This window comes from Corynebacterium sp. TUM25015 (assembly GCF_056393505.1).
Genome location: NZ_CM150783.1, coordinates 1,786,843 through 1,844,513, shown reverse-complemented (window position 1 = coordinate 1,844,513; position 57,671 = coordinate 1,786,843). Strand labels below are relative to the sequence as shown.

The following is a 57,671-nucleotide window of genomic DNA, read 5'->3' as shown; positions in this document are numbered from 1 at the left end:
AAGCCGGTAGTTTGCGATGATTTCTTGCTGGCGTACAAGGCCAGTACTCGCCCCGATCTCTTCGGCTCCGATATGCCATTGTTCGGTCAGGTAAAGCAAGTCGAATGTGCCGCAGGGGCAAAGAAGTTTAGCGTGCATTTTGCGGATAAGCGCGGAGAGCGCTACCGCGAACTCTTTGGCCCCGGCACGGTTCTGCCGTCCCATACCGTGGCGAAGAAGGCAGGGGTAGACGATATCGTCACTGCACTTAATTCTTCCGATGAGCAGACCCTTACTGCTCTAGGTCGGGCGTGGCAAGACGTCTTCTCTTTCGACAAGACTAACCCGGCCGACGTGCCGACTTCGGGGCCGTACAAGATCAGCGGCAAGGAGGAAAATGGGTCGCTGAAGCTGGAGAAGAACCCCGAGTGGAAGGGCGTGGAACCCGCCCAGACTCCGTTGTACTTGTGGTCGCGTGATGCGGACGTTAAGAAGCTTGCGGACAATAAACAACTTTCTGTCGTAGATACCGAGCAAGGGGCCGGCGATAAGCCAGGTAAAGTAGCTAGCGACTTGGGGCTGAATAGTAACGATTTCCGCGTCGTTGAAACCAACGCGGAACGCACAGATACACTCCGCCTGTCCGGTTTGGGCGCATTGCAGGATCCCGCGGCTCGTCGCGCATTCAATGCCTGCATCGACCGCAAGGTTTTGGCCGGGGAAGTGGAAAAGGAGACCGGCGCGGCGGTGCAACCCACCGGACTGCGCGTCATCGGACCCGGTCACCCTCTGCGGGGATACCTCAACGACATTAACGATGCAAACACCGCCGTCGACATTGAACAAGCGCGGACGTTGCTGAACGGACAGACTATTCGGATTGGTTTCCTCGATAGCGTTCCGCGGTATAAAAAGATTGTCGACGCCCTGTCTTCTCAGTGCGCCAAGGCGGGCGTAAAGATCGAGGCCGTGCCCCGCAAGTCTGAAAACTATGGGCTACTTGGCGTAGATTACGACGTGGCATTGGATACCCGCTCGGCAATAGGCCGCAATTCCGAGGTGAACTCCACCCAGGCTTCTCCGTTAAAGGGGATCCGCGCCGCGGAAGCGGTTCTTGCCGAGCAAGCCATAACCATGCCACTAGTGACCGAACCACGCACCATCCTGGCTGAGATTCATGCCGCGAACGTGTTGGACAGCACCTCTGATTCGGGAGTGAGCTGGAATATGGACCGCTGGATCGAATCCGACGAGTCGGTGGCTACTGGCCGGGCTTCTGACCAGCACGATGATGGAGCCGCAGGAACCGAAGCCACGGAACCCGCCAACCCTGGTGAGCACCACGAAACTGAGCAGCACGGCTAAGCGCCACAAGAGAAGAGGACCCGAGAGCTTGACTTCTGCCAAAGAAACAGCCAACGCAACAAGCACCGAACAACCGGAGTCTGCCGCCAGGGCACTCCGCCGTCTCATCAGGATCGTTCCGGACTTCCCCTCGCGCGGAATCGTCTTTGAGGATCTCACTCCAGTACTGGCTGATCCCGCAGCGTTCAAAGCCCTGGTGAAGGATCTGGCAAATCACTGCCGCAACTACGACATTGACCTCATTGGTGGATTGGATGCGCGCGGTTTCCTCCTCGGCAGCGCCGTCGCTTACGAACTGGGGGTGGGCATTCTAGCAGTTCGAAAAGGCGGTAAACTGCCACCTCCTGTCCACCGCGTCGACTACGCTTTGGAGTACGGCACGGCCGCCCTGGAGATCCCCGCCGGTAATGCCATTCCGCTGCAAGGCAAGAATGTATTCCTCATCGACGACGTTTTGGCCACGGGCGGAACGCTGAGCGCGTCTCGGGAACTGCTGGAAAAAGCAGGGGCGAATGTCTGCGGACTGGGCGTGGTGCTAGAAGTGGCTGCGTTGGACGGCCGCGATCGCCTCAAGGATCTGCCACTTTATGTGGTCGATCACGCTGGCTGACCCTCTCGGCTGCTTTGAGACGTAGGTGGCGTCCACAAAAGACCCACAACTACATAGAACGAGCTAGAGAAACATAGGCAGGATGTAAGCGGTAATGAGCAACGAAAAGGGTTCGCTATGGATGGCGGCCCGCATCGCGCGCAGCCTCACCGGCACCGGTAAACCGAAGATTAATCCGGTTCTGGGGCCACTCATTTCTGTGCACCGACGTTTTCATCCGCGTGCCGATCTGGCTCTGCTCAACCGCGCATATACGACGGCCGAAAGGCTGCACGAGGGCGTTAAGCGCAAGTCGGGTGAGCCGTACATTACCCATCCGCTCGCCGTGGCAACTATTGCCGCCGAGATAGGTATGGATACCACCACGGTGGTCGCAGCACTACTACATGACACGGTGGAGGATACGGATTACTCGCTGGAGGATCTTTCCCGCGATTTCGGCACAGAGGTCGCACGTCTTGTAGATGGCGTCACTAAGCTCGACAAGGTAGTGCTGGGGTCCGCGGCGGAGGCAGAAACGATCCGCAAGATGATCGTCGCCATGTCCGAGGATCCGCGCGTGCTGGTGATCAAGGTGTCGGATCGGCTCCACAACATGCGCACGATGCGCTTCCTGCCACCAGAAAAGCAGGCTAAAAAGGCCCGCGAAACCCTTGAGGTGATCGCTCCGCTAGCGCACCGCCTGGGCATGGCGACGGTGAAGTGGGAGCTAGAAGATCTCGCTTTCGCCATTTTGTACCCGAAGAAGTACGACGAGATCGTGCGTCTCGTTGCCGACCGGGCTCCGAAGCGTGACCAGTACCTGGCCAAGGTCAAGCAGGAGATCGAGTTGGCAATGTCTCGCAGCTCTCTGCATGCCACCGTGGAAGGCCGACCGAAGCACTACTGGTCGATCTACCAGAAAATGATTGTCCGCGGCCGCGACTTCGACGAGATCTTTGACCTGGTCGGGGTACGCATCCTCGTGGATAGCGTGAAGGACTGTTATGCCGCGGTTGGCGCGATCCATACGTTATATCAGCCAATGCCGGGACGTTTTAAGGACTACATCTCCTCTCCCCGTTTTGGTGTGTACCAATCGCTGCACACCACAGTGATTGGACCCGATACCAAGCCACTGGAGGTGCAGATCCGCACCCATGAAATGCACCATAATGCCGAATACGGCATCGCGGCGCATTGGCGCTACAAGGAAACTCGCGGCAACAACAATAGCGAGTCGCAGGAAGTAGACCAGATGGCGTGGATGCGCCAGCTGCTGGATTGGCAGAAAGAAGCAGCGGATCCGAATGAGTTCCTGGATTCGCTTCGTTATGACCTCTCCACCAACCAGATCTTCGTATTCACCCCCAAGGGCGATGCGATTACGCTGCCGAACGGCTCCACACCGATCGACTTCGCTTATGCGGTGCACACGGAGATTGGGCATCGCTGCATTGGCGCGAAAGTCAACGGCAAGTTAGTGGCGCTGGAATCCAAGCTTAAGACGGGCGACAAGGTGGAGGTATTCACCTCCAAGGATCAAAACTCCGGCCCGTCGAAGGACTGGATGAATATTGTCGTCTCCCCACGGGCGAAGGCGAAGATCCGTCAATGGTTCGCCAAGGAACGCCGTGAAGAAGCTGCAGAAAAAGGCCGCGATATGCTGGCCGCGGAGGCACAACGCGGTGGCCTTGCGGTGCACCGTTTGTTTACGCACGAATCGCTGCGATTGCTGGCCAGCGAACTTAACTACTCTGACGTTGAGGCACTGTATACGGCCATTGGGCGGGGAGAGATCACAGCGGGGAACGTATGCCACCGCCTGGTTGACGGGGTGGAGCCGGAATCCGAGGCGGATGACGTTTTACATTCTGGCCCTGCGACATCGAAGATTGCGAACACCCCACAGGAAGGTCGGGGAGATGGTTCCGGCATCCTAGTTCAAGGAGAGTCGGACTTCTCTGCCAAATTGGCAAAGTGTTGTACTCCAGTGCCGGGCGATAAGATCTTCGGCTTCATCACGAAGGGCGGGGGAGTTAGTGTCCACCGCACCGACTGCACTAATGCCGAGAAACTACATCAAGAGCCACAGCGCATCATCGAGGTTTCGTGGGCAAGCAGCTTCCACAACGCGATGTTTATGGTGACGATCCAGATCGAAGGACTGGATCGCAATGGATTGCTCTCCGAGGTCACACGCGTGGTTTCGGAGCAGAAGGTGCCGATTATTGCCACGAATTCGCACACAGCGGGCGACCGGGTGGCAACGATCCGCTTTACTTTCGAAGTGTCGGACACGAAGCAGCTGGGCTACATGATGAACCAGTTGCGCAATGTCGAGGGTGTCTATGACGTCTACCGCGTTACAACCGGCGGCTAGAAGGATCTAGCCCCTCCGGTCACGTTGCATCTTGCGAAGCGGGACTTAACGCGGTGGGAGTTAACCCAGTACCGCGGACTCGATCTTGATGTCCTCGGTCGGGGCTGCATCACCCTCCGGTGCCTTCTCCATCAGCTTGTCGAGTGCCTTGAGACCCTCTTCGTCGATAGTGCCGAAGATGTTGTACTTCGGCGGCAGGGTGGTATCTCCCGTTACCAGGAAGAACTGACTTCCGTTCGTATTCGGACCGCTGTTGGCCATGGCCAGGGTTCCGCGCTTGTAGTTGACGGGAGTTTCAGCCTTGTCCTTCTTAACTCCGTTCGTCGGGTACTCATCTGGGAACGAGTAGCCCGGGCCGCCTGCACCGGTGCCCTCCGGGTCACCGCACTGCAGGATGGTCATGGAGTCAGACTTGACGGAACGGTGGCACTTGGTGGAATCGTAGAACTTCTTCTGCACCAGATGCGCGAAGGAATTCGTCGAGCACGGAGATTTATCGTTGGCCAGCTCCAGACCAACCTTCTCGCCGTTTATGGTGAGAGTCACCTTCTGGGTGCCCTGTGCAGAAACGTCATTGCCGTCCGGCAGACCAGCCTCGCTGAGCTTGCCCTTCGGATCCTTCTTGTACTCGCACTTGACGCTATTGCCGTAGGGCTTCAGCGGCCCCTCGGGGAGTGCTGCGGTTTCCACTTCCGGCTCGGAGGTCTGCTCGTTGCTGTCGGCGACCTGATCCTCACCTTTATCGGAACTATAGGTGGAAGCGAACCAGATGCCACCTACGATAAGGACCAGCACGGCGAGGGTGGCGAAAACCACGCCCAGAGGAGCGATCTTGGCCTTGCGTTCACGAGACTTCAGAGCCTTCTCCAGCTCCTTTAGCGCCTCGTCACGCTTAGCCTCGTTCGGATAGTTCTTTTCAGACACGTTTTCTAGAGCCTTTCTTCTGCTAGATACGGTGATCCATTATGCCTTATGGAGAGCACGAATCGGGCACAAGGGCACGCCCCTCGATGAGCTTTCGCTAGGGTGTAGTGGCATGAGCACCAATTACTCCGACCGTCCCGTAGCCCTGCCGGAGACCACGCAGATCTTGAGCTTCGCCGCCGGACCTTTCGAGACCAATTGCTATGTTTTGATTGATGGTTCTGACGCCACCTCAGGGGAAAACTTCCCGGCGGTCGTCATCGATCCTGGGTTAGGTGCGTACGAGCGTATTCAAAGTCTCGCCGCCGAACACAACTTCAAGGTAGAGAAAGTGGTGCTGACTCACGGCCACATTGACCACATCCGAGACGCGGGTGCCTTTGGCGTGCCGGTGTTCGTTCACGAGCTGGATCGTTTCATGTTGGAGATGGATCAGGCAGCCAGCCCGCTCGCGGTACCTTTCAACGTGACCAATATGCCAGCTATTGAGGATATTCATCCCCTTGAAGACTCGATAAGCATTGGCGGTACGGAGTTTGATATCCACCACATGCCCGGTCATTCCCCAGGCCATGTGATGTTCCGCGTGGATGGGCTGATTATCGGCGGCGATGTCCTTTTCCGCGGGGGAGTGGGGCGTACCGATCTGCCTGGTTGCTCGCCGGAGGACATGATGCTGAGCTTGAAGAAGCTGACTACGGATTTTGCGGACGAAGACATCGTCTTGCCGGGGCACGGGCCGCACACCACCATCGGCGAAGAGAAGCGGACGAATAGCTTCCTGGCAGCCGTAAAGTAGCGGTTTAGTAGACTGTTTCTTTGTGACTGAGAGCGACAAGAAGCAACAGAAGGCTCAGAAGCCTAAGACCCAGAAGTTTAAGGCCCTGAGCGCGCCAAAGGGCGTGCCAGATTATTTTCCGCCGACGTCGGCGGAGTTCAAGGCGGTTAAGGACGCCTTTACCTCCGCGGCGCACATGGCAGGTTACGAGCACGTGGAGTTGCCGATCTTTGAGGAGACCTCACTGTTCGCTCGCGGTGTAGGTGAATCCACCGATGTCGTATCGAAGGAAATGTATACCTTTGCCGACCGGGGCGGTCGGTCGGTGACCTTGCGGCCGGAGGGCACTGCGGGCGTCATGCGCTCCGTCATTGAGCACAATCTGGATCGTGGACAGCTACCCGTCAAACTGGTCTACAATGGCCCGTTCTTCCGCTACGAGCGCCCGCAGGCCGGCCGCTACCGTCAGCTCCAGCAGGTCGGCGTGGAGGCCATTGGCGTGGACGATCCCGCGCTGGATGCCGAAGTCATCGCGCTGGCTAACCGCTGCTTTACCTCCATTGGCCTCACCGGCTTCCGCCTGGAGCTAACCAGCTTGGGCGACTGGGATGACCGTCCTGCATACCGGCAAAAGCTGCAGGACTTCCTGGCAACCTTGCCCCTGGATGAGGAAACTCAACGCCGTGCGCAGCTGAACCCGCTGCGGGTGCTCGATGATAAGCGTCCAGAGATGCAGGAGATGCTGGCGGATGCACCGTTGATGCTCGACCATTTGAGTGCTACCTCCCGCGAACACTTCGAGACCGTGACCGGGCTGCTTGATGATTTGGGAGTTGATTACACCATCAACCCGCGCATGGTGCGCGGACTCGACTACTACACAAAGACCTGCTTCGAGTTCGTTCACGATGGACTGGGTGCACAGTCCGGCATCGGCGGCGGCGGACGCTACGACGGCCTGATGGCACAGCTGGGCGGGCAGGATCTTTCGGGAATCGGCTTTGGGCTGGGCGTCGATCGAGCTTTGCTGGCGCTGGAAGCGGAGGAGAAGCAGGCGTCCACCGGCAGAAGGGTCGACGTCTACGGCGTGGCACTGGGCGCAGAGGCTAAGCGCCGCATGGTGAGCATCGTCAACGACCTCCGTGGCTGTGGCATTTCGGCCGATATGTCCTACGGCGATCGCGGGCTCAAGGGCGCGATGAAGGGAGCGGATCGCGCTGGCGCTCTGTATGCCCTGGTGCTGGGTGATAAGGAGTTGGCCGAGGGGACCGTGACGGTGAAGGATCTCGCAGCCCACGAGCAACACGAGGTAGACCTGGCAGCAGTTGTGGAGCTGTTGGCGGAAAAGACAGCCGAGGGTTAAACCGGCGTCGAGTTCACACAGTTCACACCATTGCCCCCGCGTAACACCACGCGGGGGTATTTTTGGTGAATTAAAGATTAATAGAATTGTTACCTAACGTGAAGTTGCAGGTCAGGTGCGTATCGACTCGGGATAGTGCACGGACAAAAGCAAGTAACGATGGTTAGCTCACATTCGTTGTAACACTTTCTTTTTACGCAATTGTTTGCGATTGACGATTTCCAACGAGGAGAAAACCCCAAGTGTTCAAGCTGTCTCGCCGCAGTTCCCGTGCCGTGATGACCTTCGCCATGGCACCAACCCTGGCTCTCGCGGGCCTGAACGTCCCTGCATACGCCGCTGAGTCCGACCAGGTTAGCCTTAACATCATCGGCGTTACCGACTTCCACGGCCACCTGTCCCAGGCCAAGGACCGCAACGACAACATCAAGGAGCCCGGCGCGGCCGTGATGGCCTGCTACGTCAACAAGGAGCGCGAAGAGAACCCGAACACCAGCTTCGTATCCGCAGGCGACAACATCGGTGGCTCCCCGTTCGAATCCTCCATCCTGAAGGACGAGCCCACCATTGAGGCACTGAACAAGATGGGGCTGGAGACCTCCGCAGTAGGTAACCACGAGTTCGACAAGGGGTGGGAGGACCTCGAAGGCCGGGTTGGTGTTAACGGCGACAAGCTGGCAAGGTTCCCCTACTTGGGCGCGAACGTTAAGGGCGCACAGCTCGCTCCCTCTAAGGTCATCGAAAAGGGCGGCGTGAAGATCGGGTATGTCGGTACCGTGACCGACACGACCTCTGAGCTCGTTTCTCCAGACGGCATCAAGGGCATTAGCTTTACCGACCCAGTGGCCGCCACTAACGCAGAGGCACAGCGCCTGAAGGAGAGTGGAGAGGCTGACGTTATCGTGGGTCTGGTTCACGAGGGCATGGACAACACCGGATTCTCTGACAAGGTGGATGCAGTAATCGCTGGCCACACTCATGTTCTGCGCAAGCTGGACGGCAAGCCGGTTCTGGTGCAGCCGGCCAATTACGGAATGGATCTGGCTGACATTGACATCGTCTATGACAAGGCCGCCAAGAAGGTCGTGTCTGTTACCGCCACCAACCGCACCACTAAAGACATGATGGACCGCTGTGGCTCCACGCCGGATGAAGAAGTGGCGAAGATCGTCACCGCAGCGAAGAAAAACTCGGAGATCGAGGGGGAGAATGTTGTCACGAACCTGAAGAACGATTTCTACCGTGGTGCAGACGCCGGTGCTGAGACTGGCACCAACCGCGGCACCGAGTCCTCCCTGAACTCCATGATCGCGGACGCCACCCTGTACGGTGTAAACAAGCTGACCGACCTGAACGCCGACATCGGTGTTATGAACGCAGGTGGTGTGCGTGAGGACCTGGCATCCGGCGAGGTGACCTTCGCTGAGGCATTCGCCGTCCAGCCGTTCGGCAACTCCCTGGGCGTTGTGGAGATCACTGGTGAGGACCTGAAGAATGCTCTCGAGCAGCAGTGGCAGCCGGGTGGCAAGCGCCCGATGCTGTCGCTGGGTCTGTCCAAGAACGTGCAATATGCCTACAACCCGGACGCTGAGCAGGGTAAGCGCATCTCCTACGTCACCATCGACGGTAAGCCCCTGGATCCGACGAAGACCTACCGCGTGGCGGGCTCCAGCTTCTTGCTCACCGGTGGCGATGGTTTCGATTCCTTCGCGAAGGGCAAGTTCCAGGACGCAGGGCAGATCGATGTCGATGTATTCAACCGCTACCTGAAGGACAACTCGGATATCTCCATTCGCCCGAACCAGACCTCCGTCGGCGTGCAGCTGTCCGGCGCTGGCGTGGACGAGGCTCAGGTGACCGACGAGGCGCTGCGTGGGACCATCCTGGCTCCGAACAAGGACGTCACCGTCAACCTCAGCTCCCTGAGCTACACGGGTCCTGAGGCAAAGCCGAAGACGGCGACCGCCAAGTTCCTGCGCTGCGAGGGTGAAAAGGCCATCACTGTCGGTGAGGCTTCCGAAGATATGGACAACACCATCACCGACTCCCGCGACGAAACCGGCAAGGCCACCGTCAACCTTACCGTTCCAGAAGAGGCTGCGTTCCTGCAGATCACCACCGATGCTGGCTCTAAGCTGAACTACCCGATCTCCGTCGAAGGCAAGCTCGATGTCGATCGTGGCTGCGGTGCAACGTCGGACGAGAAGCCGGGTGCAGAAGGCTCCCTGTCCGGTTCCTCCACCGGCGGCATCATCGGCACCATCCTGGGCATCCTCGCCGTGATCATCGGTGGCGCAACTGCCATCGCTTGGGTGCAGAACCACGGTGGCATCCCGACCCATATCCTGCCGAAGTGGGCTCGCGACCTGCTCCACATCTAATCACCTGACATCAACACTGATTCACCATTTCAGCTCTCGCACCTTTAATGCGGGGGCTGTTTTCACCAGAAAGCTTGAAGAAATATGAAGGCTCGTTTCAAGACCATCACCTCCGTCGCAACGTTCAGTGCTTTGGCACTCGGCGCCAATGTCCTTTCTGTTCCAACCGTAGGAGCAACCCCCGCTGGAGATAACGTCGTCATCAGCGCTGTTTACGGTGGCGGCGGAAACTCCGGCGCCACCTTGAAGAATGACTATGTGGAGCTTTTCAACCCAACCGATAAGCCCATCAGCCTGGACGGCTGGACCGTCCAATATCTTTCCGCAAAGGGAAATAACAATGGCCACCCCGTTGCCCTATCCGGCACGATTCAGCCGAAGTCGTTCTACCTGATCAAGGGCGCTGCGCGTAATGGCGGTACCCAGGACTTTGTTTCGGACGCCACCGGGGACAACCTGGATCTGAGCGGTTCCAATGGCACCGTCGTGTTGAGCGACACCGCCGACAAATGGGCTGCAGGTAACCCCGCGATCGACATTGTGGGCTACGGCAATGCGCAGGTGAATGAAGCTGCCGGTACTGGGACTCTGAGCTCCACCAAGGCAGCAGCTCGTGCTGCCGATGGCAAGGATACCGACGACAATAGCGTCGACTTCACCGTCGGCGCTCCGGCTCCACGTTTCAGCGGTGGTAATGCTCTTGATCCCAATGCGACGGCACCGGAACAGCCGGAAAATCTCACTAATCCGGAACAACCGGGCGAAGCAGAGCAGAAGAAGATCTCCGAGATCCAGGGCACGGGTGCAGAGTCCCCGCTGGTGGACAAAGAGGTAAAGACCGCAGGCTGGGTAACTGCTAGCTACCCGTCCGGGGGATTCGATGGCTTCACGATTCAGGAGGGAGGTACAGCCAAGCTGCACAAGCTGGGAGAGGCCTCCCAGGCCGTGTTTGTCTACACCGGCAAGAATGGCACTCCGGCCGATCTGGGTAAGTGCGTCGTTGTTACGGGCAAGGTAGGAGAGCACGCTGAATCTACGCAGATCGGTTTTGCAAAGTACACCGAATCCACCAACCCTGCCGAGGACTGTGGCGAAAAGCCAGAACCAATCTCTGATTCGATCCCGCTGGACGAGGAGACTCGCGAGGCAAATGAGCACATGCTGTTCAAGCCATCTGCGACGTACACCGTCACCAACAACTACAACTTGAACCAGTACGGCACTGTAGACCTGGTGGAAGGTGACAAGCCCCTGTACCAGGCGACTGCCATGGTGGCGCCCGGTGCGGAAGCTCAAGCTTATGAGGCCGGTAATGCCAAGCGCGTGGTTACCCTGGACGATGGCGCGACGCTGAATTACTTCCGCAACAAGGACGCGCAAAATACACCACAGCCGTACCTGAAGACGGCGGAGGGTATCAAGTCGCTGCGCTCCGGGGATCAGGTAAGCTTCGCCAACCCGGTGGTGCTTTCCTACAATTTCAAAACGTGGGGATTGCAGCCGACACGTCAGGTCACGGGGGATACTGCCCAGGCTGACCTGCCGATCAACTGGGAGGATTCACGTCCTGCCGAGGAAAACGGTCCGGAGGCCGTCGGCGGTAGCCATTCCATTGCCAGCTTTAACGTGTTGAACTACTTCACCGATTTGGGGCAAGGCGAGGCCGGCTGCAAGGCTTACAACGATCGCGAAGGCAACCCCGTAGCTACTGATTCCTGCAAGGTTCGTGGAGCCTACTCGGAACAAGCATTCAAGGACCAGCAGTCCAAGATCGTCAAGGCAATCAACACTCTCGACGTCTCCGTTTTGGGGCTGGAAGAGATTGAGAACTCCGCTCGCTTCGGCCAGGACCGCGATGCAGCACTGAAGCACCTCGTTGATGAGCTCAACGAAGCTGGCGGAAATTGGAAGTACGTGCCAAGCCCGAGCAAGGTGGCGAAGAACGAGGATGTGATCCGCACGGCGTTTATCTACCAGCCGGACAAGGTAGAGCCGGTCGGGGAGTCCAAGATTCTCGACGTTAACGCCTTCGACGGGATTGCCCGTCAGCCACTGGCGCAGCAGTTCAAGAACAAGGGCGCGGCTGATGACCAGGCATTCGTGGCGGTTGTCAACCATTACAAGTCCAAGGGGAGTGTAGCCAGGGGAGACGCTGACACCGGCGATGGCCAGGGCAACAACGCTCGCCTGCGAGCCGACATGTCCCGCGAGCTGGTGAAGTGGTTGCGTGAGGATCCCGATCTCAAGGACAAGCCGCAGTTCGTGCTAGGCGACTTCAATGCTTATGCGAAGGAAGAGGCAATCAGCATCATCGAAGAGGCGGGCTACACCAACCTCGAAGATAAGTACGAGGCGGGCCACTCCTACCAGTTCGGTGGACGTTTGGGATCCCTGGACCACGTCCTAGCCAATGAAAAAGCAACGCAACTGGCCACCGGTGCGGATGTCTGGGACATCAACGCCGACGAGTCGGTGGCGTTTGAGTATTCGCGCCGGAACTACAACGTGGTGGACTTCTATGAGCCGAATGTCTTCCGTGCTTCGGATCACGATCCGATCAAGGTGGGCTTCAATGCTCCGGGGGCTGACCCGAAGCCGGCGCCGGAACCCGAGGAGCCGGGCGACCCCGGTAAGCCCGGTACTGGCGACAAGCCGGGTGGATCTTCTGGCTCTTCGGATGATACCCCTGGTTCCACGGGATCTTCTGGTTCTAGCGATAACCAGAAGGGCGAAATCAGTGGCTCTGCCAAGGCTGGCATCATCACCACGATCATCCTTGGCATTATTGCTCTGGGCGCTGGCAGCGCCGGCGTATGGGGTTGGATCAACCACCTGATTCCAGCCCACGCTGTGCCAAGCTGGCTGCGGCCTTTCCTTCCTCCGCAGCGCTAGGGCAGTATCTAGGCCACTATCCAGGGCGTTTAGCGCTGGAAGTCCTGGTGGCAGGACTTCATAGTGCCACCCTGGTAGCCGCGCATAAACCAGTCCACGCGCATCTTTGAGGATCCGTGGGTCCATTTGTCAGGGTTAACTTCCTGCCCGGCGCTGGACTGGATGGCGTCATCACCAATGGCACGGGCGGTCTTAATTGCCTGCTCGACCTGCTCCTGGGTGAGGGGCTCCAAGAGAGCTCCCTCGCCCTTATCTGCGTTCTGGGCCCACACACCGGCGTAGCAGTCGGCTTGGACTTCCATTTTCACCGCATTGGAGTCCTCGCCTGGATTGTCGTAGTCGCTTAGCCCCAGGTTCCCTTCCAGCTGCTGAATGTGGTGGCCGAACTCGTGGGCAGTGACGTACATCTGTGCGAACGGTCCATCGGAACCGCCCATCTGTTTTAGCTCCTTAAAGAAGGGCGTGGACATGTACACCGTCTCGTCGCCTGGGCAGTAGAAAGGCCCTGTGTTGGCGAGGTTTGCCGATCCGCACCTGGTACTGGTTTGGCCTTCGGCAATCACAAGCCCAGGCTTGGTGTAATCGATCCCGGCTTCCTCGGGAAGTGCTCGGCCCCAGAAATCGTCGACGGAAGTCGCGGTCGCCAGGATTCGGCAGTCGTCGTCCTTATTCGCGTCATCGGCGGTCTTGCAGTGCTCGAAGCCTTCACCCTGCCTACTATTACTGACGCCCGCACGCTGGTCGGAGGCATTGTTCCCACCCAACATTCCGAGTCCGCCGTTAAAGAGGAACACCAGAATGGCGGCAACGATGATTCCCGGAATGCCGAAGCGGCGAGCGAGGGCGCCAAAAAGTAGGCCGGTAAACAGGCCGCCGCCCCCACCTTGGTTGCCACCCCCGCCCCCGAGGCCAAAACCGCCTCCGCCGGAGCCGGTACCTCCGCGCTGTCCACGATCGGAATAGTTGTTCAGATTGTTGTTAAAAGTCACAAGTGAATCGTGCCATACCTAGGTGACATATACAGCCTTATATGGACAAGGTAAGCTGTAAGGTCGAAAAAGGCTCAAAAGCTAACACTAGCTAACGCTTACGCGAACAATAACGAGGAAGGACTCTGAGGAACGTGCTGCGCACACACCTTGCGGGCGAGCTGCGCCCAGAAAACATCGGCGATGAAGTGACCTTAACTGGCTGGGTCGGTCGTCGACGCGACCACGGTGGAGTCATCTTCATCGACCTGCGCGACCGTACCGGCGTGGCACAGGTCGTTTTCCGTGAGTCCGAGGTAGCCGAGCGCGCACACGACCTGCGCAGCGAGTACTGCCTCAAGGTCACCGGCGTGGTCGAAGCCCGACCTGAAGGATCGGAGAACCCAAACCTGGCTTCCGGCGGCATCGAGGTCAACGTTTCCGAGCTGGAAGTTCTGAATGCCTCGGCTGCGCTACCGTTCCAGATTGACGATCCTTCCACCTCCGGTGAGGTGGGCGAGGAGACTCGCCTGAAGTACCGCTACCTTGACTTGCGTCGCAAGTCCCAAGGTGATGCTCTGCGTCTGCGTTCTCGCGTGAACCAGGCCGCCCGCGGTGTGCTGGCCAACCACGACTTCACGGAAATCGAAACTCCGACGCTGACGCGCTCCACCCCAGAGGGAGCTCGTGACTTCCTGGTGCCGGCGCGTCTGCGCCCAGGCACTTTCTACGCCCTTCCGCAGTCCCCGCAGCTGTTTAAGCAGCTACTGATGGTCGCGGGCATGGAGCGTTACTACCAGATCGCCCGCTGCTACCGCGACGAGGACTTCCGCGCAGATCGCCAGCCGGAGTTCACACAGCTGGACGTCGAGATGTCGTTCGTCGACCAGGAAGACGTGATCTCCCTGGCCGAGGAAATCCTGGTGGCTATCTGGAAGGAGATCGGCTACGAAATCTCCACCCCGATTCCGCGCATGACCTACGCCGATGCAATGAAGTACTACGGCTCTGACAAGCCGGATCTGCGCTTCGATATCCAAATCACTGAGTGCACCGAGTTCTTCAAGGACACAACCTTCCGCGTTTTCCAAAACGAGTATGTCGGCGCAGTCGTCATGGACGGTGGTGCAGACCAGCCACGCCGCCAGCTAGATGCGTGGCAGGAATGGGCAAAGCAGCGCGGTGCGAAGGGCTTGGCCTACATTCTGGTTGGCGAGGACGGCGAGCTGTCTGGTCCGGTGGCCAAGAACATTACCGACGCTGAGCGCGCTGGCATCGCCGAGCACGTCGGCGCTAAGCCGGGCGACTGCATCTTCTTCGCTGCGGGCGAAACGAAGCCGTCACGTGCCCTGCTGGGTGCAGCGCGCGGTGAAATCGCCAACAAGCTGGGGCTCATCAAGGAAGGCGACTGGGCCTTCACCTGGGTCGTGGACGCCCCTCTGTTCGAACCGGCTGCAGACGCCACAGCCTCCGGCGACGTGGCTCTGGGCAACTCCGCTTGGACCGCCGTGCACCACGCCTTTACCTCCCCGAAGCCGGAATACCTGGACAACTTCGACGAGAACCCGGGCGAGGCCCTGGCCTACGCCTACGACATCGTGTGTAACGGCAACGAGATTGGTGGCGGTTCTATCCGTATCCACCAGCCCGACGTCCAGGAGCGCGTGTTCAAGGTCATGGGGATCAGCGAAGAGGAGGCTCGCGAGAAGTTCGGCTTCCTGCTCGATGCGTTCGCCTTCGGCGCCCCGCCACACGGCGGCATCGCTTTCGGCTGGGATCGCATTGTTTCCCTTTTGGGTGGCTTCGATTCCATCCGCGACGTTATCGCCTTCCCCAAGTCCGGCGGTGGCGTAGATCCTCTGACCGACGCTCCGGGCGAAATTTCCGCAGCGCAGCGTAAGGAATCTGGCATCGATTTCAAGCCTAAGAAGGGCCAGCAGGGCCAGAAGGAAAAGTAGGCGATTTAAAGTGCAATCTATCGAGTCCACCGTCGAGGCAGCCACGCAACTTTTGGCTACCCGCTTCGGAGGCTCACCAGAGCTCAGCGACCCGCAGGACCTGGGCGGCAGTGGATCCTCGATGGTTTTGCGCTGCAGGGTGTCTGCCGATCCTTTCCTGCAGGAGCGATCGGTGGTCATTAAGCAGCTGCCGCCAGAGGCCGGACAGGGTGCAGAGTCCAACACGGAGGGCGCCCCAACTGACAGTGGTGGTAGTGCCAGTTTCGGTCCCGATGCGCTAGGCATGCTGCGCGAGGTTGTGGCTTATCAGTACACGAACACGCTGGCCGAGACAGTTCGCCCTGGTCCGGTACTGCTTGCATATGACATCGACCAGCGCCTACTGGTGCTGTCCGACGCTGGAGACGGCACGAGTTTCACTGATGTGCTGACTCTCCACGATTCCAAAGCGAGGGGTGTCGCGCTGCGTAAGCTCGGCCGTTCGCTAGGCAAGATGCATGCCGCGACGTTCGGCGGGGCTTCGGCTTACTCGACGCTGATGCGACGCCAGTGTCAGCGTCATCAGATTAGCCCTGAGGCCATCGATGAATCGGATATCAACGTCGGTGAGCTCATCCAATCTGGCGTGGAGCTCATGACCTCCAATGGTTTGACCATCGACCCGGTGGTACACCGCTACGCCACCCAAGCTGCGGAGCGCCAGACAAAGTCCGAGTATCAGGTCTTTACGCCCTTTGACCTGGCCCCGGACAATGTGATGCTCACCAACAACATTGTGCTGCTCGACTACGAGTGGGCGGGATTCCGGGATGCTGCATTTGATGTGGCGTGTGTAGTCGCGGGCTTCCCACAGGACAACACGACCCCCGCTCTGGACGAACCCGAGACTACTGAGTTCCTGGCTGCTTGGCGTGCCGAAGCTCAGCAGATTTGGCCTACGATCTCTGACGACGAAGTGTTCCACGAATGGGTGATGTCAGCCCTTATTGGCTGGGCTTTCCTGTCGTTGATCATGATGTATTACGGGCGCCTTTCGGTGGCCAAGCATTCCTCTTTCGTCTTCGGCGAAGAGTCCGACAACCAGGACGTTTCCCGCTCCATCCGTCATATGTCGGAGGAGCAGTTGGAAGACCTCGCCACGACAGTGGAGGCCATCGAGCGTTTCTCTCGCCGTCGCGACTCCAAGGATTTCGAGGCTATCGGCGCTTTTGCACGTATGCTTCTGAAGGTTCTGGCGCAACTGGGGGCTTTCCCTCACGAGCGCGAGGGCTAGCCTCGACGAGGTGTAAAACCTATGGACGATCTTTTCTCCCACACTGGCCAGGGCGACAAGAAAAGGCAGGAAAGCAGTGCCGATCAGGCGTCCGCAGAGGCCTACTTTCACCCAGGCACCCATGCGCCGCTGGCCGTTCGTATGCGCCCGCGCACACTGGATGAGGTAGTGGGGCAGGACAAGGTTCTCGGCCCCGGTTCGCCATTGCGCCGCCTGATCGAGGGCCAGGGTGATACCTCCGTGATTCTTTACGGACCGCCCGGCACAGGAAAGACGACAATCGCCAGCCTGATCTCGCAGGCCTCGGGGCGCCGCTTTGAGGCATTAAGCGCCCTGAACTCCGGTGTCAAGGAAGTCCGCGCCATTATCGAGCAGGCCCGCAAGCGCCTCCTCCTCGGCGAGCACACCGTCTTGTTTATCGATGAGGTTCACCGCTTTTCGAAGACCCAGCAGGATGCCCTCCTTGCCGCAGTCGAGAACCGTACGGTTCTGCTCGTTGCCGCCACGACCGAGAACCCCTCCTTCTCTGTTGTATCGCCGCTGTTGTCCCGGTCGCTGCTCGTACAACTGTCTTCGCTTAGCGACGCCGACATTCGCACCGTACTCCAACGCGCCCTCGACGATGAGCGAGGATACGGTGGGCGCTTGCATGTTACGGAGGAAGCCTTAGACCAACTCGTTGCCATGTCCGCAGGAGACGCCAGGCGCAGCTTGACTTACTTGGAAGCCGCAGCCGAGGGAGTCCAGTTCGATGGGGAAAATGAAGTTGGGGAGCTGGTGGCGTCCCAAGTAAAAAAGTCCCTGAATAAGGCCGTGGCGCGCTACGACCGCGACGGCGACCAGCACTACGACATCACCAGTGCCTTCATCAAATCCATCCGTGGGTCGGACCCTGACGCGGCTTTGCACTACCTGGCGAGAATGCTAGAGGGTGGGGAAGACCCGCGGTTTATTGCGCGCAGACTCGTGATTCATGCCAGCGAGGACATCGGCATGGCGGATCCACAAGCACTGCAGGTTGCCGTCGCTGCGTACCACGCAGTGAGCTTTATTGGCATGCCGGAGGCACGCCTGAACCTGGCGCAGGCCACAATCCACCTGGCTACCGCCCCGAAATCCAATGGAGTGATCGCCGCGATTAACTCCGCTATCGGGGATGTTCAGGCAGGTAGGGGCGGGGCGGTGCCGGCGCATTTGCGCGATGGTCATTACCAGGGCGCTAAGGCATTAGGTAATGCGGTGGGGTACGTCTACCCGCACGATGACCCCAAGGGAGTTGTCCCGCAGCAATATCTGCCGGAGGATTTGAAGGATGCCGTGTACTACCGTCCAACCACCCATGGGCACGAAAAGACCATTGCCGCTCGGTTGAGTAGCCTGAGGGCTATCGTTCGCTCCTTTTTGACCCGGGGGTAGAATGTATGCGTTCCATCTACGGTTTACACTGACCGACGATTAAAACTTTCGACTAAAAAGCTACGAGGTAAAGCCAACGTGCAAACGCATGAGATCCGCCAGCGCTTCATCGAGCACTTCACCAAGGCCGGGCACACCGAGGTCCCGAGCGCATCGCTGATCCTGGACGACCCGAATCTGCTGTTCGTCAACGCCGGCATGGTGCCGTTTAAGCCTTACTTCCTAGGCCAGCAAAACCCACCGTTCGAGAATGGCACTGCAACGTCTATCCAGAAGTGCGTGCGCACGCTCGATATCGACGAGGTTGGCATCACCACCCGTCACAACACGTTCTTCCAGATGGCAGGCAACTTCTCCTTTGGTGCCTATTTCAAGGAAGGCGCTATCACGCACGCCTGGACGCTGCTGACTAATCCAGTGGACGAGGGCGGCCTGGGGCTCGACCCGGAGCGTCTGTGGGTCACCGTCTACACCGATGATGACGAGGCTGCAGAGATCTGGAACAAGAAGATCGGCGTGCCTGAGCACAAGATCCAGCGCCTTGGTATGGAGGACAACTACTGGTCCATGGGCATCCCGGGCCCGTGTGGCCCATGTTCCGAGATCTACTACGACCGCGGGCCGGAGCACGGCAAGGAGGGGGGGCCGATTGTCGACGACACCCGCTACATCGAGATTTGGAACCTCGTGTTCATGGAGAACGAACGTGGCGAGGGGCTTGGAAAGGGCAACTTCGAAATCGTCGGCAAGCTGCCGAAGAAGAACATCGATACCGGCCTCGGCATCGAGCGTGTGGCCTGCATCCTGCAGGACGTGGACAATGTCTACGAAACCGACCTGCTGCGCCCTGTCATCGACGTCGCCCAGGAGGTAACAGGCGCGAAGTACGGTGCCGATAAGACCAACGATGTGCGCTTCCGCGTCATCGCCGACCACTCACGCACTGGCCTTATGCTGATGCTCGACGGCGTGACCCCCGGTAACGAGGGGCGCGGTTACATCCTGCGTCGTCTGCTGCGTCGCATTATCCGTTCTGCCCGCCTGCTGGGTGCAACGGGCGAGACGCTGGAGAAGTTCATGGATACCGTGCGGGAGACCATGACCCCGTCCTACCCAGAGATCGCCGACAACTACGAACGCATCCGCGCAGTGGCTCTGGCCGAGGAGAAGTCTTTCCTGAAGACCCTGGAATCCGGATCCCAGATGTTCGACAACTGGGCTCACGGCGCCAAGGAGCGCGGCGAGGATACCGTCCCGGGCGATGTCGCTTTCTCCCTGCACGACACCCATGGCTTCCCGATCGATTTGACCCAGGAGATGGCCGCCGAGGCCGGCCTGAAGGTGGATATCGATGGCTTCCATGACCTCATGGCGGAGCAGAAGGCCCGCGCCAAGGCCGACAACAATGCCAAGAAGTTAGGCCACGTGGATCAGACGATCTACCGCCCGTTCGTGGACAATCACCCGACTGTGTTCACCGGCTACGAGAACCTGGCCGACGAGGCTTCCGTGCTGGGCATTATCCGTGACGGCGCGCTCGTGGAGACCGCTCCGGGGGGTGCTGCCGCCCAGGTGATTCTGGACCGCACCCCGTTCTACGCCGAAGCCGGTGGTCAGATGGCCGACCGTGGTGAGATGAAGTCCACCTCGGGTGCCGCCCGCGTCGAGGATGTGCAGAAGGTCGGTAAGAAGGTGTGGGTGCACCATGTGACCGTTAGCGGTGGTGAGCTGGCTGTGGGACAGAAGATCCAGGCCACTGTCGATAAGGCTTGGCGCCACCAGGCCCGTCAGGCGCACTCCGGTACCCACCTGATCCACGCCGCACTGCGTGAGGTGCTCGGCCCCACAGCCGTACAGGCCGGTTCTATGAACAAGCCGGGCTACCTGCGCTTTGACTTTAACTATGGTGAGCAGCTCACCGAGCACCAGCTGGGTCAGATCGAGGAGATCGCCAACGGTGCCGTTGACAGCGACTACCAGGTCAACACCATCGAAACCTCCCTTGAAGAGGCAAAGGCAATGGGCGCCATGGCGCTCTTCGGCGAAAACTACGGCTCCGAAGTTCGCGTTGTGGAGATTGGCGGACCATTCTCCATGGAGCTTTGCGGTGGTATCCACGTCGATCACTCCTCCCAGATCGGCCCGATCGCCGTGCTGGGCGAGTCCTCCGTCGGATCCGGTATCCGCCGCATCGAGGCATATACGGGTATGGATTCCTTCCGCTTCCTGAGCACCGAAAAGTCCCTTGTTGCGGGTCTGGCTACCAGTTTGAAGACTCCCAGCGAGGAACTCCCTGAACGTATCGATAGCCTCACTGCCAAGCTGAAGGCAGCTGAGAAGCAGATCCAGCAGCTGCGTGGCCAGCAACTGCAGAGCCAGGTCGGCGAGCTGGTAAACAAAGCCGAGACTATTGGCGACGTCAAGGTACTGGCCCAGCAGCTGCCCGAGGGAGTGGCAGCTGGCGATCTGCGTACCCTGGCGATGGATGCAAAGAACCGCCTCGGCTCTGAAGCCGCTGTTGTGGTGTTTGCTTCCGTTGATGGAGACAAGGTGCCTTTCGTCGCCGCTGCCAACGACGCTGCCGTGGCCCAAGGCATCAAGTCTGGCGAGCTGGTCAAGACGTTCGGTGAGAAGGTCGCTGGACGCGGTGGCGGTAAGCCCGCCATGGCTCAGGGCTCTGGTTCTGACGCCGCTGGCATCCCAGCTGGTATTGAGGCCGTCAAGAGCGCGCTGCGCAGTTAAGTGGGATCGAAGGTTTCTTAATGCATACTGAAACGCCAGACCCAGCTACCGATCCCGGCCGTGGTAGGAGGCTAGGCCTCGACGTCGGCACCGTGCGCATCGGGGTGGCGATTTCAGATCCAGACTGCATCCTGGCCACCCCCGTAGAGACCGTGCAGGCCACCGCAGACGATGGTGATGTGCAGCGTGTCGTAGAGATCTGCCGGGAGAACTTCGTCGTGGAAATAGTCGTCGGCCTTCCAGTGGCGCTGCGTGGAAACCATACGCAGAGCACAGTTAATGCGGAGGAGTTTGCCCGGCTAGTTAAAGAGGAATTGCCGGATATCCCCTTGCGCATGGTGGATGAGCGAATGTCCACAATGGCGGCTACTCAGGCTTTTCACGCCTCTGGCGTCAATAGTAAAAAGGGCAGAAAAAAGATCGATCAGGCAGCGGCAGTGCATATCCTGCAGGGGTGGTTAGACACGCGGCGGCGCGTGCTTTCCTAAAATTTATCAATTCGTGAGAAAATGACCGCTGAATTGTAAATCATTGTTGTAGAACTCTGGACGAAAGGGCCCACGACCTATGGGATCGACCCGCAACATGCAGCCAAAGTTTCGCCGGCGCCGCCAGCTTGCCGCCGCGCTGGCTCTCGCTCTGGTTGTTCTGCTGGTCGGTACGTGCGTATACGTTTGGTACCAGCGTGACGTCGTTGCCGTGCGTGACTTCGCAGGCGAAGGTAATGGCAATGTGGTCATGGTTAGGGTCAGCCCAGGCGACTCAGTCGATAGCCTGGCGGAGCAGCTGGTGGACAAAGGCGTAGTCGGATCCCGCCGTGCCCTGATGTCGGCTGCCGAACGCAAGGAACCAGAGCTACAGGCGGGGTACTACCCGTTGCAGGAGGAAATGTCCGCCGACAAGGCGCTCGATTGGCTGTCCAGTGACGAACGCCGTCGGGGTGTGGTCGATATTCCCAATGGTTTGACCCTCAACGATGTGAAAGTGGTTGGGGGCGAAAGCCGCAAGGGCATCTTCAGCCTGATTTCGCAGCAAACCTGCCAGGATGAGCACACCTGCGTGTCCGTCGAAGATTTGCAAAAGGCTGCGGCGCAGACCCCGCCGGAGCAGCTGGAAATCGCGGATTGGGCGATGGAGAAAGTCAAAGCGCGCGGTGATGACCCGAAGCGTATCGAGGGCTTGATTTCCCCAGGCGTTCACCTTTTTGATCCCACGAGCAGCCCCGAGGAGATCCTGAAGTCCTTGCTCAATACCTCCAAGGAGGAGTACCAGGACACTGGGCTTGTTTCTTCGTCCCAGAAGGTAGGCTTGAACCCCTACGACATGCTGGTTGCGGCTTCCCTGGTGGAGCGCGAGGCACCGGAGGGCGACTTCGACAAGGTAGCCCGCGTGATCCTGAACCGTTTGGCGGAGAAGCAGAAGCTGGAGTTCGACTCCACAGTGAACTATGACCTCAGCGAAGTCGAGGTCGCAACGACTGACGCCGACCGTAATCGTGCGACCCCGTGGAATACCTACGCCAAGGAGGGCCTGCCGGAGACCCCGATTTCCTCCCCGGGCCTGCAGGCACTGCACGCCATCGAGAACCCGGCTGATGGCGATTGGCTGTACTTCGTTACGGTGGATCGCAACGGTCGCACCGTTTTCAACCGCGACTTCGCTGCGCACGAGCGTGCTATCGAGGAATCCCGCCGCAACGGTGTTTTGGACTCTAACAGGTAGCACCAGCTTTTAACTCTTAAGAAAAAGTTTTCTCGAAGAAGCACGAATAGGGTGAATTGCTATGTCCGCCGCAGGCCACGTGATCTCGGTCGATGAGTTTCTAGGGATGACCAGTCTGCGCTGTGCAGTGCTGGGCAGTCCGATTGAGCATTCGCTATCCCCGCAGCTGCACACTGCTGGTTATCGCGCCCTTGGCCTGGACATGGACTATGTGCGGGTCGAGGCAGGAGAGTCTCGCGATATTCGTCGGCTAATGGAAGAGTCCGATGGTCTGGTTCGTGGTTTCTCCGTGACCATGCCGGGCAAACAAGCTGCCCTGGAGCTCTCGGATTTGGCTACCACCCGCGCTCAAGAGATCGGGTCGGCCAATACCCTGGTTCCGCAAGGCGACGGCCAATGGCTTGCCGATAACACCGATGTTGACGGGGTTGCTCGTTGCTTGGAGTACATCGGTGGTGGCGATACCGCTGGGCTGCGGGGAGCACGCGCCGTCATCGTTGGAAATGGGGGGACGGCGCGTCCGGCAGTCGCCGCTTTGGCCGCCGCTGGGGTCGAGCATGTGACCGTCCTGGCTCGCTCTGAGCGGGCTCTGAACCTGCAAAGCGTCGTAGAAACGCTGGGTATGGAGTTTTCTTGGTCCCGTTTTGAAGAAGCGGATATCGCTCAGACCTGCGCAGACGCAGCGGTTGTCGTGTCGACTATCCCGGCTCATGCCGCCGCGGAACTTTCCGCAGGGTTGTGTGCTGCCGCGGGTATCGTGGACGTCATTTACGACCCCTATCCCACGCCATTGCTGTCAGCTGCCCAGGCTAAGGCAGTGCCGCATGCGGATGGTCTGCGGATGCTTGCAGGCCAGGCAGAGGAGCAATTCCGCTTGTTCACCGGCAAGTCTGCCCCAAAGGGGCTCATGCTCGATACCGTCCTGCAGGCCAAAGGGCAACTGTAGTTCATAGCCGTTGTGGATAAATCTCTTTTGTCCACAAGGCACTCACTTTCGGAGGTGCCCTGGGCGGTCGCTGTCCGCGCCGCTCGCTAGCCTGCGAGACGTGCCGAACTCCTCGTTTCTTCTTCTCTTCTTGCCCTGGGCGGTTGCTCTCTTAATTTTTGACGCCCGCACCTCCCGTTTGCCCAACTGGCTCACCCTCCCGGGCATTCCCGTGGCAGTAGCGTTGTCGTGGACGATTCCGTGGGCTAACGCTTGGGCGTTTCTTGGTGGGCTGGCCTGGTCGGCACTGGCATTTGGATTACCGCTCATACATCATCGGCTGTTTGCGGGAGCTGGCGATGCAAAGCTTGCTTTGACGACGGGAACTCTTGCGGCTGTGATCTTCCCGCCGGGCGTGATTATTGCCGTGGGACTTAGCGGTCTCATGCACAGCATTTATTTTGCATTCTGCAGCCATTCATTTTCTGGTTTGACGCAGTGGGGTTGTAGGGGATGCACAGCAAACTCAGCTCGGGCGAGTCCACATGGCCCTGCGATGTTGATGGCAACGGGAGTAGTGGTGGTGGCGTCGTTAATGCTGCGTTAATAAAACGTCACGTCATTGGGGCTAGACCTGCACGTGACCTGTATTATGCTTCTTATGCTTCGTTGGACTACTGCAGGTGAATCGCACGGCCAGGCTCTGATTTCTTTGATTGAGAACCTCCCGTCCGGACTCTCGGTCACCCGGGAAGATGTTTCCTATCAGTTGGCACGTCGCCGCCTGGGCTACGGCCGGGGTGCGCGTATGAAGTTTGAGGCGGATGAGGTCACCTTTGTCGGTGGAGTGCGCCACGGCAAGACTCTTGGAAGCCCGGTTGCGGTAATGATCGGTAACACCGAGTGGCCCAAGTGGACCACGATCATGTCGGCCGACCCGGTGGATGAATCCGACCCGGAGGTCGCTAAGGAAATGTCCAGCGGACGTGGTGCAAAGCTGACTCGCCCGCGCCCTGGACACGCGGATTTCTCGGGCATGGTGAAGTACGACCACGATGAAGCACGCCCGATCTTGGAGCGTTCTTCTGCCCGCGAGACGGCTGCTCGCGTCGCAGCTGGCACTTTCGCCAGGGCGCTCCTGCGAGAGGTCTTGGGAGTGGAGGTGCTGTCGCACGTCATTAGTATTGGCCGCTCCGAGCCCTACGCGGGACCCAGCCCGGATTTTTCTGACCTTGAGGCTATTGATGCTTCCCCCGTACGCGCCTTCGATTCTGCGGCTGAAGAGTCCATGGTTGAAGAGATCAAAGCGGCAAAGAAGTCCGGCGATACACTCGGTGGCATCGTCGAAGTTGTGGTGAAGGGTCTGCCGATCGGCTTGGGCTCACATGTCTCTGGTGATGAGCGTCTCGACGCACAGCTGGCAGCTTCCCTCATGGGGATCCAAGCAATCAAAGGTGTGGAGATCGGTGATGGTTTTGAAGAAGCTCGTCGCCGCGGTTCCGAAGCACATGACGAGATGGAGGCCGGTGCGGAAGGCGGAGTACGCCGCCTGAGCAACCGGGCTGGTGGTCTGGAAGGCGGTATGACAAACGGGGAAGATCTGCGCGTCCGCGCCGCCATGAAGCCTATTAGCACTGTTCCGCGTGCCCTGAAGACTGTGGATATGGCAACGGGTGAGGCCGCAACGGGCATTCACCAGCGTTCTGATGTGTGTGCGGTTCCGGCCGCCGGCGTCGTCGCCGAGACGATGGTAGCCCTCGTGCTGGCGCGTGCCGTGCTGAAGAAGTTCGGTGGCGACTCCGTGGCAGAAACGAAGCGCAACGTGCAGTCCTACCTTGAGTACGTGGACAGCCGACTTGACTGGGCTGCCGAGGCGAACAACGCTGCCGATGGGGAAGTGGCGGACGGAGACATCCGATGAGTCCCCGCGCGGTGCTGGTTGGGCTTCCCGGTTCCGGCAAAACCACCATCGGTAAGCGTTTGGCAAATGCTTTGAACCTACAGCTTGTCGACACCGACCATTTGCTCGAAGCCAAGCTAGGGAAGACCTGCAACCAGATCATGGCCGAGCTGGGCGAGCCGGGCTTCCGCGAGCAGGAGGCGATCGTAGTCGCAGAGGCTCTGACCACCGATGGGATCGTTTCCCTCGGAGGGGGCGCCGTAGTCACAGAAAGCACCCGCCACCTGTTGGCAGATCACACGGTGGTCTACCTCAATGTTTCTATTGCTGAAGGCGTTCGTCGCACCTCCGGTTCCAAGACGCGACCGCTTCTGAATGTGGCTGACCCCCGCGGCAAATACGAGGAGCTTTTCGCCCAACGTTCGGCATACTACGAGGAAGTGTCCAACTTCATGGTTCGCTGTGATGGAAAGGAGCCCCGCCGCGTGGTCACAGACATCCTTCGGTTCATTGAAGAGATTCGCCTGGAGCGACTCACCGAGCGCAGTTCCGAGCCCCACGACCCGGTTTTCCGATAGCACTTATCCCAACCCACGACCCTACTGATTGACAACTGATTGACGAGGAATCCCCATCAAATGTCTGACGCACCGCGCCAAACCTCTACACAGCAGCGCATTCGGGTGGCATCTCAGTCGCCCTACGATGTGGTGATTGACCGAGGGATCGAGTTTGCGTCCGAGGAGATTCTCAACGTAGCTGGGAATACCGCCAACTACCTCATCATTCACCAACCGGCTCTGGGCGCTCGCGCGAAAGAACTGGCTGAGCGTCTTTCCTCTGCCGGCTTTAGCGCGCACATCTTTCAGATCGAAGACGCAGAGTCCGCCAAGACAGCAGAATCCGCTGCTGCCTGCTGGGATGAATGCGCGCGCGTCGGCCTCACCCGTGCCGACACCATTATCGGCCTGGGAGGGGGCGCGGCGACTGACCTCGCTGGGTTCATTGCCGCCACGTGGATGCGAGGCATCAAGGTGGTTCACTATCCCACCACATTGCTGGCTATGGTGGATGCGGCCGTGGGCGGCAAGACCGGTATCAACACCCCAGCCGGCAAGAACCTTGTTGGCGCCTTCCACGAACCAAGTGCGGTCATCATCGATCTGGAGGTGCTCGATACTCTCCCACGCGAGGAGATGATCGCCGGATCAGCAGAGATCATCAAAGCGGGCTTCATCGCCGACACCAAAATCCTCGACATCTACGAAGCAGACGCACAGGCTGCACTGGATCCGCACGGTAGTCTGCCGGAGTTGATTGCCCGCGCTATCCAAGTGAAGGCCAATGTGGTGGCGGTAGATCTCAAGGAGTCCAGCCTGCGCGAGATTCTTAACTACGGTCACACCTACGGCCACGCGGTGGAGCACCATGAGGATTATCGCTGGCGCCACGGCCAGGCGGTCGCCGTGGGCATGATTTTCGAAGCGGAGTTGGCCAAGGCCGCTGGATTGTTGAGTGCCGAGGACGTTCGGCGTCACCGCGATATTCTCAACTCTGTGGGGCTGGCGACCAGCTACAACGGCGCTGAGCTCGACGAGCTACTCGCGGCGATGGGGCGAGACAAAAAGAATAAGGGCGGCAAGATCCGTTTCGTCGTTCTCGAAAAGATCGGCACGCCCACCCGCCTGGAAGACCCGAGTGAGGAGCTGTTGCGCGAAGCGTATGCCGCTAGCGTGGAAGCGTAAACCAGAACATAAAACCCAAAACGTATACCCAAGCCTTAGGAGGCAGCGATGAATCCAGCACAACCTCATGCGCCGAAGGTGTGCGTTATTAACGGGCCGAACCTTAATCGCCTGGGCAAGCGCCAGCCCGAGGTCTACGGCACCACCACGCTGGCCGATGTGGAGGATCTGCTAGCCCGCGAGGCACAATCCCTGGGGATCGAGATTGACTTCTTCCAATCGAACCACGAGGGCGATTTGCTGGATCGCATCCACCGTGCCGCCGATGAGAAAGGCGCGATAATCATCAACCCTGGAGGGTTTACCCACACCTCTGTCGCTCTGCGCGATGCGCTCGCTGAGATTGCGGACGGCGCGGGTTTTGTGGAGGTACACATCTCCAATGTTCACGCGCGCGAGGAGTTTCGCCACCACAGCTATCTCAGCCCACTGGCCAACGGCGTCATCGCCGGGCTAGGAATCTACGGCTACGTCGCTGCCCTGCGGTATTTTGCCCAATAAAGCCCAGCTAAACCCCTGCGTAACGCCATAACTTTAAGGAGTGTTGATGTCTAAGAAACTTTTTGACGCCTACCGCACCCGCCGCAATAAGGCCACAGCACTGATCCAGGAGTCCGAGCATGCGGCGCTTCTTATCAGCGACCTGAAGAATGTTCGCTATCTCACCGGTTTTTCCGGTTCTAACGCATTGCTGGTTATCCGTGAGGACGGCGAACATCTGCTCCTGACGGACGGACGCTACGACACGCAGATCCGAATTGAAACCGGCGAGCCTGATGACGTGGCCATTGAGATTGGTAGCAAGCTTTTTGACCGTGCGGCTGAGTTCGCCAAGATGACTGCGGGGGAGAGGTTCGCCGTTGAATCCAGCCTGGCTTATGGCCAGGCTCAGGGCTTGGGCAACCCGCCAGTACTGGCGGATGTGGTGGAAAAGCTGCGCCTTGTAAAAGATGAGCTGGAGATCGAAGCTCTTGCCGAGGCTGGTGAACTGGCCGATAGCGTATGGCGATCCTTTATTGAAGATGGTGGTATCCGCGAGGGCATCACCGAAATTCAGGCTGCCGCAGAGTTGGAGTTCCAGCTTCGTACTGCCGGGGCTGATGGTTTGAGCTTCGACACAATCTTGGCCAGTGGCGTGAATGCCACTAAGCCGCACGCGGGCGTATCTCGAGAGAAGGTTGTTCCCGGGCTAGTGACGGTGGACTTCGGCGTATACCTCAATGGCTATGCCTCCGACCAAACCCGCACAGTCTGTGTGGGGGAGCCAGATGAACTATCCCGCGAGCTCTACGACGTGGTGTACCGTGCGCAGAAGGCCGGTGAAGCGATCCTGGCCCCAGGCGTGGAGCTGCGTAATGTCGACGCGGCCTGTCGAGACGTAATTTCCGAGGCTGGTTATGGCAAGTTCTTTGTGCATTCGACCGGGCACGGCGTGGGGCTCGATGTGCACGAGGCTCCGCGGGCGGCAGCGGGCGTCGATCCCGCAGAAAAGCTTGTAGAAGGCATGACCGTAACAGTAGAGCCGGGCATTTATATCCCGGAAAAAACGGGCTTGCGCATCGAGAACACGTATGTGATTACCGCCGATGGTGCGCGTAGCTTTAATGCCTCGCCGACGGAACTCATCGTCGTTTAGGGTTTGGCGAGCTGCTAGACTGCAATAGCCAAAAATTTTTTACTCGCTAGAAGGAGACCATTCGTGGCAACTACCGCAGACTTCAAGAACGGCCTTGTGCTGAAGATGGACAACAAGCTTCAGCAGATCCTGGAGTTCCAGCACGTCAAGCCGGGCAAGGGCCCTGCTTTCGTTCGCACGAAGCTGAAGGACGTTGTCTCGGGCAAGATCGTCGATAAGACCTTCAATGCCGGTGTAAAGGTCGAGACCGCTACCGTTGACCGTCGCGATATGACCTACCTGTACAACGATGGCACCAACTTCGTTCTGATGGACGAGAAGACCTACGATCAGATTGAGCTGGCTCCGCACCTCATGGGTGATGGCGCTAAGTTCCTGCTGGAGAACACCACCGTGCAGGTTTCCTTCCACGAGGGCGAGCCACTGTTCGCCGAGCTGCCGGTATCCGTTGAGCTGAAGGTTGAGCAGACCGATCCGGGTCTGCAGGGTGATCGATCCACCGGTGGTACCAAGCCCGCCACCCTGGAGACCGGGGCGGAGATTCAGGTACCGCTGTTCATTGAGACCGGTAACGTACTGAAGGTGGATACCCGCACGGGCGAGTACCTATCTCGCGTCAACAACTAAGGCAGCGACTGCTTTTCACCCATGACTGAAGAACGTACAGCTGAGACGAACGCGGGCAAAGGCACCTCGTTTAAGCGCCATGGCTCCCGCTACAAGGCGCGCCGCCGCGCAGTGGACATTCTGTTTGAGGCGGAGTTCCGCGACATCGACCCGGTGGAGATCGTCGAAGAGCGCATTTCCCTGGCCAAGGATGCGGCTAACCAGGTCAAGCCTGTGCCGGAGTACACCCAACAGATTGTGCCCGGAGTGGCAACGAACCTGGATGCGCTGGACGAAGCCATCGCTTTGCACCTTTCCAGCGAGTGGCGCTTGGATCGCCTGCCAGCCGTCGACCGCGCCGTGTTGCGTGTCGCGGCGTGGGAGCTGAAGTTCAACGATGAAGTCCCCTCTCAGGTGGCAGTAGTTGAGGGGGTAGAGCTAGCGAGCGAATACTCCCACGACAAGGCTCCGAGCTACATTCACGCAGTACTGGATGGCATCAACAAGGACATGCAGGTACAGGCTGACCTGCAGATCGCCGATGCAGCTGCAGCGCAGCGTGCCAAAAGCGAGGCAGACGACAACCTGGATTCACTGCTTGGTGACGTTGTAAACGAAGAGGGGGAGGCTTCCGACAAGGAAGCCGGTGATTCCGCGAACGCGTGATAGACTGCGAGTCGGACAATGTAGACATCCTTTAACAGACCGCACAGAGAGGCGGGAAAGGAGGTCACGATGAACCCGACGGCTGGGGAAGCCGGCGTCACCTTACTCGACGCAGATCAAGTTTCCCGTACTGTCGCGCGCATCGCGCACCAGATTATTGAAAAGACCGCGCTTGACGGGGAAGAGGCTCAACGCGTGGTTCTTCTAGGCATTCCATCGGGGGGAGTGCCGCTCGCGGCACGCTTAGCCGAGAAAATAGAGCATTTCACGGGGGTAGAAGTCTTCCAGGGTTCTTTGGACATCACCCTGTACCGAGATGACCTTCGTACCACAACTCATCGGGCGCTGAAGCCCACGAAGGTTCCGCCGCAAGGTATTGATGGCACCACCGTAGTGCTGGTCGACGATGTTTTGTACAGTGGCCGGTCTATTCGCGCTGCTCTCGACGCCCTGACGGACATTGGCCGACCAGAATCCGTACAGGTGGCTGTCCTCATCGACCGTGGCCACCGAAAGCTGCCTATCCGAGCGGACTACGTAGGCAAGAACATTCCCACAGCTGCGGATGAGGATGTGACGGTAAACCTCGCCGAGCTGGACGACGTCGACAACGTGATTCTGTTCCGCCGGTCGAGCGCACAGGAAGAGAGTAAGTAGCCCATGAAGCACCTGATTAGCATCGCTGACCTGAACAAGTCCGAGATTCTGGGTCTAATGGATGAGGCCGATCGCTTTGCCGAGGCACTCGATGGTCGCGAAATGAAGAAGCTGCCCACCCTGCGGGGGCGCACCATCTTCACGATGTTCTACGAAAACTCCACCCGCACCCGTTCCTCGTTTGAAACCGCCGGAAAGTGGATGAGCGCGGATGTTATCAACATCTCCGCCAGCAGCTCCTCAGTGAAGAAGGGCGAATCCCTCCGCGATACCGCACTCACGCTGAAAGCCGTCGGCGCCGATGCGATCATTATGCGCCACCCGTCCTCCGGTGCTGCCCGGCAGGTCGCGGGGTGGCTGGATGATACGGCCATCATCAACGCAGGTGACGGTTCCAACCAGCACCCGACCCAAGCCCTTTTGGACGCCACCACAATGCGCAACCGCATTGGGGACATTAGCGGCAAGAAGGTCATTATTGTCGGCGATATCCTGCACTCCCGCGTGGCTCGCTCGAATGCCCAACTGCTGACGACCCTCGGCGCGGAGGTGGTGTTCGTAGCTCCACCGACACTAGTTCCACTGGGTATTGAGCACTGGGGTGCATACCCGGACAGCGTGCGTGTCAGCTACGACTTCGACAGTGAGATCGCCGACGCCGACGTGGTTATGATGCTGCGAGTCCAAGCTGAGCGCATGAATGGTGGCTTCTTCCCCTCGCACCGCGAGTACGCCACCCGCTACGGACTCTCGCAGGCACGTGCGGAACGTATGAAGGATGACGCCATCATCATGCACCCGGGGCCGATGTTGCGGGGTATGGAAATTAACTACGATGTGGCTGATCTGCCGAACACCGTGGTGCTTAATCAGGTGACCGCCGGCGTGCATGTGCGTATGGCCGTCCTATTTACCCTTTTGGTCGGGGACGAGGGATAGCGAAGAAGGGTACAGAGGTTCAGCATGGCAAACACAGCAAAGACAGATAAGAAGACTTTCGACAAAGGAGCATTCACTATGACCTCCGAGTATCCTGCCACCGGCGAGCTGGCCAGCCACCCGACCGGCGCTGACAAGGCAGTCCTGTTACGCGGCGTATTGATCTACGGCGAGGGCGACAAGCAGGATGTGCTTATCCAAGATGGCGTAATCTCCGAGATCGGCAGCGACCTGGGTGACTCTGCTCCAGTGGGTGCGGAGGTACTGGATCTCGACGGACAAGTGTTGTTACCGGGGCTGGTGGACATGCATGTGCACCTACGCGAACCGGGACGGGAAGATACTGAGACCATTGCCACCGGCTCCGCAGCAGCGGCTCAGGGTGGCTTTACGGCTGTATTCACTATGGCCAACACTGCTCCCGTGACGGACAACCCCGCGATCGCAGAAATGGTGTGGTACAAGGGGCAAAACACGAATCTCTGCGACGTTCACCCCGTCGGCTCTATCTCGAAGGGACTAGAGGGCAAGGAGCTTACGGAGTTTGGCATGATGGCCGATTCTGATGCCAAGGTGCGGATGTTCTCCGACGACGGAAAGTGCGTCGACGATCCACGCCTAATGCGTCGCGCCATCGAGTACTCCAAGGGAATGGATGTGCTGCTGGCTCAGCACTGCGAGGAGCCCCGCCTGACCATCGGCGCTGTCGCCCACGAAGGAGAGACCGCCGCGCGTCTCGGCCTGGGCGGATGGCCGCGTGTCGCCGAAGAATCCATTGTCGCCCGGGATGCCATCATGGCTCGCGACTACGGCGGAAGGCTGCACATCTGCCACGCCTCCACGGAAGGTACCGTGGATCTGCTGCGCTGGGCGAAAGACCAGGACATTCCGCTTACCGCAGAGGTAACCCCACACCACCTGCTGCTCACCGATGAGCGACTGGAAACCTACGACGGCGTGAACCGAGTCAACCCGCCGCTGCGCGAACAACGCGATGTGGAGGCGCTCCGTGCAGCACTCATCGACGGCACCGTCGACTGCGTGGCCACCGATCACGCGCCACATGGTTCGGAAGACAAGTGCTGCGAGTTCGATAAGGCCCGCCCCGGCATGCTGGGAATCGAGACCTCTCTGGCACTCATCGCCAAGATCTTCGTTATCGATGGCGACCAGGACTGGCGCTTCGTAGCCAAGGTGATGTCCGAGCGACCTGCCGAGATCACCAAGCTCCCCGGACACGGTCGCCCGATCGCGGTCGGGGAACCGGCAAACTTGTGCGCTGTGGATGTCAATAAGTCCTGGGTCGCGCACGGCCACGACATGGCTTCCAAGGCCAATAACACTCCCTACGAGGGCATGGACATGCCCGTGAACGTGAGCACCACGCTGTTGCGGGGCAAGGTGACCTGCAAGAATGGCTCAGCGGTGCACTAAGCATCCACGAGTGGGCGTCAATTAAAAAAGAACCAAACACAACAGCTAAGAGTTAAGGAAACAAGCACAATGAGCTACACGCCAGCAGCACTGGTTCTCGCCGATGGAAAGATCTTCCGCGGCCGCGCATTCGGCGCGACGGGGCGCACCCTGGGCGAGGCAGTTTTCACCACCGCCATGACCGGTTATCAAGAGACAATGACCGACCCGTCTTACCACCGTCAGATTGTGGTGGCGACCGCTCCGCACATTGGAAACACCGGCTGGAACGACGAGGATTCCGAGTCTCGTGGCGGCAATATCTGGGTCGCTGGGCTGGTAATCCGCGATCTTTCCCGCACCGTAAGCAACTGGCGTGCCACCAGGAGCCTGCCGGAGGAGATGGAAGCACAGGAGATCATCGGTATCCAGGGCGTAGACACGCGCGCGATCGTTCGCCACTTGCGCGACAAGGGTTCGGTAGCCGCGGGCATCTTTAGCGGTGACGCCCTTAGCTCCGACGACGATATGATCAGCCAGGTTCAGGCTCAACCGGCAATGTCGGGTGCAGACCTGTCCGGCGATGTAAGCACCGACGAGCTGTACGTGGTGGAGGCTGAAGGGGGAATCAAGCACACCATCATCGCCTACGACATGGGTATTAAGACCAACACCCCGCGCGAGTTCTCCAAGCGCGGCGTGCGCAGCGTGGTCGTTCCCTCGACGACTACCTTCGACGAGGTAAAGAAGCTGATGGAGGAGTACAACGCCTCGGGCGTGTTCATCTCCAACGGCCCAGGCGATCCGGCGACCGCCGATGCAACCGTGGAGGAGCTAAAGAAGGTACTGGAAGCCAAGATTCCGTTCTTCGGCATCTGCTTTGGTAACCAGCTGCTTGGTCGCGCACTCGGCATGGATACCTACAAGCTGAAGTTCGGCCACCGGGGTACGAACGTGCCGGTGATCGACCACCGAACTGGCAAGATCGACATCACCGCACAGAACCACGGCTTCGCTCTGAAGGGCAAGGCTTTGGAGACTTTCGACACCCCGTTCGGCGAGGCGCAGGTGACGCACACCTGCCTGAACGATGACGTGGTTGAGGGAGTAGCGCTGGTAGATGGCAGCGCATTCTCCGTCCAATACCACCCGGAATCCGCGGCTGGACCGCACGATGCAAACCCGCTTTTCGACAAGTTCTTCGAGAACCTCGAAAAGTACAGCAACTAAAACGCAACTGAAGAAACTGCAGCAACCTTAAGCAACAGGGATAGTAGGGAAGACACCAATGCCACGTCGCGAAGATATCAATCACGTACTCGTCATCGGCTCCGGCCCGATCGTCATCGGCCAGGCTTGTGAGTTCGACTACTCCGGAACCCAGGCCTGCCGCGTGCTCAAAGAAGAAGGCCTGCGCGTTACGCTGATTAACTCGAACCCGGCGACAATCATGACCGACCCGGAGTTCGCCGACCACACCTATATCGAGCCGATCTCCCCGAAGTACATCGAGAAGATCTTCCAGGTAGAGCAGGAGGCAGGGCACAAGGTCGACGCCGTCCTGGCGACTCTCGGTGGCCAGACCGCATTGAATGCCGCCATCCAGCTGGATCGCTTGGGCATCCTCGACAAGTACGGGGTGGAGCTGATTGGCGCGGATATCGACGCTATTGAACGCGGTGAGGACCGCCAGAAGTTCAAGGACATCGTTGAGAAGATCGGCGGCGATTCCGCACGCTCCCGTGTTTGCCACAACATGGAGGAAGTACACGAGACCGTCGCAGAGCTGGGTCTGCCCGTCGTTGTGCGTCCGTCGTTCACCATGGGTGGTTTGGGCTCCGGCCTGGCCTTTAACGAAAAGGATCTGGAGCGCATCGCCGGCGGTGGCCTGGCGGCCTCCCCAGAGGCGAACGTGCTGATCGAGGAGTCCATCCTCGGTTGGAAGGAATACGAGCTGGAGCTTATGCGCGACGGCAAGGACAACGTCGTGGTCGTCTGCTCCATCGAGAACGTGGACGCGTTGGGTGTGCACACCGGTGACTCCATGACTGTTGCCCCCAGCATGACCTTGACTGACCGCGAGTTCCAGACCATGCGCGATCAGGGTATCGCCATTCTCCGCGAGGTCGGCGTGGACACCGGTGGTTGTAACATTCAGTTCGCGGTGAACCCAAAGGACGGACGCATCATCACCATCGAGATGAACCCGCGCGTTTCCCGTTCCTCAGCCCTGGCCTCTAAGGCCACTGGTTTCCCGATCGCCAAGCTTGCTGCGAAGCTGGCCATCGGCTACACCCTGGATGAGGTGCGCAACGACATCACCGAGGTCACCCCTGCAGCTTTCGAGCCGACCCTGGACTATGTGATCGTCAAGGCTCCGCGCTTTGCTTTCGAGAAGTTCCCCGGCGCCGACGATACGCTGACCACCACCATGAAGTCCGTCGGCGAGGCCATGGCAGTGGGGCGCAACTACGTCACTGGTCTGAATAAGGTGATGCGCTCCTTGGAAACCAAGCAAGCTGGATTCTGGACCGTCCCAGACGAGGCGTTTGCCGGTGAACGTGCCACCGACAAGGAAGCCGTGCTGGAAGATCTAAAGCGCCCCACCGAGGGCCGCATGTACGACGCGGAATTGGCGCTACGTCTGGGTGCTACTGTCGATGAGGTCTATGCCGCTTCTGGCATTGACCCCTGGTTCCTGCACGAGCTCGCCGGGTTGGTCGAGTTCCGCGCCCGTCTTGTGGACGCCCCAGTCTTGGATGTGGAACTTCTCCGCGAAGCTAAGTACTTGGGTCTGTCGGATGCACAGATTGCCGCGCTGCGTCCGGAGCTTGCTGGCGAGGATGGCGTGCGCGCCCTGCGTTGGGCACAGGGCATTCGTCCGGTGTTTAAGACCGTTGACACCTGTGCTGCTGAGTTCGAGGCTAAGACGCCATACCACTACAGCTCCTATGAGCTGGACCCCGCCGCCGAGTCTGAGGTGGCTCCGCAGCGGGATAAGAAGAAGGTGCTGATTCTCGGCTCTGGTCCAAACCGCATTGGCCAGGGCATCGAGTTCGACTATTCCTGTGTGCACGCGGCTTTGGAACTGTCCCGCGTGGGCTATGAGACCGTTATGGTCAACTGCAACCCGGAGACCGTGTCCACCGACTACGACACCGCTGACCGCCTGTACTTCGAACCGTTGACCTTTGAAGACGTCATGGAGATTTACCATGCAGAGGCTGAGTCCGGTGAGATCGCTGGCGTGATCGTGCAGCTCGGTGGCCAGACCCCGCTGGGGCTTGCGCAGCGTCTGGCTGACGCCGGCGTGCCGGTCGTCGGCACCTCCCCGGAGGCCATCAACCTGGCAGAGGACCGTGGCGAGTTCGGCAATGTACTAGAGAAGGCAGCTCTACCCGCACCGGAGTTCGGCACCGCCACCAGTGTCGAAGAGGCTCACGCCGTGGCTGCCCGCATTGGTTTCCCAGTACTGGTTCGCCCGTCCTACGTGCTGGGTGGACGCGGCATGGAAATCGTCTACGACGATGACAGCCTGTCCGACTACATCCAGCGTGCTACGGAAATCACTAGCGATCACCCGGTACTGGTCGACCGCTTCCTGGATTCCGCTATCGAGATCGACGTGGACGCACTGTGTGACGGTGAGAATGTCTACCTGGCCGGCGTGATGGAGCACATCGAAGAGGCCGGAATTCACTCCGGCGACTCCGCCTGCGCAATTCCGCCGATGACGCTGGGCGCAGAGGACATTGAGAAGGTCCGCAAGGCCACCACTGCGCTGGCCTATGGCATTGGTGTGAAGGGGCTGATGAATGTCCAATTCGCTTTGAAGGACGACGTGCTCTACGTCATCGAGGCAAACCCCCGCGCTTCCCGCACCGTACCTTTCGTATCGAAGGCTACGGGTGTGCAGCTGTCTAAGGCTGCCGCACGCATCATGCTCGGCACCAGCATTTCGGATCTGATCGAAGAAGGCATTCTGCCACGAGATCGCGACGGCGGATCGCTGCCGCAGGGACACCCGATTGCCGTGAAGGAAGCCGTCATGCCGTTCAACCGCTTCCGTAGCCCGGAGGGCCACGTACTGGACTCTCTGCTGAGCCCGGAGATGAAATCCACCGGCGAGGTCATGGGCCTGGACGATGATTTTGGCTCTGCATTCGCAAAGACTCAAGAGGCCACAGGTGATCTGCCGACCGAGGGTACCGTCTTCGTGTCGGTAGCCAATCGCGACAAACGCACCTTGATCCTGCCGATTCAACGCCTGTACTCCCTTGGATTCAAGATCCTGGCCACCCAGGGCACTGCCGCTATGCTCCGTCGCAACGGTGTGGAGTGCGAAGTTGTGGCCAAGATTTCGGATGAGCGCCGCGCGGCAGCGGACAACACACCGCTTGTAGACACGGACGGCAAGCCGATGCGCACCGTGGGCGACTGGATCAAGGATGGCGATGTCGACCTCATCCTGAACACGCCTGCAGGTTCCGCCGGGGCGCGTCACGACGGTTACGATATCCGTTCCGCCGCGGTGAACATGGGCGTACCGTGCGTCACCACCGTCCAAGGCGCCGTGGCCGCAGTACAGGGCATTGAAGCACTACAGGGTGCTGAGCCGACCGTCCGCGCCATTCAGGAGGTCGATCACTCGTGAGCGCGAGCGAAGGCCCAAGCCTGACCTTTGGGCAGCGGTTCCTTGAGCGCTCTAAGACCTATGGGCAGCTTTGCGTGGGCATGGATCCCCACGTCGGCATCTTGGAAGCTTGGGGACTCAAAGCGACTGTCGAAGGGCTTGAGGCCTTCAGTAAGACGTGCGTCGAGGCTTTTGCGGATGTTGCGTGTGTCGTAAAACCTCAAGTTGCCTTCTATGAACAGTTCGGTTCTGCGGGTCTAGCTGTCCTGGAAGAGTCAATTGCACAGTTACGACGCGCAGGTGTTTTGGTGATTGCCGACGCCAAGCGTGGCGACATTGGATCCACTATGGCAGGTTATGCCCGAGCATGGCTGGACCCGGAGTCGCCCTTGTGTAGTGACGCCGTGACCGTTTCCCCCTGGTTGGGGTTTGAATCCCTGCGGCCTGTTCTCGACCTGGGCGAGCGACATGGCAGGGGAGTGATCGTGCTGGCTGCAACCTCTAACCCGGAGGCCCGTGGCGTTCAGCGTTCCCTGTTTGATGGAACGCAGGTGAACCTGGCGCAACACATTGTGGATCGAGTGGCCGAGGAAAATGCCCAGCATTCCGGTGCTGGCAACGTGGGCGTGGTGGTAGGCGCAACCCTGGCTGATCCACCCCGCTTGGACCGTGTCGGCGGCATGGTTCTGATGCCTGGGGTAGGTGCACAGGGCGGAACTATGGACGATGTGAAGCGTATTGCCGGGGGAGACGAGACGGCGTCATTAGTCTCACCAAATGTCTCTCGCGGTGTGCTCCGTGCCGGACCCGACGTGGCCGACCTCCGCGCAGCGGTGAAAGAGCAGGCGACACAGCTCACACTTTGAGACTTTAACCGGCTTTTAGCAGGGGCTTTTGCTGCTTTCTAGGATTCCGGGTGCTACACTGACATGCATTGTTTGAAACCTAGTGTCGCGGTACCGCAGTTGCACTTTTAGGTGTCTTTCCTGAACCGTGTACAGTAGTCGAGAACATATTCTCGGTGTGTCAGCTTGGCAAAATTATCCGAGACAACTTAATATCCAGCGTTGCTTGGAATACCGTTCGGTCTCTACAGCATGCTGGTTATCAACCAGAAAAACTTTCCATTCAAAAGACGAGAATATTAAACGGAGGCACCCGTGGCACTTCCCCAGTTGACCGATGAGCAGCGCGCAGCGGCGCTGAAGAAGGCAGCCGAGGCACGCAAGGCACGCGCAGAACTGCGCGAGAAGCTGAAGCGTGGCGGCACCGACCTGAAGCAGGTCCTGAAGGACGCCGAAACCGATGAGACCCTGGGCAAGATGAAGGTTTCCGCTCTGCTGGTCTCCCTGCCGAAGGTTGGCAAGGTGAAGGCCAAGGAAATCATGGAGCAGCTGGAGATCGCCGAAACCCGCCGTATCCGTGGCCTGGGCGACCGTCAGCGTCGCGCCCTGCTGGAGCACTTCGGTTTCGAGGAATAATCTTGAGCCAGGACCTGAATAGCGGCCGGATCGTCGTACTCGCAGGACCTTCGGCAGTGGGGAAGTCCACAGTCGTTCGTCGCCTGCGCTCGGACGTTCCGGATCTGTTCTTCAGTGTGTCCATGACCACCCGCGCCCCACGTCCGGGCGAAGTCGATGGCGAGGACTACATCTACGTCACCCGCGAGCAGTTCGAGGACAATATCGCGGCGGGTAAGATGCTCGAGTGGGCGGAGATCCACGGTGGTCTGCAGCTATCCGGCACGCCGCGTGAGCCGATTGAGAACGCGTTGGCTCAAGCCCGCCCCGTTCTCGTCGAGGTTGACCTCGAAGGCGCTCGTAACGTCAAGAAGATGCTACCCGAGGTACAAACGGTTTTCCTTGCGCCGCCGTCCTGGGAAGTGCTCGTAGAGCGTCTGACCGGTCGCGGTACGGAAACCCAGGACGTCATTGAACGTCGCTTGGAGACTGCGAAAGTCGAAATGGCCTCGCAGTCGGAGTTCGACCATGTGGTGGTCAACGATGACGTGGAACAAGCAGTCGCGACGATCAGCGGCTTTCTCCGATAGAAGCCGCAGTGGCACGCTGCGAGCACTGTGCTCAATAGAGAACTAAAAGAATATACAGTTTACAACCCACCAAAGAAGGTGCATACCGTGGAAAACCAGGACGTGAATGCGAACGACAGCGTGTTCGATCCTCCTGTAGGCATCACCAACCCACCCATCGACGAGCTTCTCACGAAGGTGTCTTCCAAGTACGCCTTGGTCATCTTCGCAGCTAAGCGCGCACGTCAGATCAACGACTACTTCCAGACGGTCGACGAGGGCGTCTTTGAGTTCGTCGGACCTCTGGTTACCCCGGATGTCCACGAGAAGCCCCTTTCCATCGCTCTGCGCGAGATTAACCGGGATCTGTTGGAACACACCGAGGGTTAAACCAGCTAGGCTGATTCGTTGTGAACGTTGCATCAGCTTTAACCAACACCAAGCCGCTCCGCGTCGTTATCGGCGTAGGGGGCGGCATTGCTGCGTATAAGGCCGCTCACTTGGTGCGCTATTTCACTGAACGTGGCCATGATGTGCGGGTGATTCCGACCCGATCGGCATTGAACTTCGTAGGCGCTGCGACATTTGAAGCGCTGTCGGGCCATCCGGTGGCGACCGAAGTATTCGATGCGGTGGATGAGGTACAGCACGTTCGGCTCGGGCAAGAAGCCGATCTTTTTGTCGTGGCTCCGGCAACGGCGGATTTGATGGCTCGGATTGCTCATGGACGTGCCGATGATCTGCTGACTGCAAGTTGTTTGGTAGCGACGTGCCCCGTGGTGCTGGCTCCTGCAATGCACACGGAGATGTGGGAGAACCCGGCGACTGTAGATAATGTGGCGACGCTGCGTCGGCACGGGATTACCGTCCTGGATCCCGCCCACGGGCGACTTACTGGCACAGACACTGGCGCCGGTCGGCTGCCGGAACCGGAACAGATTGGCCAGTTGGCTCTTACTGTGCAGGCGGATCGAGATGCATTTACCCGTGATCTCGAAGGCAAGCGGGTACTCATTAGCGCCGGTGGCACGCATGAGCCGTTGGATCCCGTGCGCTATCTGGGTAATGCCTCGTCTGGGCGACAGGGCTACGCGCTGGCAGAGGTTGCGGCTCAGCGGGGAGCCAAAGTTACCCTCGTGGCTGGGGTGACGGAGAACTTGCCCACGCCCAGTGGAGCCGAGGTTGTTAGGGTGAAGACCGCTCGTGAGATGCAAGAAGCGGTAATGGAACATGCCACCACCGCAGACGTGGTCATCATGGCTGCAGCTGTAGCCGACTACCGACCAGCAGAGGTGGCCGGATCGAAGATGAAGAAGGGCTCTGACGCTGATCTGTCGACGATTCAGCTCACCGAGAACCCGGACATCCTAGCCGGTGTGGTTGAGGCACGGGCACGCGGAGCCGTAGCGTCCACAACAAAGATCGTGGGCTTCGCGGCAGAAACCGGCGACCAGAACAGTAGCCCGCTGGACTTCGCTCGCAAAAAGCTACAGAAGAAGGGCTGCGATCTTTTGATGTGCAATGCCGTGGGCGAGGGCAAGGTTTTTGGCCAGCCGGATAGTGCGGGCTGGATCCTCCGCCCCAATGGAGAGGTCATTGAGGTGCCGCCTGGTCCGAAGACCAGGGTCGCTGCCGCGATCTGGAAGGCTGTATGCGAGACTAAATCAACCACTACGTGACAAATACAGACAGCTTGGTCTAGTATGTGTCCATCGACTTAAGAGTCCTTAATAACTGATACCTAAAAAAGGAAAAATTCCACGTGTCTTTGCGCCTATTTAGCAGCGAGTCCGTCACCGAAGGGCACCCTGACAAGATCTGCGACGCGATCTCCGACAAGATCCTCGACGCATTGCTTGCCAAGGACCCAGAGGCACGCGTGGCCGTCGAAACCGTCGTGACCACCGGACTGGTTCACGTTGTCGGCGAAATCCGCACTACCACCTATGTAGAGATTCCCGCACTCGTACGCAAAACTCTGCTGGAGATCGGCTTCAACAGCTCCGATATGGGCTTTGACGGCTCTACCTGCGGCGTAAGCATCGCAATCGGCGAACAGTCCCAGGAGATTGCGCAAGGAGTGGACACCGCCTTGGAGCACCGCTCCCAGAACGACGATGACGGCGCAGAGCTCGACGAAATCGACCGCCTGGGCGCCGGTGACCAGGGCCTCATGTTCGGCTATGCCACCAACGAAACCCCAGAATTTATGCCACTGCCGATCGCGCTGGCGCACCGCCTATCGCGGCGCCTGACCGAGGTGCGCAAAAAGGGCATCGTCCCGCATCTGCGTCCCGACGGAAAGACACAGGTGACCTTCGCTTATGACGCAGAAGGCACCCCGGTTCGCCTGGATACGGTCGTGGTTTCCACTCAGCACGACGACGGCATCGAACAGGAGTGGCTACATGAGCAGATCCGCACCCACGTTGTTCAGTATGTGCTGGACGAGGCAGGATTGAGTGGCAACCTGGCCGACACAGACTACACGCTGCTGGTGAATCCCTCTGGATCCTTCGTTCTGGGTGGCCCCATGGGTGATGCAGGCCTGACCGGCCGCAAGATCATCGTCGACACCTACGGCGGCATGGCTCGCCACGGAGGTGGTGCGTTTTCCGGAAAGGATCCAAGCAAGGTCGACCGCTCCGGTGCTTATGCCATGCGTTGGGTGGCCAAGAACATTGTGGCTGCCGGGCTGGCTGACCGTGCGGAGGTTCAGGTGGCCTACGCTATCGGCCGCGCAACGCCTGTTGGCCTGTACGTGGAGACCTTCGGCACCGAGACCGTTCCAGTGGAGGTCATTCAGGATGCCGTCCGCCAGGTATTCGATCTGCGCCCCGCTGCGATTCTTCAGGAGCTTGACCTCAAGCGCCCGATTTACGCCCAGACCAGCGCTTACGGCCACTTTGGCCGGACCGACCTGGACCTGCCGTGGGAGCGCACCGACCGAGTGGCTGCGCTGAAGAAGGCTGTCGAGGCCGCTCAGTAGCACGTAGCAGGTAGCAATTAGCACTGTGGAACAGCCCGTCGCGCGAGTCCTGCCGTTACTCGGCGTGCCACACCTAGATCGGCTTTTCGACTACGCGGTGCCGGAAAGCATGGATGCGCACGCCCAACCGGGTGTGCGCGTTCGCGTTCGCTTTTCCGGGCGACTCGTCGATGCCTTCGTTATTGAACGGCGCCGACGGAGTGACCATCCCGGCGAGCTGCGACCACTGGAACGAGTGATTAGCCCCCTGCGTGTGTTGCCGAAGCACCTATGGGAGCTGGTGAACGTTCTAGCGGACCGCTATGCCGGGGTGCGTTCGGATATCCTGCGTTCGGTTGTGCCCTCCCGGCATGCCTCAGCGGAAGAGGCGGGCTTGTTCGCCGATGGCGCGGCATGGGAAAACCTTGGTGCGAAGTTGCAGTCCGTCGAGCAGGCTTCCGCCGACTCCTATCAGGCCGCGGAGGAGGCCCTTACGCCTTATCCTCACGGTGGGGCGTTCCTTTCTGCGCTCGTCGAGGGCAAACCTGCCAGGGCTTGTTTATTGACGCCCCCAGGCCGCGACATCCCCACCCTCATCGCGGCTATTGCAGCTGCCGTGGCCTGGAACACCGACGGTGGGGTCTTGGTGGTGGCACCCAACCAACGCTTGGTCGATCGCCTGGTAGCCGGTTTAAAAGAGCATATGAACACCGCGCAGGTGATGGAGCTGACGGCCCAGGTCGGCCCCAATGCACGATACCGCCGCTACTTATCCGTTCTGGCAGGTCAAGCGCGGGTGGTGGTCGGTACCCGCTCAGCGGCGTTGCTGCCAATGCCCAAGCCCCGGTTAATGGTGCTGATAGGTGAGTCCGACGATAATCTGGTGGATCCGCGTGCACCGTATATCCATGCGCGCGAAGCACTGGCGCTGCATGCACAGCACACCGGGGCGGGACTGCTGATCGCTGGGGTTCATAGGTCGGCGGAAGTACAGCAGTGGGTGGATCGGAAACTGGTGTATCCCCTGTTGCCCACCCGAGATTCCTTACATGAGGCCATGCCATGGATCCGGGGATTAGGGGAGACAGACGGAGCCACGGAACGGGAGCTGCATGCGCCCGGGGCAAGAATCCCCTCCATGGCTTTTGGCGCTGTACGAGAATGCCTGGATAATGACCTGCCCGCTCTGGTGCAGGTACCGCGCCGCGGGTACGCACCCGCGTTGGCCTGTGCACAGTGTCGTACCCCCGCGCGCTGCAGACACTGTAATGGGCCATTGGAACTGCCGACAAGTGCGGATGCAGCTCCACCGCGCTGCCGGTGGTGTGGGCAAACTGCGGGGCTATTCACCTGTCCAAGTTGCGGTAACCACAGCGTGCGCTTGTCTGTCATAGGGCATGACCGGACCGTGGAAGAGTTGGGGCGGGCCTTTCCTGGTGTGCCAATCATCGCTAGCGGTGGCAAGCACGTGGTGGACAGCGTGAAGCGTCGCGGGAGCATAGTAGTAGCCACCCCTGGGGCCGAGCCCACTGTGGAAGACGGCCTCTATGGCGCAGCGGTTTTGGTGGATCCTTGGATTCTGTTGGGCAGACAAGACCTAAGAGCGGCTGAGACAGCGCTTCGGCATTGGATGGAAGCAGCATCACTTGTGGCGCCCCGAACGAATGGCGGCAAGGTTGTCTTCGCCGGCGCGGCCAGCCTCCCCACGGCTCAACAGCTTATTCGCTGGGATCCGGTCGGGGCAGCTCGTGCCGAACTTGCTCACCGCGCCGAGGCTGCCTTCCCTCCAGCTTTTGCCGTGGCTGCTGTCGACGGCACCAGTACGGCGATTGAAGGACTTGAATCCAACTGGGAGTTACCCCCGGGTGCGGAGACCTTAGGCCCCGTGGAGCTTCCACCCGGAGTGCGTTTGCCCGCCGGAATTGATAGCCACGACCCGCAAGCTCGGCAGGCCGCCAGGCGCATGCTGGTGCGGGTTCCCGCCGACCAGCACATTGCGCTGGGGCAAGCGTTGCGCAGCGCCCAATCGGTACGCACAATCCAGCGGGGCAGTCGTTCAACCCAACCCGACGCCCTGAGGGTTGTCATGGATCCTGTGCGGATCGGTTAGTGTTGATAACCATGACCGTGCTGAACATGCGCTACTTTGGGGACCCGGTCCTTAAGACCGTGGCGGACCCAGTGAAATCAGAACTTATTCAGGATGCGGGAACGCGTCGCCTGGTCGAGGACATGCTGGAGACCATGGATCACTTCGGTGGCGTGGGACTGGCCGCCAACCAGGTGGGTATCACTCGCCGCATTTTCGTCTCCGACTGCGATGGGGATCGCGGACATGTGATCAACCCGACTTGGGAGGCCGTGGGTGAGGAGACGCAAACCGGGGGCGAGGGTTGCCTTTCCATCCCGGACGTCGGCGGTGACGTCACCCGTGCCCAGCGAGTGCGCTTGCGTGGTACGACCGTCGATGGCGAGGAGATTGACCGCGAGGTTACGGACTTGCTTGCGCGTTGTGTGCAACACGAAACCGACCATCTTGATGGCGTGCTTTTCATCGAACACCTAGAGGCAGACCAGCGCCGTGAGGCAATGCGCCAAATTCGCGAATCGGAGTGGTTTAAACAGTGAAAATCGTCTTTGCCGGCACTCCGGAACCCGCCGCCGTGGCGCTAGAACACCTCATCGCCGATGAGCGTATCGAGGTCGTTGCGGTGGTTACCCAGCCCGACGCCAAGCGGGGACGTGGCCGCAGCCTGCGCCCATCGAAGGTCGCGGAAGTTGCGGAAAAGGCCGCCATCCCCACTTACAAATGGCCCAGCCTCAAAGCCGGTACGGAATCCGGTGACGAGGCCCGCGCGGTGCTTTCCAACCTCGCCGAACGCGGTGTGTCTGCCACAGCAGTAGTGGCCTATGGCAACCTGATTCCTACCGACCTCCTCGACGTGTTTGAGCATGGATGGGTAAACCTGCACTACTCACTCCTGCCACGCTGGCGCGGTGCAGCGCCCGTTCAAGCAGCGCTGGCCGCTGGCGACGAGTACACGGGAGCATCCATCTTCCGCATCGAACAGGGGCTGGACACCGGCCCAGTCGCCGCCCAACTGACCCAGAAGATCGCCATTGAAGATACGGCAGACGACCTGCTGGCAAGTCTGACCTATGCCGGACGCGAGCTACTGGCCGATGCCCTCATCGAGATGGATGATGGCTCTGCTGAGCTGTCCGCACAGGACGATGAGGCGGCCACACACGCGCCGAAGATTCACCCGGCTGATGCGCAAATCGATTGGAAGCAGCCCGCCGAAGTCATTCAGCGCACTGCCCGTGCTCACACTCCGGCGCCTGGTGCATGGACTTTGTTGGACGACCAACGGTTCAAGATCGGCATGCTGCTACCTACCTCACCCACGGACGCGTCAGAACTTGCTGAACTCGGTGCAGGTGATGTTGTGGCGTCGAACAAAAAAGTTTTCGTAGGCACGGGCACCAGCGCGCTAGAGATCACGCTGATCCAACCGCCGGGGAAGAAGATGATGGACGCGGCCGCCTGGGCGCGCGGTCAGCAGGAGTTGCTGGCGAAGCATCCGACCTTCAGCGCCCGGAACACAGAAGCGGAAACAGGGGAGTAATAGGCACATGGGAGGCTTCAGGGCGCGTTCTGAATCGGCGCGCAGCGGCGAACATAAACCCGCAAAGGCTACGGGCTACCAGCAACGCCGTCCCGAACATAGGCAGCGGAAAAGCCGTGCAAAGGGCTCCGGGGACAAGGTACGCGACGTCGTCTTTGGCGTATTACGGGCCGTCACAGTCGACGACGCTTTCGGCAACTTGGTGCTGCCCAAGGCGCTGCGGGAAGCAGGTATAAAGGGACGCGACGCCGCATTTGCCACAGAGCTGACCTATGGCACCCTGCGCGCACGCGGACTATTGGACGCAATCATCGCTGACGCTGCTGGGCGCCCGATTGAAAAGATCGACTCAGTAGCCCTTGATGCCCTCCGCATGGGCGCTTACCAGATCCTGCGCACACGGGTGGAGAACCACGCTGCCGTCAACACATCGGTGGAGTTGGTGAAAGCCCATGGCGCAGGCCAAGCATCCGGGTTCGTCAACGGGGTGCTGCGAGGGCTGACCCGGAAGAAGCCCGAAACATGGATCGAGCGAGTGGCGCCAGGTAATGAACTGGCAGACATAAGCTTGCGCAATGCACACCCGGAATGGATTGCCCAGGTATTCGCTGAGTCCCTGGGAGTGGATCCCGCTACCGAAGAAGGGCGCAGCGAACTTGAATATGCGCTGGCTGCCGATGACGCGCGCCCGATTGTGCATCTGGCAGCCCGCCCCGGCCAGATTAGCGGCGAGGAGTTGGCACTGATCACCGGTGGTACCGAGGGCAGGTTCTCGCCCTACGCGGTGTATCTGGATGAAGGCGCCCCCGGCGACATCGCCCCGGTGCGCGAGGGGCTGGCGAGCGTACAGGATGAAGGTTCGCAGCTGATCGCCATGGCTACGACCCGCGTACCTGTGGCTGCCGAACTGCCTGGCCGGTGGCTGGATCTCTGCGCGGGGCCGGGCGGCAAGACTGCGTTTATTGCCTCAGCCGCGCTGTCCGAGCAGGCGAGTGTGGATGCGGTGGAGATTGCCCAGCACCGCGCCACGTTGATCGAGCAGACTGTCCGCGAGTTGCCAGTGCGTGTGCACGTGGGCGATGGGCGGAAGTTGGAAGAGATCAAGAGCCTGAATATTCCGGAGGGTGGTTTTACTCGTGTACTGATCGACGCCCCGTGTTCCGGTCTCGGTGCGTTGCGTCGGCGTCCTGAGGCTCGGTGGACGAAGTCCCCAGAGGATGTTCCGCCGCTTGTCACGCTCCAGCGCGAGTTGCTGACCAGTGGCCTGGCTGTGGCCGCCCCGGGCGGAGTGGTGATCTACTCCACGTGCTCCCCGCACCCTAAGGAGACTACGGACGTGGTTCGCTCTGTCGCGGCACGTACCGGTGCAGAGATTTTGGACGTTACTGAGTACCTGCCTGAGCTAGCCGCCACGAACGTCGCCCAGACTAAGCCCTTTGTTCAGCTCTGGCCCCATATCCACGGCACCGACGCAATGTTCTTCGCCGCGCTGCGCCCGGCAAGCCGCCCCGCAGACAAGTAGAAAGGCTTTTGGTTCCAATGCCGAACCCCCGCACTTCCCGCACCCCGCTCATCGCCCCGTCGATCCTCGCCGCCGATTTCTCTGCCTTGGCCAGCGAAATTGGCCGAGTACCGAATGCAGACTGGTTGCACATCGACGTGATGGATAACCACTTCGTTCCTAACCTTTCTTTCGGTCTTCCCGTGGCCAAGTCGCTGCTTCCCCACACGGACAAGCACTTGGATGTGCACCTGATGATTGAGAACCCGGAGAAGTGGGCGGAAGACTATGCTGATGACTTCCAGTCCGTCACCTTCCACCTGGAAGCCGTAGCGGATGTCGACGCAGCTATTGCCTTGGCCGACAAGTTGCGCGGACACGGCACGGCGGCGGGAATTTCGATCAAGCCGAATACTCCGGTGGAGCCACTTCTGGATCATCTGGACAAGTTTGACCTCGTTCTGGTGATGAGTGTGGAGCCGGGCTTCGGCGGCCAGAAGTTTATGCCCGAGGTACTGGACAAGGTTCGCGCGCTGCGCAGCCGTATCGACGAATTAGGCCTAGATACTCTCATCGAGATCGATGGAGGCATTGGGCCGGAGACCGCTGCCGAGTCCGCCGCCGCGGGCGTGGACGTGTACGTTGCCGGCTCCAGTGTCTTCGGCAAGGAAGACCCCGCCGCGGCGGTTGATGAGATCCGCACTCGCGCCCAGTAGCTACATGGATCTTTCTCTGTTTTCCGACGCCCACCGCCTCGGCTGGCAGGCGACTCAGAAAGCTAGCCCGAACCCGCCGGTCGGTGCGGTGATCGAAGACTCTGCCGGGGTAGTGGTAGGCCGTGGCCATACACAACGCCCTGGCGCAGCACACGCTGAAGTGATGGCACTGCAGGAGGCCGGCGACCGCGCCCGCGGTGGCCGGGCGATTGTGACTTTGGAGCCCTGTAACCACACTGGCCGCACGGGTCCGTGTGCGCAGGCACTGATTGAGGCGGGTATTCGCCGCGTTGATTTTCTCTTCGCAGACCCGAACCCCACTGCGACTGGGGGCGCCGAGACTCTGCGCGCGGCCGGTGTGGAGGTTTTTGGTCCTTATCTGCCACAGCCAACTGCCCCAGGTGGTGCGACGCTGGTTCCGTGGACCCAGATGTATAGCGTGGAACCCTGGCTTATCGCGATGGCTGAGCAACGTCCGCATGTTTGTCTCAAGATCGCCTCAACGGTGGACGGACGGGTAGCTGCGGTGGATAAAACGAGCCAGTGGATCACCGGGGATGCTGCGCGTGTCGCTGCTCACGAAGACAGAACCCGTCGTGATGCAATCCTTGTCGGAACTGGTACCGTCGCCGCCGATAACCCTCGCCTATCTGCACGTGATGCACAAGGAAAGCCCTTTGCCGAGGATCTCCAGCCCCTGCGAGTGGTACTAGGAACCAGTGACGTTCCCACCGACGCACGGATTTTTGACGCTCCGGGACAGGCTGTCCACTTGCGCACTCGTGACGTACACGCTGCCCTTGCAGACCTCTGGGAGCGCGATGTGCGCACGCTGCTGGTGGAGGGTGGTGCAGAGGTAGCTGCGGCTTTTATAGGCGCTGGGGTAGTGGACGAAGTGCAGTACTACGCAGCACCGGCAGTGTTGGGGGCAGGGGTGGCGTCGCTAAGCACGCAGCGAGGCGCCCTCGGCCAGACAATCGCAGATACCCTGCGCTTTGTGCCACGTGAGCTGGAGGTATTGGGTGGGGATATTCGCTGGACGATGACGGCGCCCGGACGTACCCCCTGACACTGGGAGTAACCCACAGTGGGCTAATGTGTATGTAATCACATACATAAAACGTTAGGAGCGCGCATGTTCACCGGGATCATCGAGGAGGTCGGACAGGTCGCCGCTATTGACGCAGCGGGAGACTCGCTGCGGATGCGTTTCACTGTCCCCGGCGTGCTGGAGGATGCCAAGCGAGGTGATTCCATCGCGATTAATGGCGTGTGCCTGACTATCGCGGAGCTCGGCGCGGGCGAAAAGGCCGCAGAGTTCACAGCTGATGTGATGCAGGTGACGCTGGACTACAGTGCCCTGGGAAGCATCTCAGTGGGCGACCGGGTGAATGTCGAACGTGCGATGGCCAGCGGCCAGCGCTTTGGCGGGCATATCGTGCAAGGACACGTGGACGGCACTGCCCAGCTGATCGAGCGGCGTCCCTCAGAGCACTGGGAAATTTTCCGCTTCCGTTTGGATCAGCCGGAGCTGTCCCGTTACCTCGCCAAGAAGGGCTCGGTAGCGATCAATGGCACGTCGCTGACCATTGCTGAGGTCTCAGAGGTGCCGACAGTAGGGAAGAATGAAGAAGACTGGTTCGAAGTCTCCCTGATTCCCACCACACTGGCCGACACTATGTTGGGTGATCTGCAGCCGGGATCCCGCGTCAACGTGGAGTGCGATGTGCTCGCGAAGTACGTCGAACGGCTATCTCAGCATTGCGCGAACACCAACGGCCAGCAAAACTAACGCGAGAGGCAAGATCACGATGAGCACAAGCGAAAACCAGGACATTCAGCTGGACTCCGTGGAGCGTGCCATTGCCGACATCGCTGCGGGTAAAGCCGTAGTGGTCGTCGACGACGAGAACCGGGAAAACGAGGGCGACCTCATCTTCGCCGCCGAGCTAGCGACTCCCGAGCTGATGGCCTTCATGGTGCGCCATAGCTCCGGCTATGTGTGCGTAGGCATGGATAGCGCCGAATGCGACCGCCTAGGTCTGCCGCCGATGGTTGCCCGGAACGAGGACGTCCGTGGCACCGCCTATACGGTAACGGTTGACGCCGCCGAAGGCGTGGACACCGGCATCAGCGCCACCGACCGAGCCCGTACAGTACGGCTGTTGGCGGATCCTACATCCACCGCAGCGACCTTCAACCGTCCAGGCCACGTGGTTCCGCTGCGCGCTAAGCGCGGAGGCGTGCTGGTACGCCAGGGCCACACCGAGGCCGCGGTGGATCTGGCACGGGCGGCGAACCTGGCTCCCGCCGGGGCGCTGTGTGAGATCGTCTCTGAGGAAGATCCCACCACCATGGCCCGCCTGCCCGAGCTGCGACGCTTCGCCGACGCACACGGACTGGCTCTCATCAGCATCGAGCAGCTGCAACACTGGCGCCGCCACCACACCCAAACCTTGGAGCGAGCAGTGGAAACGCGGCTGCCGACCAAGCACGGAGACTTCCGGGCGATCGGCTATGTCAACATCATCGATGGCACAGAGCATATCGCGCTAGTCAAGGGCGATCTCTCTACCGCAGGGGAGCAACCCGTCCCGGTTCGGGTGCATTCTGAGTGCCTTACCGGCGATATCTTCGGCTCGCGCCGCTGCGACTGCGGTGACCAGCTTTCTGCCGCGCTTGACTACATCGAGTCGAAAGGGCGTGGCGTATTGATTTACCTGCGCGGTCACGAGGGTAGGGGTATCGGTCTACTGCCGAAGCTCCGCGCGTATGTGCTGCAGGACGAGGGGCTGGACACCGTGGACGCTAATCTCGAGCAGGGGCTTCCAATAGACGCCCGCGAGTACAGCGCGGCAGCTCAGATTCTCAAGGATCTGAAAGTAGACACGGTTGCTCTGATTTCCAACAACCCGGACAAGATCCACGACCTCGCCAGCCACGGTGTTAACGTCGCCACCCGCATTCCGGTGGAGTTGCACCCCAATGAAGACAATGTGGTCTACCTTCGCACGAAACGGGACCGGATGGGTCACCAACTCGATACGCTGGACTGAAAAGCTCATATCGAAGTACCAAGGAGGAGCCCCTACCATGGCGCATAACGGAGTCGCCGACATCCACATTAAGGCCGGTTCTGCCTATGGCATGACTGTCGCAGTGATCAGCGCATCGTGGAATGCGGACATTACCGATCAGCTGCACCAACACTCGATTGCGACTGCTAAGGAAGCAGGTGCGCAGGTTACCGAATGGCGAGTCGCCGGGGCACTCGAGCTGCCTGTCGCGGTCGCCGCGGCATGTAAGCGTTTTGACGCCGTGGTGGCGAACGGTTGCGTGATTCGGGGTGAGACCGAACATTTCCGCGTGGTCTGTGATGCAGTGACCTACGGGCTTACGCGCGCCGGCTTGGACTCGGGCACTCCCGTTGGCAATGGTGTGCTTACTGTAGATACCCATGAGCAGGCGATCGACCGTGCCGGTGGCATGGATGCAAAGGAAAACAAGGGGCGCGACGCAGCGGTTGCAGCGATTCATACGGCTCTCGTCCTGCGACAGATCGAGCGGGGCGTTTAGGGCTGCCCCGTGTCAAAGCGGGGCGTTTAGGGCTGCCCCGTGTCAACAGAGTAGGGTGGAATGCCGTGAGCGATAAGGATGAATGGGAGCTGGAGGTTTCCTCGCCGTTCTTGAAGAAGCTGGCGTGGATCCTGGTCGTTGTGGTCATGGCTGTGCATATTTTCATGTCCATCGTCGTGGCGGTGGGAGACACTGGCGTGACGGTAACGCGTGCCGATCAGTGGGGATTCATCGGCATTGGACTGGTCTTCTCTTTCGTTGCCCTCTCCCTCTTGCGTCCGCACGTCAAGGTGAATAGCCAAGGCGTGGAAGTTCGCAATATCGTCAACGGACAGTTCTATCCGTGGGAAATCATCCACGGATTGTCCTTCCCCCAAGAGGCCAAGTGGGCTCGCCTGGAACTTCCGGACTTTGAGTTCGTTCCCATGATGGCCCTTAACATTTACGATAAGCAGCTCATCGCGCAGCGTGTAGAGAACTTCCGCCAGCTGGAAGACCGATACATGCCATTTGACGAGTAACTTTGAGCAGCGTTTCTTACCGCCCCGAGCCCGGAAGCATCCCCACCGATCCTGGCGTCTACACTTTTCGCGACGCCGACGAACGCGTCATCTACGTCGGTAAGGCCAAGAACCTACGCGCCCGTCTGTCTAATTATTTCCAGGACCTCAGCCAGCTACACCCGCGTACCCGCGCCATGGTGCAATCGGCGAGCCATGTTCAATGGACTGTTGTTTCCAGCGAATTGGAGGCACTGAACCTCGAATACACCTGGATCAAGCGCTTTAACCCCCGGTTTAACGTCATGTACCGGGACGATAAGACCTATCCCATGCTGGCGATCAGCGTTAAGGAAGAGATTCCACGGGCATTTATGTACCGCGGTCCCCGGCGCAAGGGCGTGCGTTACTTTGGTCCCTATCCCAAGGCCTGGGCGATCCGTGAGACACTTGAGTCTTTGACGCGCGTCTTTCCTATTAGAACGTGTTCAGCTGGGGTGTATAGGCGTCACGAAGCTTTGGGAAGGCCGTGTCTACTCGGCTATATCGATCGATGCAGCGCCCCGTGCGTGGACAAGATCACTCCCGAAGGTCACCGGGCGCTCGTCGACCAGTTCTCCAGCTTCTTGGCTGGCAACACCGAACCAGTGCTGCGTAGGGTGCGCAAGGAGATGGAGGAGGCTGCCGAAAACCTAGACTTTGAGCGAGCAGCCGCGCTGCGCGATCAACTGCAGGCCATGCAAAAATCAATGGAGCGGCAGGCGGTGGTATTTTCCGATAAGACCGACGCCGACCTCATCGCTTTCGTCGCCGATGAGCTGGAGGCGGCGGTGCAGATTTTCCACGTCCGAGGGGGACGTATCCATGGCCAGCGGGGGTGGGTCGTCGAGCGCGAGGATCTGAGCGAGGAGCGGCTCGTTGCGGACTTCATTACCCAGTTCTACGGGGAGACCGCGGAACTGGCTAAGGCCACAGAGACTCAGGTCGGTGGCGCATCCGGACCGGAGGTGGATAGGGAACTTGCCCGCGCGATCAACCCTGCGTCCACACAGGATCTTGGCGACCTGGTGGGTGATGTGCAGGTCACGCCTGTGCCACGGGAAATTCTTGTACATGTCTTGCCGGAAGAAGCCCCGGATTTGGCTGAATGGCTAACAAGCCTGCGCGGTTCCAATGTGGAGATCAGGGTGCCACAGCGCGGTGACAAAAAGGCGCTGATGACCACTGCAGAAACTAACGCCACACAGGCGTTGGCGCAGCACAAGCTGAAGAGGGCGGGCGACATTACGGCACGTTCGGCAGCTTTGAAGGAGCTGCAGGAGGCACTGTGGATGGACGAATCTCCGCTGCGTATCGAGTGCACCGATATTTCGCATATCCAGGGCACTGATGTCGTGGCCAGCTTGGTGGTTTTCGAAGACGGTCTGCCTAAGAAGGCCGATTACCGCCGCTATAAGATCCGCGAGGCCGCCGGTGATGGACATTCCGACGATGTAGCTTCCATTGCGGAGGTGGTGCGTCGTCGTTTCAAGCGCTATCACCAGGACAAATCCGCTGTTCCCGCTGGCGACGACGGGGGAGATCTGCTCGACGGCGAGGCGGACCTCGAACACACGGACACGGCAAAGCAGAAGTTCGCTTACCCGCCCCAGCTATTCATTGTGGATGGTGGCCTTCCACAGGTGAATGCGGCCCAAAAGGTCTTGGATGAGCTTGGAGTCAACGACGTAACTCTCGTAGGCATCGCTAAACGTCTGGAGGAAATCTGGATCCCTGGCGAGGAGTATCCCATTATCGTTCCCCGCAACTCGCCAGCTCTATACCTAGTACAGAATCTCCGCGACGAAGCCCACCGTTTCGCCATCAATTTCCACCGCCAACAACGCAGTGCCCGCATGCGGCGCAGCAAATTGGACGACATCCCGGGACTCGGGCCGAAGCGCCGTAAGCAACTGGTTAAGGAGTTCGGCTCCGTGGCGAAGGTGAAGCAGGCCAGTGTGGAGGACATCGCCGCGCTTCCGGGCTTTGGGCCGAAGTTGGCACAACTTATTCACGACGCCCTCAATGCTGGGTAGGATCGGGAAGTATGAGCGCATCAACGCAGCAAGAGCCCAGTTTGATATTGATCACGGGCATGTCTGGGGCAGGGCGTCGAGCTACCGCCGCAGCCCTGGAGGAGCTCGGGTGGTACGTCGCGGACAACCTTCCGCCCGAGCTCATCGTGCGAATGGTTGAGCTTAGTTTCTCCCCGGATTCGCCCATCGAGAAGTTGGCCATCGTCACCGACGTCCGCTCCCGCGATTTCGCCGGCAGCCTCACCAGTGTCCTGCACGATCTCCATACCGGAGGCCGTCGCCCTACAGTGCTTTATTTGGATGCCACGGATGAGGCACTGATTGCGCGCTTTGACGCTGTGCGCCGCACCCACCCGCTGCAACAAAAGGGCACGTTGCAGGACGGTATTGACCGTGAACGCGAAATGCTCGCCAGCATCCGCGAACGCGCTGACATCGTTTTGGATACCACCGACCGGAGCATCCACGATCTGCGCCGTGAATTGGAGAAGTTCTTCGCAGCTGCGGATCACTCGAGTGTCCGCATTAATCTGCAGAGTTTCGGCTTTAAGCACGGACCGCCCAAGGATATTGACATACTGCTGGACGCTCGTTTCCTGCCGAACCCGTACTGGGATCCGCAGCTGCGCCCTTTTAGAGGTATTGACGCCCCCGTCTCCGACTTTGTCCTGTCTCAATCCGGGGCCGAAGATTTCCTCGACCACACCGTGGGACTCATCCACTCCGTACTGCCGGGATACCGCAAAGAGGGCAAGTTCTTCGTATCCGTAGCCATCGGCTGCACTGGTGGCCACCACCGCAGCGTGGCGATCGCTGAGGAACTAACCCGCCGGCTGGCAAAAGACGGTGTACTCGTAAACCTTTCCCACCGAGACTTGGAACGCTAGGGGTGAAAAGCAACATGACGCATAACGAAAACTCTTCCCCGAAACGAATCGCGCGGATGGCTTGCCTGGGCGGCGGACATGGCCTTTTCAATACTCTGCGTTCGGCGCGCACCATCGCGGATTATGTCTCCGCCATAGTGACGGTGGCCGACGACGGAGGATCGTCAGGACGCATTCGTCGTGAGTTGGGTTCTCTACCGCCAGGTGATCTGCGCATGGCGCTAGCGGCGCTCACTCGCGATAACGAGCGCGGACGCATGTGGGAAGACGTGATTCAACACCGCTTCGGCGGTTCTGGCGCACTCAAAGGCCACGCACTCGGCAATTTCCTTATCACCGGTCTGGCGCAGGTTATGGGCAGTGAGCTAAAGGCGCTGGACGAGATTGGTCGACTCCTCGGCATCGAAGGGCGAGTCATCCCGATGAGCAACGAGCCGCTGGATCTTGAGGCCGAAGTGCTCGGGCTGGAAGAAGACCCACGGGAGGTTGTTGCCGTGCGCGGGCAGGTTGCCGTTGCATCCACGCTGGGGGAGGTGCGCCGAGTGAAGCTCTACCCCGTGGACCCGCCAGCGTCTCCGGAGGCCGTCGAGGCGATTCTTAATGCCGATTTGGTCTCCATGGGCCCGGGATCCTGGTTTTCCAGTGTGATCCCGCACCTCCTCGTCCCCGGAATCGTGGATGCTCTCAACCAAACTAAGGCGGTAAAGGCGCTGGTCTTGAACTTGGTTCCGGAACCTGGAGAGACCGCCGGGATGTCCTTGGAACACCATATCCATATGGTGCGACAGCATTGTCCCAGCTTGAAGATTGACGTTGTCATCGTCGATCTGTCGACGATGCCCGTGGCCAGCGCTCGGCGTCATATCGAAAGGGCAGCGGCAGCACTGGGCGCGAAAGTGATCTACCGCGACGTGCGGGAGGACGACAACCGCGGGCGATGGACCGACCGTCACAATCCGACCAAACTCGCTGCGGTTCTGCATGAGGTTTCAGGCGGCGTGCAAGACCTGCCGGAGCGAGAATAGCTAGCTCGGCTATAATTGGGTGCCCTGTGTGCAAGTTGGGAAGGAAGGACAGTCCGTGGCACTGACGGCCGATGTGAAGGCAGAACTAAATCGAGTTCTGGTGACTCGCCATGATGTGATGACCGCGGAGGTTGCCAGCCTGCTGCGGTACACGGCTGCCTTGCACCTGGTGGACAAGAAGATCGTCGTGGAGTCTGAGGTGGACTCCGCAGATACAGCTCGTCGCCTCACGGACATGGTGGAGCAGCTCTACAAGATCGAACCGGAGCACCAGATTATCGGTGCGGGCAATCTTCGTCGCAGCCCTCGGCATGTGCTGCGGTGGACTGAAGGTGGCATGGAGCTGGCACGTCGCACCGAGTTGATCGACCGCGTAGGGCGCCCAGTACGAGGCTTGCCGCGATTCATTATCGGCGGCACCAAGGATCAATGTGTAGCCGCCTGGCGCGGAGCTTTCCTGGCGCATGGCTACATTACGGACCCGGGACGTTCGTCCGCGCTGGAGGTGCAGACGCCGTCGAATGAGGCCGCTCTGGCACTGGTCGGCGCCGCACGCCGTATTGACGTGACTGCAAAGACGAAGGAAGCCAGGGGAGTCAACCGCGTCGTAATCCGCGACGGCGATTCCATCGGACGGCTCCTCATGCTGATGGGTGCTCAAGAGACCCGCGAAATATGGGAGAAGCAGCGCCGGAACCGCGAAAATCGGGCAAAAGCAAACCGCCTGGCGAACTTCGATGATGCGAATCTGCGCCGCAGTGCCCGCGCCGCAGTGGCCGCTGCCGCCCGCGTGGAGCGTGCCTTGGAGATCTTGGAAAACGATGTGCCCCAGCACCTGGCCGAAGCAGGACAGTTGCGGGTGGAACATAAGGAAGCCTCGCTGGAGGAGCTCGGTCGCCTTGCAGAGCCACC

The 57,671-nt window shown here is 59.6% G+C and carries 49 protein-coding genes (2 of these 49 only partly in view); 47 read left to right on the top strand and 2 right to left on the bottom strand.

The annotated features are described in order from the left end of the window. The 3 genes from AC06DS_RS08330 to AC06DS_RS08320 form a co-directional block, all read left to right on the top strand. A protein-coding gene (locus AC06DS_RS08330) for an ABC transporter substrate-binding protein (protein ID WP_477100497.1) crosses the window boundary here: on the top strand, positions 1-1,344 show its 3' portion. 357 nt of this gene lie to the left of the window's left edge; the window shows 1,344 of its 1,701 coding nt (coding positions 358-1,701); the start codon falls outside the window, past its left edge; its stop codon occupies positions 1,342-1,344. A gap of 28 nt (positions 1,345-1,372) precedes the next feature. Then, complete coding sequence (locus tag AC06DS_RS08325; RefSeq protein WP_477100496.1) at positions 1,373-1,954, top strand: adenine phosphoribosyltransferase; 582 nt, start codon at positions 1,373-1,375, stop codon at positions 1,952-1,954. 94 nt (positions 1,955-2,048) lie between these two features. Next, the gene (locus AC06DS_RS08320; RefSeq protein WP_477100495.1) at positions 2,049-4,316 is read left to right on the top strand and encodes a RelA/SpoT family protein; all 2,268 of its coding nucleotides are present in this window, start codon (positions 2,049-2,051) and stop codon (positions 4,314-4,316) included. Positions 4,317-4,376: 60 nt separating this feature from the next. Here the strand turns inward: AC06DS_RS08320 and AC06DS_RS08315 are convergent, their stop codons facing one another. Then, entirely contained in the window at positions 4,377-5,240 is an 864-nt protein-coding gene (locus tag AC06DS_RS08315; protein WP_477100494.1) for a peptidylprolyl isomerase, read from the bottom strand. 112 nt (positions 5,241-5,352) lie between these two features. On the opposite strand from AC06DS_RS08315, the gene AC06DS_RS08310 reads away from it, so the two are divergent. From AC06DS_RS08310 to AC06DS_RS08295, 4 genes are all read left to right on the top strand, one after another. Further along, positions 5,353-6,039 (top strand): MBL fold metallo-hydrolase, encoded by a 687-nt coding sequence (locus AC06DS_RS08310; protein ID WP_477100493.1) that lies wholly within the window; start codon positions 5,353-5,355, stop codon positions 6,037-6,039. A gap of 22 nt (positions 6,040-6,061) precedes the next feature. After that, entirely contained in the window at positions 6,062-7,381 is a 1,320-nt protein-coding gene (hisS, locus tag AC06DS_RS08305; RefSeq protein WP_477100492.1) for a histidine--tRNA ligase, read from the top strand. A gap of 242 nt (positions 7,382-7,623) precedes the next feature. Further along, the gene (locus AC06DS_RS08300) at positions 7,624-9,762 is read left to right on the top strand and encodes a bifunctional metallophosphatase/5'-nucleotidase (protein ID WP_477100491.1); all 2,139 of its coding nucleotides are present in this window, start codon (positions 7,624-7,626) and stop codon (positions 9,760-9,762) included. Positions 9,763-9,846: 84 nt separating this feature from the next. After that, positions 9,847-12,654 carry an ExeM/NucH family extracellular endonuclease gene (locus tag AC06DS_RS08295; protein ID WP_477100490.1) on the top strand — a complete coding sequence of 936 codons (2,808 nt, stop codon included), beginning with the start codon at positions 9,847-9,849 and terminating at the stop codon, positions 12,652-12,654. Positions 12,655-12,683: 29 nt separating this feature from the next. Here AC06DS_RS08295 and ypfJ read toward each other — a convergent pair whose 3' ends face one another. Beyond that, on the bottom strand, positions 12,684-13,643 hold the full coding sequence (gene ypfJ / locus AC06DS_RS08290; protein WP_477100489.1) for a KPN_02809 family neutral zinc metallopeptidase: 960 nt from the start codon (positions 13,641-13,643) through the stop codon (positions 12,684-12,686). A 134-nt stretch (positions 13,644-13,777) separates the two neighbouring features. Between ypfJ and aspS the strand changes: the two genes are divergently transcribed. From aspS to whiA, 40 genes are all read left to right on the top strand, one after another. Further along, complete coding sequence (aspS, locus tag AC06DS_RS08285) at positions 13,778-15,580, top strand: aspartate--tRNA ligase (protein ID WP_477100488.1); 1,803 nt, start codon at positions 13,778-13,780, stop codon at positions 15,578-15,580. A gap of 10 nt (positions 15,581-15,590) precedes the next feature. Beyond that, positions 15,591-16,853, top strand: a complete 1,263-nt coding sequence (locus AC06DS_RS08280) for a phosphotransferase (RefSeq protein WP_477100487.1) — start codon at positions 15,591-15,593, stop codon at positions 16,851-16,853. Between the two features lie 21 nt (positions 16,854-16,874). Beyond that, positions 16,875-18,269: a replication-associated recombination protein A gene (locus tag AC06DS_RS08275; RefSeq protein ID WP_477100486.1), complete on the top strand. Its 1,395-nt coding sequence runs from the start codon at positions 16,875-16,877 to the stop codon at positions 18,267-18,269. Positions 18,270-18,347: 78 nt separating this feature from the next. Then, positions 18,348-21,011: an alanine--tRNA ligase gene (alaS, locus tag AC06DS_RS08270; RefSeq protein ID WP_477100485.1), complete on the top strand. Its 2,664-nt coding sequence runs from the start codon at positions 18,348-18,350 to the stop codon at positions 21,009-21,011. Between the two features lie 20 nt (positions 21,012-21,031). After that, positions 21,032-21,499 carry a Holliday junction resolvase RuvX gene (gene ruvX / locus AC06DS_RS08265; protein ID WP_477100484.1) on the top strand — a complete coding sequence of 156 codons (468 nt, stop codon included), beginning with the start codon at positions 21,032-21,034 and terminating at the stop codon, positions 21,497-21,499. A 97-nt stretch (positions 21,500-21,596) separates the two neighbouring features. After that, positions 21,597-22,733: an endolytic transglycosylase MltG gene (mltG, locus tag AC06DS_RS08260; protein ID WP_477100483.1), complete on the top strand. Its 1,137-nt coding sequence runs from the start codon at positions 21,597-21,599 to the stop codon at positions 22,731-22,733. Between the two features lie 61 nt (positions 22,734-22,794). Further along, the gene (locus AC06DS_RS08255) at positions 22,795-23,679 is read left to right on the top strand and encodes a shikimate dehydrogenase (RefSeq protein ID WP_477100482.1); all 885 of its coding nucleotides are present in this window, start codon (positions 22,795-22,797) and stop codon (positions 23,677-23,679) included. A 100-nt stretch (positions 23,680-23,779) separates the two neighbouring features. Next, positions 23,780-24,265 carry a prepilin peptidase gene (locus tag AC06DS_RS08250; RefSeq protein ID WP_448307630.1) on the top strand — a complete coding sequence of 162 codons (486 nt, stop codon included), beginning with the start codon at positions 23,780-23,782 and terminating at the stop codon, positions 24,263-24,265. 54 nt (positions 24,266-24,319) lie between these two features. Next, on the top strand, positions 24,320-25,579 hold the full coding sequence (gene aroC / locus AC06DS_RS08245; RefSeq protein ID WP_477100481.1) for a chorismate synthase: 1,260 nt from the start codon (positions 24,320-24,322) through the stop codon (positions 25,577-25,579). Further along, a complete protein-coding gene (locus AC06DS_RS08240) occupies positions 25,576-26,136 on the top strand; it encodes a shikimate kinase (protein ID WP_477100480.1) in 561 nt (186 codons plus the stop codon). Before aroC ends, AC06DS_RS08240 begins: the two co-directional genes overlap by 4 nt. 60 nt (positions 26,137-26,196) lie before the next feature. Further along, positions 26,197-27,303, top strand: coding sequence for a 3-dehydroquinate synthase (gene aroB / locus AC06DS_RS08235; RefSeq protein WP_477100479.1), 1,107 nt, complete (start codon positions 26,197-26,199; stop codon positions 27,301-27,303). Positions 27,304-27,351: 48 nt separating this feature from the next. Next, positions 27,352-27,804, top strand: coding sequence for a type II 3-dehydroquinate dehydratase (gene aroQ / locus AC06DS_RS08230; RefSeq protein ID WP_477100478.1), 453 nt, complete (start codon positions 27,352-27,354; stop codon positions 27,802-27,804). 46 nt (positions 27,805-27,850) lie between these two features. Next, positions 27,851-28,939 carry a M24 family metallopeptidase gene (locus tag AC06DS_RS08225; protein ID WP_477100477.1) on the top strand — a complete coding sequence of 363 codons (1,089 nt, stop codon included), beginning with the start codon at positions 27,851-27,853 and terminating at the stop codon, positions 28,937-28,939. A 63-nt stretch (positions 28,940-29,002) separates the two neighbouring features. After that, positions 29,003-29,566 (top strand): elongation factor P, encoded by a 564-nt coding sequence (efp, locus tag AC06DS_RS08220; RefSeq protein ID WP_293791514.1) that lies wholly within the window; start codon positions 29,003-29,005, stop codon positions 29,564-29,566. Positions 29,567-29,587: 21 nt separating this feature from the next. Beyond that, positions 29,588-30,211, top strand: coding sequence for a transcription antitermination factor NusB (nusB, locus tag AC06DS_RS08215; protein WP_477100476.1), 624 nt, complete (start codon positions 29,588-29,590; stop codon positions 30,209-30,211). Positions 30,212-30,280: 69 nt separating this feature from the next. Then, positions 30,281-30,868: a bifunctional pyr operon transcriptional regulator/uracil phosphoribosyltransferase PyrR gene (gene pyrR, locus AC06DS_RS08210; RefSeq protein ID WP_476727635.1), complete on the top strand. Its 588-nt coding sequence runs from the start codon at positions 30,281-30,283 to the stop codon at positions 30,866-30,868. A gap of 3 nt (positions 30,869-30,871) precedes the next feature. Then, a complete protein-coding gene (locus tag AC06DS_RS08205) occupies positions 30,872-31,807 on the top strand; it encodes an aspartate carbamoyltransferase catalytic subunit (protein WP_477100475.1) in 936 nt (311 codons plus the stop codon). A 78-nt stretch (positions 31,808-31,885) separates the two neighbouring features. Next, positions 31,886-33,241 carry a dihydroorotase gene (locus AC06DS_RS08200; RefSeq protein WP_477101196.1) on the top strand — a complete coding sequence of 452 codons (1,356 nt, stop codon included), beginning with the start codon at positions 31,886-31,888 and terminating at the stop codon, positions 33,239-33,241. A 69-nt stretch (positions 33,242-33,310) separates the two neighbouring features. Continuing rightward, entirely contained in the window at positions 33,311-34,450 is a 1,140-nt protein-coding gene (gene carA, locus AC06DS_RS08195; protein ID WP_476727637.1) for a glutamine-hydrolyzing carbamoyl-phosphate synthase small subunit, read from the top strand. A 58-nt stretch (positions 34,451-34,508) separates the two neighbouring features. After that, positions 34,509-37,874 carry a carbamoyl-phosphate synthase large subunit gene (gene carB, locus AC06DS_RS08190; RefSeq protein WP_477100474.1) on the top strand — a complete coding sequence of 1,122 codons (3,366 nt, stop codon included), beginning with the start codon at positions 34,509-34,511 and terminating at the stop codon, positions 37,872-37,874. A 20-nt stretch (positions 37,875-37,894) separates the two neighbouring features. Further along, positions 37,895-38,719, top strand: coding sequence for an orotidine-5'-phosphate decarboxylase (gene pyrF, locus AC06DS_RS08185; protein ID WP_476727724.1), 825 nt, complete (start codon positions 37,895-37,897; stop codon positions 38,717-38,719). A gap of 294 nt (positions 38,720-39,013) precedes the next feature. Next, a complete protein-coding gene (mihF, locus tag AC06DS_RS08180) occupies positions 39,014-39,334 on the top strand; it encodes an integration host factor, actinobacterial type (RefSeq protein WP_005294871.1) in 321 nt (106 codons plus the stop codon). Between the two features lie 2 nt (positions 39,335-39,336). Then, positions 39,337-39,903 carry a guanylate kinase gene (gene gmk, locus AC06DS_RS08175; RefSeq protein WP_293791507.1) on the top strand — a complete coding sequence of 189 codons (567 nt, stop codon included), beginning with the start codon at positions 39,337-39,339 and terminating at the stop codon, positions 39,901-39,903. An 87-nt stretch (positions 39,904-39,990) separates the two neighbouring features. Beyond that, a complete protein-coding gene (gene rpoZ / locus AC06DS_RS08170) occupies positions 39,991-40,272 on the top strand; it encodes a DNA-directed RNA polymerase subunit omega (RefSeq protein WP_034988049.1) in 282 nt (93 codons plus the stop codon). Positions 40,273-40,292: 20 nt separating this feature from the next. After that, the gene (gene coaBC, locus AC06DS_RS08165; protein WP_477100473.1) at positions 40,293-41,561 is read left to right on the top strand and encodes a bifunctional phosphopantothenoylcysteine decarboxylase/phosphopantothenate--cysteine ligase CoaBC; all 1,269 of its coding nucleotides are present in this window, start codon (positions 40,293-40,295) and stop codon (positions 41,559-41,561) included. A gap of 83 nt (positions 41,562-41,644) precedes the next feature. Further along, positions 41,645-42,871: a methionine adenosyltransferase gene (gene metK, locus AC06DS_RS08160; RefSeq protein WP_448307641.1), complete on the top strand. Its 1,227-nt coding sequence runs from the start codon at positions 41,645-41,647 to the stop codon at positions 42,869-42,871. Between the two features lie 25 nt (positions 42,872-42,896). Continuing rightward, complete coding sequence (locus AC06DS_RS08155; RefSeq protein WP_477100472.1) at positions 42,897-44,960, top strand: primosomal protein N'; 2,064 nt, start codon at positions 42,897-42,899, stop codon at positions 44,958-44,960. A gap of 11 nt (positions 44,961-44,971) precedes the next feature. Next, entirely contained in the window at positions 44,972-45,478 is a 507-nt protein-coding gene (gene def / locus AC06DS_RS08150) for a peptide deformylase (RefSeq protein ID WP_477100471.1), read from the top strand. Next, complete coding sequence (fmt, locus tag AC06DS_RS08145; RefSeq protein ID WP_477100470.1) at positions 45,475-46,479, top strand: methionyl-tRNA formyltransferase; 1,005 nt, start codon at positions 45,475-45,477, stop codon at positions 46,477-46,479. Before def ends, fmt begins: the two co-directional genes overlap by 4 nt. Positions 46,480-46,486: 7 nt before the next feature. Next, positions 46,487-48,001 carry an RsmB/NOP family class I SAM-dependent RNA methyltransferase gene (locus AC06DS_RS08140; protein ID WP_477100469.1) on the top strand — a complete coding sequence of 505 codons (1,515 nt, stop codon included), beginning with the start codon at positions 46,487-46,489 and terminating at the stop codon, positions 47,999-48,001. A gap of 17 nt (positions 48,002-48,018) precedes the next feature. Then, positions 48,019-48,696, top strand: coding sequence for a ribulose-phosphate 3-epimerase (rpe, locus tag AC06DS_RS08135; RefSeq protein ID WP_477100468.1), 678 nt, complete (start codon positions 48,019-48,021; stop codon positions 48,694-48,696). Between the two features lie 4 nt (positions 48,697-48,700). Then, positions 48,701-49,765, top strand: a complete 1,065-nt coding sequence (gene ribD / locus AC06DS_RS08130) for a bifunctional diaminohydroxyphosphoribosylaminopyrimidine deaminase/5-amino-6-(5-phosphoribosylamino)uracil reductase RibD (protein ID WP_477100467.1) — start codon at positions 48,701-48,703, stop codon at positions 49,763-49,765. Between the two features lie 66 nt (positions 49,766-49,831). Beyond that, positions 49,832-50,488, top strand: a complete 657-nt coding sequence (locus tag AC06DS_RS08125; RefSeq protein ID WP_477100466.1) for a riboflavin synthase — start codon at positions 49,832-49,834, stop codon at positions 50,486-50,488. Between the two features lie 19 nt (positions 50,489-50,507). After that, complete coding sequence (locus AC06DS_RS08120; RefSeq protein ID WP_293791491.1) at positions 50,508-51,752, top strand: bifunctional 3,4-dihydroxy-2-butanone-4-phosphate synthase/GTP cyclohydrolase II; 1,245 nt, start codon at positions 50,508-50,510, stop codon at positions 51,750-51,752. Positions 51,753-51,789: 37 nt separating this feature from the next. Beyond that, the gene (gene ribH, locus AC06DS_RS08115; protein WP_293791489.1) at positions 51,790-52,272 is read left to right on the top strand and encodes a 6,7-dimethyl-8-ribityllumazine synthase; all 483 of its coding nucleotides are present in this window, start codon (positions 51,790-51,792) and stop codon (positions 52,270-52,272) included. Between the two features lie 65 nt (positions 52,273-52,337). After that, on the top strand, positions 52,338-52,793 hold the full coding sequence (locus AC06DS_RS08110; RefSeq protein WP_477100465.1) for a PH domain-containing protein: 456 nt from the start codon (positions 52,338-52,340) through the stop codon (positions 52,791-52,793). Positions 52,794-52,795: 2 nt separating this feature from the next. Then, positions 52,796-54,847, top strand: coding sequence for an excinuclease ABC subunit UvrC (gene uvrC / locus AC06DS_RS08105; RefSeq protein WP_477100464.1), 2,052 nt, complete (start codon positions 52,796-52,798; stop codon positions 54,845-54,847). An 11-nt stretch (positions 54,848-54,858) separates the two neighbouring features. Further along, positions 54,859-55,734, top strand: coding sequence for an RNase adapter RapZ (gene rapZ / locus AC06DS_RS08100; protein WP_448307651.1), 876 nt, complete (start codon positions 54,859-54,861; stop codon positions 55,732-55,734). 14 nt (positions 55,735-55,748) lie between these two features. Then, complete coding sequence (locus AC06DS_RS08095; RefSeq protein ID WP_476727648.1) at positions 55,749-56,759, top strand: gluconeogenesis factor YvcK family protein; 1,011 nt, start codon at positions 55,749-55,751, stop codon at positions 56,757-56,759. 55 nt (positions 56,760-56,814) lie between these two features. Next, positions 56,815-57,671: the 5' portion of a DNA-binding protein WhiA gene (gene whiA / locus AC06DS_RS08090; RefSeq protein ID WP_477100463.1), read on the top strand. The gene runs 130 nt beyond the window's last position; only the first 857 of its 987 coding nucleotides appear in the window; the start codon lies at positions 56,815-56,817; its stop codon lies off the right edge, out of view.

Bases quoted from the DNA above. Each gene is read 5' to 3' on its own strand.
- AC06DS_RS08320 (WP_477100495.1), top strand. From the start codon at position 2,049: ATGAGCAACGAAAAGGGTTCGCTATGGATGGCGGCCCGCATCGCGCGC.
- AC06DS_RS08310 (WP_477100493.1), top strand. From the start codon at position 5,353: ATGAGCACCAATTACTCCGACCGTCCCGTAGCCCTGCCGGAGACCACG.
- AC06DS_RS08295 (WP_477100490.1), top strand. From the start codon at position 9,847: ATGAAGGCTCGTTTCAAGACCATCACCTCCGTCGCAACGTTCAGTGCT.
- AC06DS_RS08275 (WP_477100486.1), top strand. From the start codon at position 16,875: ATGGACGATCTTTTCTCCCACACTGGCCAGGGCGACAAGAAAAGGCAG.
- ruvX (WP_477100484.1), top strand. From the start codon at position 21,032: ATGCATACTGAAACGCCAGACCCAGCTACCGATCCCGGCCGTGGTAGG.
- mltG (WP_477100483.1), top strand. From the start codon at position 21,597: ATGCAGCCAAAGTTTCGCCGGCGCCGCCAGCTTGCCGCCGCGCTGGCT.
- AC06DS_RS08255 (WP_477100482.1), top strand. From the start codon at position 22,795: ATGTCCGCCGCAGGCCACGTGATCTCGGTCGATGAGTTTCTAGGGATG.
- aroC (WP_477100481.1), top strand. From the start codon at position 24,320: ATGCTTCGTTGGACTACTGCAGGTGAATCGCACGGCCAGGCTCTGATT.
- AC06DS_RS08240 (WP_477100480.1), top strand. From the start codon at position 25,576: ATGAGTCCCCGCGCGGTGCTGGTTGGGCTTCCCGGTTCCGGCAAAACC.
- aroB (WP_477100479.1), top strand. From the start codon at position 26,197: ATGTCTGACGCACCGCGCCAAACCTCTACACAGCAGCGCATTCGGGTG.
- aroQ (WP_477100478.1), top strand. From the start codon at position 27,352: ATGAATCCAGCACAACCTCATGCGCCGAAGGTGTGCGTTATTAACGGG.
- AC06DS_RS08225 (WP_477100477.1), top strand. From the start codon at position 27,851: ATGTCTAAGAAACTTTTTGACGCCTACCGCACCCGCCGCAATAAGGCC.
- nusB (WP_477100476.1), top strand. From the start codon at position 29,588: ATGACTGAAGAACGTACAGCTGAGACGAACGCGGGCAAAGGCACCTCG.
- pyrR (WP_476727635.1), top strand. From the start codon at position 30,281: ATGAACCCGACGGCTGGGGAAGCCGGCGTCACCTTACTCGACGCAGAT.
- AC06DS_RS08205 (WP_477100475.1), top strand. From the start codon at position 30,872: ATGAAGCACCTGATTAGCATCGCTGACCTGAACAAGTCCGAGATTCTG.
- AC06DS_RS08200 (WP_477101196.1), top strand. From the start codon at position 31,886: ATGACCTCCGAGTATCCTGCCACCGGCGAGCTGGCCAGCCACCCGACC.
- carA (WP_476727637.1), top strand. From the start codon at position 33,311: ATGAGCTACACGCCAGCAGCACTGGTTCTCGCCGATGGAAAGATCTTC.
- carB (WP_477100474.1), top strand. From the start codon at position 34,509: ATGCCACGTCGCGAAGATATCAATCACGTACTCGTCATCGGCTCCGGC.
- def (WP_477100471.1), top strand. From the start codon at position 44,972: ATGACCGTGCTGAACATGCGCTACTTTGGGGACCCGGTCCTTAAGACC.
- AC06DS_RS08140 (WP_477100469.1), top strand. From the start codon at position 46,487: ATGGGAGGCTTCAGGGCGCGTTCTGAATCGGCGCGCAGCGGCGAACAT.
- rpe (WP_477100468.1), top strand. From the start codon at position 48,019: ATGCCGAACCCCCGCACTTCCCGCACCCCGCTCATCGCCCCGTCGATC.
- ribD (WP_477100467.1), top strand. From the start codon at position 48,701: ATGGATCTTTCTCTGTTTTCCGACGCCCACCGCCTCGGCTGGCAGGCG.
- AC06DS_RS08125 (WP_477100466.1), top strand. From the start codon at position 49,832: ATGTTCACCGGGATCATCGAGGAGGTCGGACAGGTCGCCGCTATTGAC.
- AC06DS_RS08120 (WP_293791491.1), top strand. From the start codon at position 50,508: ATGAGCACAAGCGAAAACCAGGACATTCAGCTGGACTCCGTGGAGCGT.
- ribH (WP_293791489.1), top strand. From the start codon at position 51,790: ATGGCGCATAACGGAGTCGCCGACATCCACATTAAGGCCGGTTCTGCC.
- rapZ (WP_448307651.1), top strand. From the start codon at position 54,859: ATGAGCGCATCAACGCAGCAAGAGCCCAGTTTGATATTGATCACGGGC.
- AC06DS_RS08095 (WP_476727648.1), top strand. From the start codon at position 55,749: ATGACGCATAACGAAAACTCTTCCCCGAAACGAATCGCGCGGATGGCT.